This is a genomic window from Streptomyces sp. NPDC002784, assembly GCF_053592135.1.
This window is the reverse complement of the sequence record NZ_JBSFVD010000016.1, coordinates 1-57071: the sequence shown is the minus strand read 5'-3', so window position 1 is coordinate 57071 and position 57071 is coordinate 1. Positions and strand designations below refer to the sequence as shown.

Below are 57071 nucleotides of genomic sequence, written 5' to 3'. Positions count from 1 at the left end.
GGGCTGGGCTCCGGGCGGGCCGTCAGGGCTCCGGGTGGGCCGGGCGGGTTTCCGGGTGGGTCGGGTAGGGCTTTAGGTGGGTCGGGCGGGTTTCCGGGTGGGCCGGGCAGGGCTTCGGCCGGGCCGGCGTCCGGGTGCCGGGCCGGTGTCCGGGTGGCCCGGTCAGCCCGCCTCCGCCGCCGGCTCGCGCCACTCCCTCAGTACGGTCTCCACCGCCGCCGCGATCCGCCGCCGGGCCTCGCGCCGCGGCACCCCGCTCATCAGCAACTGGTCGTACGACGTGTCCGTGTGCCGCACGGACGCCACCACCGCCGAGATCACCGCCCCCTCGGACAGCGCCCGCCCCGCCGCGCTCCGGCCCACCCGCCCGCTGCCCCGCGCCGAGGCGTGCGCGGCGGTCGCGGCCGCCCGCTCCGGCGGGCACCCCGGGAACAGCCGCCGGATCTCCGCCGCGAACGCCTCCGCGAACCGCCCGTCCTCGGCCTCCCTCCGCCGCGCGTCCCGCTGCCGTCGGCGCCGCCTGGCCTCCGCGTCCGCGAGGCACCGCTCCTCGGCCCGGGCCAGCCCCGCCTCCTCGACGAGAACGCCCTGCCGCTCATAGCGGCCCTTGCGCCGGTTGAACCGCACCACCACCGCCGACAGGCCGCTCTCCTGCCGGGACCTGCGGGTCAGCGCGGTGTCGCCACGCGGCACGAAGACCAGATGCCCGAGGTCCGCGCAGCCGAGACACCGGGGCGTCCCGTCCTCCAGCACGAGCAGCGACAGCGGCCCGCCCCGGCACTCCGCGCAGTGCCGCCGCCGGAGCGGCTGGATCACGAGAAGTCCGCCGCGGTGCGGGGGAGTTGCCAGGTGCTCCATACGCGGTTCCTTCCCCCCGACGTGGACCGACACCACCCTCCTCCCGGCCCCTGACGCATCATGGGCCCTGTGCGACTCGAAGCGATCACCTGGGAACGGCTCGGCGACCTGCTCGCCGACCGGCTGCTCGACCTGAAGCCCGCCGACGGCGCCCCCTGGCCGCGCATCGCCCTCGACGGCGCCCCCGCGGCCCGCCCGGGGGACCTCGCGGAACGCGTCGCCGAAGCCCTGCGCACCCGCGGCCGTCCCTCGCTGGTCGTCGGCGCCGAGGGCTTTCTGCGCCCCGCCTCCCTCCGGCTGGAACACGGCCGCCGGGACGTGGAGGCCTACTACGACGGCTGGTTGGACACCGGCGCCCTGTGGCGCGAGGTCTTCGGCCCCCTCGAACCCGGTGGCGACGGCCGCGTCCTGCCCGACCTGTGGGACCCGGTCACCGACCGGGCCACCCGCAGCCCTTACGTCCGACTCCCGCCCGGCGGTGTGCTGTTGCTGCACGGCCCCCTGCTGCTGCGGCACTGGTTCCCCTTCGACCTCTCCGTCCACGTCCTCCTCTCCCCGGCCGCCCTGCGCCGCCATACCCCCGAACCCGACCACTGGACCCTCCCCGCCTTCGCGCGCTACGAGGACGAGACCGACCCGGCCGCCACCGCCGACGTCCTGGTCCGCGCCGACGACCCCCGCCACCCGGCCTGGAACGGCTGATCGGCGGGCCCGCCCCGGGCCGAGCGGCTGATCGCAGGGTGATCGGCGGACCCGGCACCCGGACCGAGCGGCTGATCGGCGGTCGACCGGTGGGCCCGGCACCCGGACCGAGCGGCTGATCGGCGGGCCCCGCCGGGGTTCCGGCGGTGAAGGTGCGGGCGCTGTCCGGGACGGCGAGAATGTAGGGCGCCGGGACTAGCGGTGCGCCCTGCGCCGCGCCGGCCGTCCGGCACAGGGAGGTACTCCATGACCACTGCCGGAGACATCATGCACCGCGGAGCCCAGTGGATCCCGGCGCACGAGACCCTGGACCACGCCGCCCAGCTGATGCGCGACCTCGGCGTCGGAGCGCTGCCCATCAGCGACGCGAACGAACGCCTCTGCGGCATCCTCACCGACCGCGACATCGTCGTCGGCTGCGTGGCCATGGGGCACGACCCGGCCAAGGTCACCGCCGGCGAGATGGCCCAGGGCACCCCGCGCTGGATCGAGGCGGACGCCGACGTCGGCGAGGTGCTCCGGGAGATGAAGGAGCACCAGATCCGCAGGCTCCCCGTCATCGAGAACAAGCGCCTGGTCGGCATGATCAGCGAGGCCGACCTGGCCCGGCATCTGTCGGACGACCAGATCGGCGCCTGGGCCGAGAGCGTCTACGCCCGGACCCCCGCGCACTGAGGACCGTCCCTCGCACCCCCGGCCGGGCAACCGCCGCCGGGGGTGTCGGCGCGCCCTACAGCCAGCCGTTGCGCCGGAACCCGCGGTACAGCGTCAGACACGCCACGGCTATCACCCCCATGACCAGCGGGTAGCCGAACTGCCAGTGCAGCTCCGGCATGTGCTCGAAGTTCATGCCGTAGACCCCGCAGACCATCGTCGGTACGGCGACCAGCGCGGCCCAGGCCGTGATCTTCCGCATGTCCTCGTTCTGCGCGACCGTGACCTGCGCGAGGTGCGCCTGGAGGATCGAGTTGAGCAGCTCGTCGAAGGAGGCGATCTGGTCCTTGACCCGCAGCAGATGATCGGTGACGTCCCGGAAGTACGCCTGTATCTCCGGATCCACCACCCGTATCGGCCGGGTGGCGAGCTCCTCCAGGGGTCGCGCCAGCGGTGCCACCGCCCGCTTCAGTTCCAGCAGTTCACGCTTGAGCTGGTAGATCCGGCCCGGGTCGACGCGGGCGCCGGCCTCCGCGAACACATCCGTCTCCACCTGGTCGAGGTCCCCCTGCACGGAGTCGGTGACGCTCAGATACTCGTCGACCACATGGTCCGCGATGGCGTGCAGCACCGCGGCCGGGCCCTTGGCGAGCTGCTCGGGCTCGGACTCCAGCCCCTCGCGCAGCGGACCCAGTGAGCCGTGCCGCCCGTGCCGCACGGTGATCACGAAGTCATGGCCGGTGAAGACCATGATCTCGCCGGTGTCCACCACCTCGCTGGTCGCCGTGAGCTCCTCGTGCTCGACGTAGCAGACCGTCTTGAACACCGCGAACAGCGTCTCGTCGTAGCGCTCCAGCTTCGGACGCTGATGGGCCTCGATCGCGTCCTCGACGGCCAGCGGATGCAGCTCGAAGAGCTCGGCGATGTCCGCGAACTCCAGGTCCGTCGGCTCGTGCAGACCCAGCCAGACGAAACCGTCGCCGTGCTTGCGCACCTGCTCCACGGTCTCGACCAGATCGCCGCCCCCCGGAACCCTCCGGCCCTCGCGATAGCTCACGCAGTTCACCACGGAGGAGCCCAGCGGGGAGCGAGCCGGGTGGCTCAGGTCGACGCGGCGCCGCCGCCGGGCCAGCCGCGCCACCTTGCGCAGGCCGCCGACCGTGCCGAGGCTCGTGACCTTCCGCAGATTTCCTGCCATGGACATCTGGATCTCCTTGCGTGCCGTGCGTGGATCTCCTCGCGCCGCTCTTCCCGCGCTGGTCGCGCCAGTCTGCCAGTTCGGCGTGAGAGCCGGGTGAGCCTGTGGGAGCATCGCATTCCGCTTGGTTCCCGGCTGTGGACAAACCCGGTTCGGCCGGGTCGCGAACCGGGTCCGGGTGCGCGTCGACCCCTTCGGACAAGAGGGATAACTGGGATGATCCCGGCATGACGCGATCCGACGGGTACCTCCTGGACAACCGGCAGCGTGAAGCGGGCGAGCGCTTCGACGCCTTCGCCGCACTCTTCGATCCCACCACCTTCCGGCACTTCGAGTCCTTCGGCATCGGGTCCGGCTGGCGCTGCTGGGAGGTCGGCGCGGGCGGCACCTCCGTGGTGTCGTGGCTGGCCAAGAAGGTCGGACCGACCGGACGGGTGGTGGCAACGGACATCGACACCTCGCGGGTCGCCGCGGCGGCCCGGCCGCCCGTGGAGGTGCGGGTCCACGACGTGGGAACCGAGCAGCCGCCCGGGGAGGGCTTCGATCTGGTGCATGCCCGGCTCGTCCTCGTCCATGTCCCCGACCGGGCAAGGGCGTTGCGGTTCATGGTCAGCGCCCTGCGGCCCGGCGGACGACTGCTGGTCGAGGACGCCGATCCCGCCCTGCAGCCCCTGGTCTGCCCCGACGAGTACGGCCCCGACCAGCAGCTGGCGAACCGTCTGCGGCAGGGCTTCCGCAAGCTCCTCGCCGACCGCGGCGCCGACCTCTCCTACGGGCGCGGACTCCCGCGGCTGCTGCGGGAGACGGGGCTTCAGCGGGTGCAGGCCGACGCCTACTTCCCGCTGAGCTCCCCGGCGTGCGCCGCGCTGGAGTCGGCGACGATCCGGCAGGTTCGCGAGCAGCTCGTCGCCGCGGGCTTCGCCACGGACGCGGAGATCGACCGCCATCTGAGCAATGTCGCCTCGGGAGGGATGGACCTGGCCACGGCGCCGATGATCTCGGCGTGGGGGCGCAAGGGGTAAGGGGGAGTGGGGGTCAGGGGTGTGGCCGGGGTGCCGGTGCGCGGTGCCCGGCGCTCGATCCGGGGCGCGCCCGGTCCGTGCCGTCAGTCCGTCCCCGGCGGTCTGCCGCCCACCCGCTCCACCGCCAGCGCCCCCGCCCTGCACCCCTCCCGCGCCGCCTCTACCGGCTCGGCGCCCCGGACCAGGGCCGCCAGGAACGCGCCGGTGAAGGCGTCACCCGCCCCCGTGGTGTCGGTCGGCGTCGCAGGCGCCGCCGGTATCCGGGCGGACACCGCGCCGGCCCGCGCCACCAGCGCACCGCCCGCGCCCCGCTTGACGACGAGCGGGACATGGCGGCTCAACTTGGCCGCCGCGTCGGCCGCGTCGGGCAGCCCCGTCAGCAGACACGCCTCGTCACGGCTGGGCAGCAGCACGTCGACGCCGTCGACGAGCGTCAGGAAGCGGTCCACACCCAGCTCCACCAGGAACCCGGCCGAGGCCGGGTCCAGACTCACCGGCACGCCCCGCGCGCGTGCCGACTCCAGGGCCACCGCCACCAGCGCGCGGCTCGGTGCGGAGAACAGCAGGTAGCCCGACAGGTGCAGCCGGGCGACCCCGTCGAGCAGCGCGTCCGACCAGTCGCCGGGCTCCAGCCGCAGCGAGGCGCCGCTGTCGGTCAGGAAGGTCCGCTCGGCCGCTGCACCGGTGTCCACCAGGCAGATCACCGTGCCGGTCGGCGCGTCCGGGTCGACGACCAGCCGGGGCCGCACACCGCCGGCGGCCAGCTCCCGCTCGTGCCAGGCCGCCGCGTCAGCGCCCACCCGCCCGAGCAGCCGTACCTCCACGCCCGAGCGGTACGCGGCCCAGCAGGCCACGTTGGCGCCCGCGCCGCCGGGCACCGTACGGATCACGGCGGCCGTGTCCGTGCCCGAGGCGAGCGGTCCCCGGTGCCGGGCGATCACGTCCGTGACGACATCGCCGACGACCAGCAGGGCACCGTCCGGCACGGTCGTCATGCCCGGGCCCGGGCCGCCGCGATCCGCGCCGCCAGCCGTACGTTGCCGCGCACCGCCGCCAGATTGGCACTGAGCGAGGCCCCGTCGGTGTGCCGCACCAGGTAGTCGAGCAGGAACGGGGTGACCGCCTGACCGGTGACCCCCTCCTCCTCGCACGCGTGCAGCGCCTCGGCGAGCACACGCGCGTGCAGCTCGGGGTCCAGTTGCTCGGCCTCCGGGACGGGATTGGCGACGATCAGCGCCGACTCCGGGCCGCCGAGGGCGTCCTGGGCGCGCATCACCTCCGCCGCCTCCTCCGGCGACCGCAGCGTCCAGTCCACGGGATGGCCCGAGTCCGACAGGTAGAAGCCGGGGAAGCGGTCCGTGCCGTACCCGGCCACCGCGACACCCAGCGTCTCCAGCCGCTGGAGCGTGGCCGGCACGTCCAGGATCGACTTCACGCCCGCGCAGACCACCGTGATGCGGGTGCGGGCCAGCAGGCCCAGGTCCGCCGACTCGTCCTGGGTCACCATCCACTCCCGGTGCACCCCGCCGAGCCCGCCCGTCGCGAACACCCGCACGCCCGCCAGGGCCGCCAGCAGGGCCGTCGCCGACACCGTGGTCGCCCCGCTCGCCCCGGCCGCCACCGCGAGCGGCAGATCACGGTGGCCCAGCTTGCGGATCCCGTCCTCGTTGGCGACCCGCTCCAACTGCTCCTTGTCGAGGCCGACATGGGGGCGCCCGTCGAGCACGGCGACGGTCGCGGGCACGGCGCCCTCGCGCCGTACGACGTCCTCCAGCTCCAGGGCCACCTGGAGATTGCGCGGGCGGGGCAGCCCGTGCGCGATGATCGTGGACTCCAAAGCCACCACGGGTCGCCGCGCGCCGATCGCGTCCCGCACCTCTTCCGACACCACCAGCACCACGCGCCCGCCTCCTGTCCGTCGCTTCTCCCTCATCCCTGGCGGGCCCGGCGCCCGGTCAAACCACTTGCGGCCGGTGAGGGACGACACCAGCCTGGGACGCATGACCGACCACACCGCACGACTCGACCATGTCGTCCTCTGGGTGAGCGACCCGATCGGCTCGGCCGAGTTCTACGAGAAGACGCTCGGCACGGAGCCCGTACGACTCGCGGAGTACGCCACCGGACAGGTGCCCTTCCCCTCGGTGCGGCTCAACGAGGAGACCATCATCGACCTCATGCCGCTGGCCATGGCCGAACGCATGAAGATGCTCGCGGGAGCCGCGCAGAGCGCGGGCCACCCGGTCAACCACATCTGCGTCGCCCTCCCGGCGGACGGCTTCGACGCGCTCCTCGGCCGCCTGGAGGAGTGCGCGGTACCGGTCTCCGACGTCACCTTCGACTCCTTCGGCGCCCGCGGCCTGGCCAAGCGCAGCTTCTACTTCCGCGACCCGGACGGGAACGTCTTCGAGGCCCGCCACTACGACTAGCGGCCGGACGCACCGCACGCGGCGCCGAGGCGCTCAGAACAGCGGCTCGGGCAGCACGCCTTCCAGGGCGAGCAGCTTCCGCTTGGTCTCCAGGCCGCCCCCGAAGCCGCCGATGCCGCCGTCGCTCTCCACCACCCGGTGGCAGGGCACGACCACCGGCAGCGGATTGGCGCCCATCGCCATGCCGACCGCCTGCGCGGCGCCCGGCTGCCCGACCCGCGCGGCCAGATCGCCGTAGCCGACGACCGAGCCGTACGGCACACCGGCGGCCAGTTCGCCCAGCACCTGCCGGTGGAAACCCGAGATCAGCGACCAGTTCAGCGGCAGCTCGAAGTCATGGCGCTCGCCCGCGAAGTAGGCCGTCAGCTGGCGTATCGCCTCGGCGAGCAGAGGGGAGCCGGGCGCCTGGACCGGCTCGGCGCCCAGCCGGGACGCGAGCCGGTCCAGGGCCCTCTCGCGCACCGCGTCGGTGGCGTGGAAGACGACACTGACCAGGCCCTCGCGGGTCGCGGCCAGCAGCAGCGGACCGATGTCGGTGCCGACGACCGCCCATACGACCTGCCGCTCGTACTGCCCATGGCTGTCCATGCCTCCCACCGTACGGTCCGGCACTGACAACGCCGGGCTCCCTTCAGCCCGTCACCTGCCGCGCACCGCGTCCCGCACCACGTCCGGCCTGTTGGTGATGATGCCGTCGACGCCGTACCCGGCCACCCGCCGGGCGTTCACCGCGTCGTCGACGGTCCAGGTGAAGACCTCCAGCGGCTTGCCGTGCGCTCCGGTGAAGGCGTGCACGGCGGCGACGTAGCCCGTGGAGAGCGAGGTGTGGGAGGGGTTGATCTGGTCGGTGAACTCGGCGTACCGGGGCAGGTCCGCCACGGCCGGTGTGCCGAGGAACCCGGTCTTCACCGCCGGCTTGAGGTCGTGGACGGTCCGCACGCTGTCCGCGCTGAAGCTCTGCACGATCAGCCGGCCCAGGTGACGCCGGTCGAGCCAGCCCTCGTTGCCGAGCACCTTCAGGGTCTGCCGTTCGATGCCCGGGTACAGGCCGGGGTTCTTGATCTCCAGGAGCAGCTTCTGGCGGTGCCGTTCGACGCGGTCCATGTACTGCTCCAGCGTCGGCACGCGCGCGCCCGCGTACGCGGGGCCGAACCAGCTCCCGGCGTCCAGGCGGGCGATCTCGTCGGCCGTGAAATCCTTCACCTTCCAGGGGGCCCGGCCGGGGAAGACCTTCTTCACGTCGGTCGTCCGCCGCAGGTTGTCGTCGTGGAGGACGACCAGCACGCCGTCCTTGGTGCGCTGGACGTCGTTCTCGACCCACCGGACGCCGAGCCGGGCCGCCGCGTCGACGGCGGCGAGGGTGTTCTCGGGCGCGTAGGCCGAGGCGCCCCGGTGGGCGAGGACGGTCGGCGGTGTGCCGGTGACGTCCGCGCGGGTGTCGGCGGGCGGCAGCAGGAAGGCGACGGTTCCCAGGAGCGCGGTGGTCGTGACGGCAACAACGCGCGCGGGCATGGGTACTCCTTTTGACGAGCGTCACGGACGGCTCCACTCTGGCAGCAGCGCGTCAACATCAGGGGGTTGCAGAATGGCCATGGACTGAAGGGTTGCCCAGGTCCGTTCACCACTGCCGCACAACTGGGGCAGGGCCGTGTTTCTTTGCCGGAAAGTCGTTCGACCATTCCGGTTGAGGTCATACTCTCTGCCTCGGCCCTGGCCGCTCGGGCGGTCCTGGGAGGGGGGCGGATATCAGCACATTCCGGGACGCAAGAGGGCGGAAGGACAGCCGCGCATGCAGGGCACGGTCGACGGATTCAGCTACGGCCTCGTCACACCGCTGGTGGCCTACCTCATGGCCTGCCTCGGCGGTGCCCTCGGCCTGCGCTGCACCACCAGAGCGATGCTCCTCACCCGCTCCTGGCGCCCCGGCTGGCTCGCCCTCGGCTCGGCGGCCATCGGTTCCGGCATCTGGACCATGCACTTCGTCGCGATGATGGGGTTCACGGTCCAGGAGACGCCGATCCACTACGACAGGCCGATGACGTTCGCGAGCCTCGCCGTCGCCGTCGTCATGGTCGGCATCGGGATCTTCATCGTCGGCTACCGGGGCGCGCGCGGCGCCGCCCTGTTCACCGGCGGCACCATCACCGGACTCGGCATCGCCTCCATGCACTACCTGGGCATGGCGGGCCTCCAGCTCAACGGCAAGCTGGAGTACAACACCCTCACCGTCGCCGCCTCCGTCGCCATAGCCATGGCCGCGGCCACCGCCGCCCTGTGGGCCGCCGGACAGGTCAGGGGCTTCCTGTGGAGCGTGGGCGCGAGCCTCGTCATGGGGCTCGCCGTGAGCGGCATGCACTACACCGGCATGGCCGCCCTCAGCGTCCATCTGCACACCACCCAGGACACCACCACGGGCGACTCGCCGGCGTCCCTGCTCGCGCCCATGATGATCGGCCCGCTCACCTTCCTGCTGCTGGCCGGAGTCGTCGTGATGGTCGACCCCCTGATGGTCATGGGCAAGCCCGGCCTGGCCCCCGTGGACGACAAGCCCGGCATCCCCGCCCACACCGCCGCCGCCCACACCGCCCGCCGGCCCCCGCTCCGCACGCGCCGCACCCTCGGCGACAACCGCCCCCGCACCCCGCAGAACCGCTGATCGGGACGCGTTGTCAGTGGGGGGCCGTACGGTGGATGCATGCGGCCCGTTTCCAGCATCGAACGCACGGTGGCGCCCTTCGAGGTCGTCAGCTCCTACCAGCCCAGCGGCGACCAGCCGCAGGCCATCGCCGACCTCGCCCGGCGCATCAAGGCAGGTGAGAAGGACGTCGTCCTGCTCGGCGCGACCGGCACCGGCAAGTCCGCCACCACCGCGTGGATGATCGAGCAGCTCCAGCGCCCCACCCTGGTCATGGCGCCGAACAAGACCCTGGCCGCCCAGCTGGCGAACGAGTTCCGCGAGCTGCTGCCGAACAACGCCGTCGAGTACTTCGTCTCGTACTACGACTACTACCAGCCCGAGGCGTACGTCCCGCAGTCGGACACCTACATCGAGAAGGACTCCTCGATCAACGAGGAGGTCGAGCGGCTGCGCCACTCCGCCACCAACTCGCTGCTCACCCGCCGCGATGTCGTCGTGGTCGCCTCGGTCTCCTGCATCTACGGCCTCGGCACCCCGCAGGAGTACGTGGACCGGATGGTCCCCCTCAAGGTCGGCGAGGAGATCGACCGCGACCAGCTGCTGCGCCGCTTCGTGGACATCCAGTACACCCGCAACGACCTGGCCTTCAGCCGCGGCACCTTCCGCGTGCGCGGCGACACCATCGAGATCTTCCCGGTCTACGAGGAGCTGGCCGTCCGCATCGAGATGTTCGGCGACGAGATCGAGGCGCTGTCCACCCTGCACCCGCTCACCGGCGAGATCATCAGCGACGACCAGCAGCTGTACGTCTTCCCGGCCTCGCACTACGTCGCCGGCCCCGAGCGCATGGAGCGGGCCGTCAACGACATCGAGAAGGAGCTGGCGGAGCGCCTCGCCGAGATGGAGAAGCAGGGCAAGCTGCTGGAGGCCCAGCGCCTGCGCATGCGCACCACCTACGACCTCGAGATGCTCCGCCAGATCGGCACCTGCTCCGGTGTCGAGAACTACTCGATGCACTTCGACGGCCGCCTGCCCGGCTCCCCGCCCAACACCCTGCTCGACTACTTCCCGGACGACTTCCTGCTCGTCATCGACGAGTCCCATGTGACCGTGCCGCAGATCGGCGCGATGTACGAGGGCGACGCCTCCCGCAAGCGCACCCTCGTGGACCACGGCTTCCGGCTGCCCTCCGCCCTGGACAACCGCCCGCTGAAGTGGGAGGAGTTCCAGGAGCGCATCGGGCAGACGGTCTATCTGTCGGCGACCCCGGGCCAGTACGAGCTCTCGCGCTCCGACGGCGCCGTGGAGCAGATCATCCGCCCCACCGGCCTGATCGACCCCGAGGTCGTGGTCAAGTCCACCGAGGGCCAGATCGACGACCTGGTGCACGAGATCCGCAAGCGCACCGAGAAGGACGAGCGGGTCCTGGTCACCACGCTCACCAAGAAGATGGCCGAGGACCTCACCGACTACTTCCTCGAACTCGGCATCCAGGTGCGCTATCTGCACAGCGACGTCGACACCCTGCGCCGCGTGGAACTGCTGCGCGAACTGCGCGCCGGTGAGTACGACGTGCTGGTCGGCATCAACCTCCTGCGCGAGGGCCTGGACCTGCCCGAGGTCTCCCTGGTGGCCATCCTCGACGCGGACAAGGAGGGCTTCCTGCGTTCGGGCACCTCCCTCATCCAGACCATCGGCCGCGCCGCGCGGAACGTCTCCGGCCAGGTCCACATGTATGCCGACAAGATCACCCCGGCGATGGAGAAGGCCATCGACGAGACCAACCGCCGCCGGGAGAAGCAGATCGCGTACAACAAGGCCCGGGGCATCGACCCGCAGCCGCTGCGCAAGAAGATCAACGACATCGTCGCGCAGATCGCCCGCGAGGACGTCGACACCGAGCAGCTGCTCGGTTCCGGCTACCGCAAGACCAAGGACGGCAAGGGCGCCAAGGCCCCGGTGCCCGCGCTCGGCGGCAAGGCCGCCAAGGGCGGCACCAAGGGCAAGGCCAAGCAGACCGTGCCCACCGACCGGCCCGCCGCCGAGCTCACCGAGCAGATCGAGGAGATGACCGCGCGGATGCGCGCCGCCGCGGCCGACCTCCAGTTCGAGATCGCGGCACGGCTGCGCGACGAGGTCTCCGAGATGAAGAAGGAACTGCGGCAGATGAAGGAGGCGGGCCTGGCCTGAGAGGACAGTGGGGACCGCGCGGGCGCGCGAGTGTTGCAAGACCGACACAAAGTGCGGCCCTGGGTACGGCACTGTCAGTGCCCCTGCGTAGGGTTCTCGTCATCCGCGGACTCCGCGGCAACAGGGGACAGTTCGAGAGGGGAATCAGCGCGTGACCGTCAACATGACCAAGGGTCAGGCCATCAGTCTGCAGAAGAACGACGGCGGCAGCCTGACCGCGGTGCGCATGGGTCTCGGCTGGCAGGCGGCCCCCCGGCGCGGCCTGTTCGGCTCGCGCACCCGGGAGGTCGACCTCGATGCCTCCGCCGTTCTGTTCGCCGACAAGCAGCCGGTCGACGTGGTCTTCTTCCGTCACCTGGTGAGCGACGACGGCTCGGTCCGGCACACCGGTGACAACCTGGTCGGCGGTGTCGGCCAGGGCGGCGACGACGAGGCGATCCTCGTCGACCTGCAGCGGATCCCGGTCCACATCGACCAGATCGTCTTCACCGTGAACTCCTTCACGGGCCAGACGTTCCAGGAAGTGCAGAACGCGTTCTGCCGCATCGTCGACGAGACCAACGGCCAGGAGCTGGCCCGCTACACCCTCGCCGGCGGTGGTGCCTACACCGCGCAGATCATGGCGAAGGTGCACCGCAACGGCCCGGGCTGGACGATGACCGCCATCGGTACGCCGGCCAACGGCCGCACCTTCCAGGACCTGATGCCGGCGATCCTGCCGCACCTGTAGGCCCACCGGGCGAGCAGCACACACCACCACGAGATCAGCGACACAGGGGGACGAAGGCGATGACGGCCGAGCTGGTGCGGGGGCAGAACCACCCGCTTCCCCAGTCCCGTCTCGAGATCCGGGTCTCGGCCGGCGCGCCGGTCGTGGCGGGCGCCACGCTCAGCGACGAGAACGGCAAGATCCAGGGCAGCGAGTGGGTGGCCCATCCGGGCGCGCCCACCCTGCCGGGCCTGGAGGTCTCCCGGCAGGCGGCCGCCGACCATCGCCTCGCGGTGGACCTGGACGCCGTGCCGGAGGCCGTGCACCGGGTCAGTGTGCTGCTCGCCCTGCCCACCGGCGTGGGGGGCCCGGTCCGCTTCGGCGCGGTCGCCGCCCCCTTCATCGCGGTCACCGGCCTCGACGGCTCCGAGGTGGCCAGCTACACCATCACCGGACTGGACGCCGAGTCGGCCGTCGTCGCCCTGGAGCTCTACCGCCGCCAGGGCGCCTGGAAGGTGCGCGCCATCGGCCAGGGCTACGCGGGCGGCCTCGCCGAACTCCTCGCCGACCAGAACCTGCCCGAGGCGGGTCTGCTGGCCGGGGGCATCAACGACGCGGTGGCCCAGGGCGTGGCCCGATCGGTCCAGGCCCCCCTCCAGGGCGACCGCTCCCGGCAGCCGGCGGCCCCGGCCGTCGGCCCCGACCAGGGCGGCACCGCGCCCACCTCGCCGTACGCCACCCAGGGCGGCCCCGCCGTACCGCCGACGCCGACGCCCGCCACATCGCCGTACGGCGGACAGCCGCCGCAGCACACCCCCGCGGCCGGCTACCCGTCCGGGCCCGCGGACCCGCCCACCACCGGCGGCATCGACTACAGCCACCCGGGCCGGCGGAGCACCGCCCCGCCGCCGCCCGCCCCGCCCGCGCCCCCGGCCCGGCCGGGTCAGCCCGGGCAGCCCGTCGCGGGCGACGCCACCGGCTGGTCCATGGAAGAGCGGCTCTACAACCAGGTCTGGGGCATGTTCGAGGACCTGGCCCGGTCGACGGCCGCCTACCGCAGCGCCGTCGACTTCGCCGACTCGCGCATGGAGAAGGAGCTCGACCAGGTCCTGTCCGACCCGCGCAGCCGGATCGGCGGCCAGGGCGACGCGGCGCGCGAGGCGGCCCAGGCCAAGCACGCCCAGCTCGTGGACCAGGCCAGGGCCACCCTCGACCGGGACCTCGCCCAGCTCACCGCCGAGTCCGACGTCGTCGAGCCCGCCCTGCCGGCATCGTACGCGCGCTGGGACAACCCCGTCTGGCACGCCTACCGCGTGCCGATGGAGACGCCCATGGCACTGCGCCTGGGCGATCTGCACCTGCCCGAGAGCGATCCGCTGCGCATACCGATGCTGGTCCGGCTGCCGCTGGAGCGCGGTCTGTGGATCGACAGCGGAGCGTCCGGGTCGCTCGACGACGCCTTCCACGACTCCCACGACCTGCGCCGGCTCGCGCTGGAGACGGCCGTGGCCCACGCGGCCCGGCTGCTCGCCGTCTACCCGGCGGGGGACTTCACGGTCCATGTGATCGACCCGGCCGGTTCCGGCGCCCAGGCGCTCGCCCCGCTGGTGCAGACCGGTGTGCTCGCGGCGCCGCCCGCCGTGGGGGCGGCGGGGGTGACGGAGGTCCTCGGCAAGCTCACCCAGCGCGTCGACCTGGTGCAGATGGCGGTGCGCGGCGGTGCGTCGGAGTCGCTGCCGCCCGGCTTCGACACCGCCGAGCAACTGCTGATCGTCCATGACTTCCCGCACGGCTTCGACGACCGCGCCGTGAACCAGCTGCGCTACCTCGCGGACGAGGGGCCGTCCGTCGGCGTCCACCTGATGATGGTCGCCGACCGCGAGGAGGCATCCGCCTACGGGCCGCTGCTGGACCCGCTGTGGCGTTCGCTGCTGCGACTGACCCCGGTGGCCGAGGACCATCTCGCCGACCCCTGGGTGGGCCACGCCTGGACCTACGAGCCCCCGCTCGTGCCGCCCGGCAGTCAGGTGCTCCAGCAGGTGCTCACCCAAGTGGCCGCAGCGCGCCGTTCTTTTGACCGATGAGCTGATCCAGGCTTTACAAAGCAACCGTAAAGCCTCATTGACCTGGTCTTTTGGGTCTTCCTTTACTTCCCTCTTTACCAATCCTTGGTGATTGGGTACTCTCGTTGGTGCGGAGGGGAGTACTCCCTGACTACTGCGGCGTCCCCGTCAATACGGATCAGGCCAGATCCCGGGGCGTCGGCCCGTGCGCGGGTGGAAGAGACCTCCGGCAGCGACGACGCTGACATTTGCCGTTACGTACTGCCGGAGGCGCAGTGGATGTTTCCCTGACCCTGTGGGTCCTGACGATCGTGGGCCTTGCCGCCCTCATCGCGGTCGACTTCTTCATCGGCCGCAAGCCGCACGACGTGTCCATCAAGGAAGCCGGGATCTGGACCGCCGTCTGGATCATCCTGGCCGGTCTCTTCGGCCTCGGCCTGCTGATCTTCGGCGGCGGCCAGCCCGCCGGTGAGTTCTTCGCCGGCTTCATCACCGAGAAGTCGCTGAGCGTCGACAACCTCTTCGTCTTCGTCCTGATCATGGCGAAGTTCGCCGTGCCCTCGCAGTACCAGCAGCGAGTGCTCCTCATCGGCGTGCTGATAGCGCTGGTACTGCGCGCGATCTTCATCGCCGCCGGTGCCGCGATCCTCGCCAGCTTCTCCTGGGTGTTCTACCTCTTCGGCGCCTTCCTGATCTGGACCGCCTGGAAGCTCATCCAGGAGGCCCGGGCCACCGCGGACGACGAGGAGTACGAGGAGAACAAGCTCCTCAAGGCCGCCGAGCGCCGCTTCGGAGTCGCCGACCGCTACCACGGCACCAAGCTGTGGATCCAGGAGAACGGCAAGCGGGTCATGACCCCGATGCTGGTCGTGATGCTCGCGATCGGTACGACGGACGTCCTGTTCGCCCTGGACTCCATCCCCGCGATCTTCGGCCTGACCCAGGACCCGTACATCGTCTTCACCGCCAACGCCTTCGCCCTGATGGGTCTGCGGCAGCTGTACTTCCTGATCGGCGGCCTGCTCAAGAAGCTGGTCCACCTCAGCTACGGCCTGTCGATCATCCTCGGCTTCATCGGCGTGAAGCTGGTGCTGCACGCGCTGCACGAGTCCGGGGTGCACGTCCCGGAGATCAGCATTCCGGTCTCGCTGGGCGTGATCTGCTCCGTCCTGATCGTCACCACGATCACCAGCCTCCGTGCTTCCAAGAAGCAGGCGGCGGCCGAGGCGGCGCAGAAGGGGAGCGAAGGCGCTCCGAAGGACAGCATCGAGGCCTGACGGCTTCGGGCGCAGAGACGACCACCACCGGGAGGGGTGCGCGGCGATTGCCGAGCATCCCTCCCGGTGCTTGCGTTGTTCGGATACGGCGACACCCAGCAACCCCCGCCAAGGCGCACGGGCCCCCGGCACGGCCGACATGCGGCGCCCGTCCGCCTTTGCGACGATCGCTCCATGATCGCTCGGCTCAGGTCGCTCACCACCCGGTGGACGGTCGTCGTGCCGGTGCTCGCGGTAATCCTGCTGGTCCTCACCTGGGGCCGGGACCTGCCGGGCGCGATCGTCGCGCTGGTGACCGTGGTGCTCGCCGGAGCCGTCCTCGCCGCCGTCCACCACGCCGAGGTCGTCGCCCACCGGGTGGGCGAACCCTTCGGCTCCCTGGTCCTCGCCGTCGCGGTGACGGTCATCGAGGTCGCCCTGATCGTCACCCTGATGGCGGACGGCGGCAGCAAGGGCGCGACGCTGGCCCGGGACACGGTGTTCGCCGCCGTGATGATCACCTGCAACGGCATCGTCGGCCTCTGCCTCCTGGTCGCCTCCCTGCGCCACGGCATCGCGGTCTTCAACCCCGAGGGCACCGGCGCGGCCCTGGCGACCGTCGCCACCCTGGCCACCCTCAGCCTGGTCCTGCCGACCTTCACCACCAGCCAGCCCGGCCCGGAGTTCTCCAGCCTCCAGCTGACCTTCGCCGCGCTCTCCTCGCTCGTCCTGTACGGCTTGTTCGTGGCGACCCAGACCGTGCGGCACCGCGACTACTTCCTGCCCATCACCCGGCACGGCGAAGTGATCACCGCGGACGACCACGCCGACGCGCCCTCCGCCCGCACCGCGCTGATCAGCCTGGGCCTGCTGGGTCTGGCCCTGATCGGCGTCGTCGGACTGGCCAAGGCGGTGTCGCCCACCATCGAGACCGGGGTGGAGTCGGCCGGCCTCGGGCACGCCGTCGTCGGTGTGATCATCGCCCTGCTGGTGCTGCTGCCCGAGACGATCGCCGCGCTGCGCTCCGCCCGCCGCGACCGGGTGCAGACCAGCCTGAACCTCGCGCTCGGCTCGGCGATGGCCAGCATCGGACTGACCATCCCCGCGGTCGCCCTGGCGACGATCTGGCTCTCCGGCCCGCTCGTCCTCGGCCTGGGCGCCACCCATATGGTGCTGCTCGCCCTGACGGTCGTGGTGAGCTCCCTGACCGTGGTGCCGGGGCGCGCCACGCCCCTCCAGGGCGGCGTGCACCTGGTGATCTTCGCCGCCTACCTGGAACTCGCGATCAATCCATGACCGGCGCCGGCGCCACCGCCCGCGCGGGGCGCGTCTCCGGCAGCAGCGCGAAGCAGCCCAGACTGACCAGCGCGATCCCGGTCAGATACGCCCCCACCCCCCACGGCACCCGCCCGCCCTGCTCGGCCAGCGCGGTCGCCGCGATCGGGGTGAGCGCGCCGCCCAGGACCCCGCCGAGGTTGTAGCCGACCGCGGCGCCCGTGCAGCGCACCCGCGGCTCGTACAGCTCCGGCAGATAGGCGGCGATGACGGCGAACATCGTGATGAACGCCAGCATCGCGCCGAGGAAGCCGAGGAACATCAGCAGGGGCGCGCCGGTGGCGAGCAGCGCGACCATGGGGAACATCCACACCGCGGCCGCCGCGCACCCGGCCAGGCACATCGGCCGTCGCCCGTACCGGTCCCCGAGCAGCGCCGCCACCGGGGTCAGCGACCCCTTCACCAGCACCGCGCCCATGATGCAGACCAGCATCACCGTACGGCTGACCCCGAGCCGTTCCGTCCCGTAGGCGAGGGACCAGGTCGTCACCGCGTAGAAGATCGCGTACCCGACCGCCAGGGCGCCGGCCGTCAGCAGGACGAGCCGCCAGTGGTCGCGCACCACCTCGGCGAGCGGCATGCGCGCGTGGTCGTCGATCTTCAGGAACTGCGGGCTCTCGGTGAGCGACGACCTGAGCCACAGCCCCGCCACGGCCAGCACCCCCGCCGCCCAGAACGGCACCCGCCAGCCCCAGGCGGCGAACTGCGCCTCGGACAGGGTCGCCGCCAGCGCCAGCGTCACCCCGTTCGCGAGCAGAAAGCCGACCGCCGGGCCCACCTGCGGAAAGCTCGACCACAGCCCGCGCCGCTCGGCCGGCGCGTGCTCCGCGGTCAGCAGGACGGCCCCGCCCCACTCCCCGCCGAGCCCGAGCCCCTGCAGGAAGCGCAGCACCAGCAGCAGTACGGGCGCGGCCACCCCGATCGTGTCGTACGTCGGCACACAGCCGACCGCGACCGTGGAGGCGCCGGTCAGCAGCAGGGAGGCGACGAGGACCGGCCGCCGTCCGTGCCGGTCCCCGATGTGCCCGAACAGCACCGAGCCCAGCGGCCGGGCGAAGAACCCCACCCCGAACGTCCCGAACGCGGCCAGGGTCCCCGCCACCGGCGAGAAGGTGGGGAAGAACAGCGGCCCCAGAACCAGCGCGGCGGCGGTCCCGTAGACGAAGAAGTCGTAGAACTCGATGGCGGTCCCGGCGAGCGAGGCTGCCGCGAGCCGGAGCATGGAGGGCGCTTTTACGGTGCGTGCATCGTGCATGCCGCGTCAACTACTCACGGTCACGGAGGGTTACGGGGGCGCGGGCGCCGGGCCTCAGTACGTGACGGTGATGCGCCGGGCCGGTCCGTCGACCCGGACCAGACCGCCGTAGGGGATCACGAGCTGCGGATCGGTGTGTCCGAGATCCACGTCGAAGACGATGGTCGTGGTGGGGGCATACACCTGCATGGCGCGCAGGACGGCGTCGCGCTGCTCCTGGGCGTAACGGGCCGCTTTCCGCGGACCGTTGGGGCGCTCGAAGGACCAGGTACGCGCGCGGCCCATCAGCAGCGCGGAGAAGCGCTGGAGAAGGCCGCGCTCGCCCATGCCGCGCAGGGTGCGGAAGACCTCGGTGCCGCTCGGCAGCTCCTCCGAGGTCTCCAGGAGCAGCACGCCGCCGTCGAACTCCGCGAGGTCGCGCGGGATCTCCCGGTCGGCCATCAGCATCCAGGCGAGGATCTCCAGACAGCCGCCCCAACTGCGGCCCTCCACCACACGGTCGGCGTTCACCCACGTCCAGTCGGCGGCGGGCCGCGTCTCCGGCTCGGCGTCGAAGGTGGCGGGGTCGGCCCAGTCGCCGTTGATGTCGTTCCAGCGCTCGGCGGGCCGCAGTTCATAGGCCCCGGAGGTGAACAGCGCCGCGCGCAGGGAGTCGGCGGTCTGCGGGTGCATGGCGCCGGGGCGGCCCAGCTCGCACATCACGGACCCGCCGTGATAGCTGACGATGCCGGTGGCGCGCAGGAAGGCGAGCAGGTTGGTGTTGTCGCTCATCCCGAAGAACGGCTTGGGGTTGGCGCGGATCAACTCCCGGTCCAGGAAGGGCAGCACGGTGATCTGATCGTCGCCGCCGATGGACGCGATGACCGCCTTGATGTCCGGGGCGGCGAAGGCGGCGTGGATGTCGGCGGCCCGCTCCTGGGGCGACGAGCCCATCCGGCGGGTCGCCGGGTACTCCACCGGTTCCAGGCCGTATTCCTTGCGCAGCCGCTCCAGGCCCAGTTCGAAGGGGAGCGGGAAGAGACCGGGCAGACCGCTGGAGGGGGAGATGACGGCGATGCGGTCGCCGGGGGAGGGCTTGGGGGATACGAGATCGTCGTCATGCCGGGCAGCGTAGGGGCCGTCGCCGCGCCCACGCACCGTGATAAACCGGGTCTGAGCAGCGGTCCCCCCGAGGCCGCTGGACCCCGAACGGACCGGAGGAACCGTGCCCCGCACCCTGGCCAACGCCCCGATCATGATCCTCAACGGCCCCAACCTGAACCTGCTCGGCCAGCGTCAGCCCGAGATCTACGGCTCCGACACCCTCGCCGACGTCGAGGCGATGTGCGCCAAGGCGGCGGCCGCGCACGGCGGAACGGTGGACTTCCGCCAGTCCAACCACGAGGGCGAGCTGGTCGACTGGATCCACGAGGCGCGGCTGGACCACTGCGGGATCGTCATCAACCCGGCCGCCTACTCGCATACCTCCGTCGCGATCCTGGACGCGCTCAACACCTGTGACGGGATGCCGGTGTTGGAGGTCCACATCTCCAACATCCACCAGCGCGAGTCCTTCCGCCACCACTCCTACGTCTCGGCGCGCGCCGACGGGGTGATCGCCGGATGCGGTGTGCAGGGCTATGTCTTCGCCGTCGAGCGCGTCGCGGCGCTCGTGGGGGCGGCGCAGGCCACCACGTAACCGGCCACGCTGTAACAGGCGCCGCCCATGGAGGCGCGCCCCTTACCGGCGCTCGGGCTGGGCGCCCGCCCGGGCCGCCGGCCGAGGGCGGGGAAAGAGACCGGCGGCCCGTGCCGCGCAGGAGCCGTCATCCTGAGCGGGCCGCTTCCAGTGGACCGCGCGACGGCATGCGCCGGGAGCGCGCGCAGGGCGCGGATGCGTGCGAAGGCTTCACACGGGGCGCGCGCAGGAGAGTCCGCGCCCCGCGCGTACCCCCGGTTCACCGCCTCCGTGCGTACCCGCGGTTCCCCACCCCCGCGCGGACCCGCGGTTCACCGCCCCCCCGCGCGGACCCGTCGTTCACCACCCCCGTGCGCGCCACTCCGGCAGGTGCGGTCGCTCCGCGCCCAGGGTCGTGTCGTTGCCGTGGCCCGGGTAGACCCAGGTCTCGTCCGGCAGTACGTCGAAGAGCTTGGTCTCGACGTCGTGGAGCAGGCTGGCGAACGCCTGCGGATCCTTGCGGGTGTTGCCCACGCCGCCCGGGAACAGGCAGTCCCCGGTGAAGACATGGGGGTGGCCGTGCGGGTCGTCGTAGACGAGGGCGATCGAACCCGGGGTGTGCCCGGCCAGGTGGCGTGCGGTGAGTTCCACGTGCCCCACCCGGATCACGTCCCCGTCGTCGACCAGGACGTCGGTCGGCACCGGAATGCCCTCGGCGTCCGCACGCCCCGCGTACGTGCGCGCGCCCGTGGCCGCGACGACCCGCGCGAGCGCCTGCCAGTGGTCGCCGTGCTGGTGGGTGGTGACGACGGCGGCGATGCCGTCGTCGCCGATCATGCCGATCAGCGTGTCCGCGTCGTTCGCCGCGTCGATCAGCACCTGCTCGTCCGTCGCCCGGCAGCGCAGCAGATAGCAGTTGTTGTCCATCGGGCCGACCGCGATCTTGGTGATCATCAGGTCCTTGAGCTCGTGCACGTCCGCCGGGCCCCCGACCGTCACCTCTCCGCTGTACGTCATGGCGGCAGCCTATAGCGGGGGAAGCGCGGGCAGGGGTCCGCCGGCCGCCGTGAGCGCCGAGCCGTCGCGGCGGCCGCAGAGCCAGCCGAGCACGTCCGCCGGACGCCCGCCGACCGTGATCGCCGCCCCCTCGGCGCGGCCGCTGCGCAGCACGGGACCGCCCTCCGCCTCGATGACCAGAGAGGGGACGTCCGGGTGGCCCAGGAACCGCTCGGCCAGGAAGTCGCTCTCGCGCCGGACGAACTCCTCGGGGAGATCCTCCAGCTCGTACCCGATCCCGAGGTCCACATGGTGCAGCTCCACCTCGACCCACCGCCGGAACGGCACCCGGGACGCGGAGTCGGTGACGCCGTTGCGCAGCTCCACGGTCCGGGACCAGTCCGCGGGGGCCTCCCCGGTCCGCGCGAACCGGGCCGCGCTCTCGCGGACGTCCGCGAGCTGGACGTCCAGGGCGCGCGGCGCGTCCCGCTCGATGTCGGCGTCCCGCGCGTCGGCGGAGGCGTACATGGGGCGCCCTTCGAGCACGTTCACCAGAGCGTCCGCGTTGCGGGCGAGGTGGGCGAGGACATGGCCGCGGGTCCAGCCGGGCAGCCGTGACGGCTGGGCGACCGCGGCGTTGTCCAGCTGGGCGGCAGCGGTGAGCAGTCGTTCGGTCGCGTCACGTACAGACGCCAGGTCATGAGCGTGATCAATCATGCCGCTGACCTTAGTCCTGCCACACCTTCGGGTGAAGGTGATGAAGCGGTGCCGAAATTCGAATGCGCGTGCTATATGGTCGGAAGCGGCGTCGGGCATGCTGGAGAGCCGGGGATTGTTAACGCATCCAGGAATCCGACCGGCGTTGTCAGTGGCTCCCCCTAGTCTGGGAAAGACGGGGGCCTCGCCCCTGTCACTTCCCTCAAGAAAGGTGCGGACCGGCGTGGCCGACCGTCTCATCGTCCGTGGCGCGCGCGAGCACAACCTCAAGAATGTCTCGCTCGACCTGCCGCGCGACTCGCTCATCGTCTTCACGGGCCTGTCGGGGTCGGGCAAGTCCTCGCTGGCTTTCGACACCATTTTCGCGGAGGGCCAGCGGCGCTATGTGGAGTCGCTCTCCTCGTACGCCCGCCAGTTCCTCGGCCAGATGGACAAGCCCGACGTCGACTTCATCGAGGGCCTGTCGCCCGCGGTCTCCATCGACCAGAAGTCGACCTCGCGCAACCCGCGCTCCACGGTCGGCACCATCACCGAGGTCTACGACTATCTGCGCCTGCTCTTCGCGCGCATCGGCAAGCCGCACTGTCCCGAGTGCGGCCGCCCCATCGCCCGCCAGTCGCCGCAGGCCATCGTCGACAGGGTCCTGGAGCTGCCCGAGGGCAGCCGCTTCCAGGTGCTGTCCCCGCTGGTGCGCGAGCGCAAGGGCGAGTTCGTCGACCTCTTCGCCGACCTCCAGACCAAGGGCTACTCCCGCGCGCGGGTGGACGGCGAGACGATCCAGCTCTCCAGCCCGCCCACGCTGAAGAAGCAGGAGAAGCACACCATCGAGGTGGTCGTCGACCGCCTCACGGTGAAGGACTCCGCCAAGCGCCGGCTCACCGACTCCGTGGAGACCGCCCTCGGCCTGTCCGGCGGCATGGTCGTGCTCGACTTCGTCGACCTCCCCGAGGACGACCCCGACCGCGAGCGCATGTTCTCGGAGCACCTGTACTGCACGTACGACGACCTCTCCTTCGAGGAGCTGGAGCCGCGCTCCTTCTCCTTCAACTCGCCCTTCGGCGCCTGCCCCGAGTGCACCGGTATCGGCACGCGCATGGAGGTCGACCCCGAGCTGATCGTCCCGGACGAGGACAAGAGCCTCGACGAGGGCGCCATCCACCCCTGGTCCCACGGGCACACCAAGGACTACTTCGGCCGGCTGATCGGCGCCCTCGCGGACGCGCTGGGATTCCGGACCGACATCCCCTTCGCGGGGCTCCCGCAGCGCGCGAAGAAGGCGCTGCTGTACGGGCACAAGACGCAGATCGAGGTCCGGTACCGCAACCGGTACGGCCGGGAGCGCGTGTACACCACGCCCTTCGAGGGTGCCGTCCCGTTCGTCAAGCGCCGGCACGGCGAATCCGAGTCCGACGCCAGCCGGGAGCGCTTCGAGGGCTATATGCGCGAGGTGCCCTGCCCCACCTGTGCGGGCACGCGCCTGAAGCCGATCGTCCTCGCGGTCACCGTGATGGAGAAGTCGATCGCCGAGGTCGCGGCGATGTCCATCAGCGACTGCGCGGACTTCCTGGGCAAGCTGAAGCTCAACGCCCGCGACAAGAAGATCGCCGAGCGTGTGCTGAAGGAGGTCAACGAACGGCTCAGGTTCCTGGTCGACGTCGGCCTGGACTACCTCTCGCTGAACCGCGCGGCCGGCACCCTCTCCGGCGGCGAGGCCCAGCGCATCCGCCTGGCCACCCAGATCGGCTCCGGCCTCGTCGGCGTCCTGTACGTCCTCGACGAGCCGTCCATCGGTCTGCACCAGCGCGACAACCACCGGCTGATCGAGACCCTGGTCCGGCTGCGCGACATGGGCAACACGCTCATCGTCGTGGAGCACGACGAGGACACCATCAAGGTCGCCGACTGGATCGTCGACATCGGCCCCGGCGCGGGCGAGCACGGCGGCAAGGTCGTGCACAGCGGCTCGCTGAAGGAACTGCTCGCCAACACCGAGTCGCAGACCGGCCAGTACCTCGCGGGCAAGAAGGCCATCCCGCTGCCCGACATCCGGCGCCCGCAGGACCCCTCCCGTCGGCTCACGGTGCACGGCGCCCGGGAGAACAACCTCCAGGACATCGACGTCTCCTTCCCGCTGGGCCTGTTCACCGCCGTCACCGGCGTGTCCGGCTCCGGCAAGTCGACGCTGGTCAACGACATCCTGTACACGCACCTGGCGCGCGAGCTCAACGGCGCCCGCAGCGTTCCGGGGCGGCACACGCGCGTGGACGGCGACGACCTCGTCGACAAGGTCGTACACGTCGACCAGTCGCCCATCGGCCGCACCCCGCGGTCCAACCCGGCGACGTACACCGGCGTCTTCGACCACGTCCGCAAGCTGTTCGCCGAGACCACCGAGGCGAAGGTCCGCGGTTACATGCCGGGCCGGTTCTCCTTCAACGTCAAGGGCGGCCGCTGCGAGAACTGCGCGGGTGACGGCACCATCAAGATCGAGATGAACTTCCTCCCGGACGTCTACGTCCCGTGCGAGGTCTGCCACGGCGCCCGGTACAACCGGGAGACCCTGGAGGTCCACTACAAGGGCAAGAACATCGCCGAGATCCTGAACATGCCGATCGAGGAGGCCATGGACTTCTTCGAGGCCGTCCCGGCGATCAACCGCCACCTCAGGACGCTCAACGACGTCGGTCTCGGCTACGTCCGCCTCGGCCAGTCCGCGACCACCCTGTCCGGCGGTGAGGCCCAGCGCGTGAAGCTCGCCAGCGAGCTCCAGAAGCGTTCCACCGGCCGCACGGTCTACGTTCTCGACGAGCCGACCACCGGTCTGCACTTCGAGGACATCAGCAAGCTGCTGAAGGTCCTGTCCGGCCTGGTCGAGAAGGGCAACACGGTCATCGTCATCGAGCACAACCTCGATGTGATCAAGACCGCCGACTGGGTCGTCGACATGGGCCCCGAGGGCGGCGCCGGCGGTGGCCTGGTCGTCGCCGAGGGCACGCCCGAGGAGGTCGCCGCGGTCCCGGCCAGCCACACCGGCAAGTTCCTGCGGGAGATCCTCGGCGCCGACCGGATCAGCGACGCGTCCTCCGTGCGGGCCCCGCGCAGGGCGGCGGCGAAGAAGACGGTCGCGGCCAAGTCGGCGGCGAAGAAGACGGCCACCGCCCGGACCACCAAGTCCAAGGCCGCCGACGGCACGACCGCCAAGAAGGCCGCCGGAGCCACCAAGAAGGCGGCACCGGCGAAGAAGACGACCCGGGCCCGCAAGGCCTGAGCCCGTCCGGCCCCACCCGGCCACGCGCCCCCGCGGAATCCTCCCGCGGGGGCGCGCCGCGTCTCGGCTTGCGCCGACTGGGGGCATGCCGTGTCAGTCGGTGGCGACCGGGGCGGGCGTGCCGTCTCGGCCGGTGTCGGCCGCGGGGCGTGCCGTGTCTCGACTGACGTCGACTGCGAGGCGTGCCGTGTCTCGGCCGGTGTCGACTGCGGGGCGCGCCGAGCCTCTTCAGGCGTCGGCCGGAAGTGCGCCGAGCCTCTTCCCGCGTCGACCGCGGAAGCGCGCCGCGGCTCAGCCGGCGTCCGGCGCCCCGGCCAGTTCGGCGGCGTACGGCGGTTCCGCGCCCGCGCGCGAGCAGGTGACCGCCGCCGCGCGGGCCGCGAACCGCAGCAGGTCCGTCCAGTCGTCCGCGCCGAGCCCCGTCACCGCCCGGGGGGACAGCGCGCCCCGGACGGCCAGCCCGTGCAGCAGCGCCGCGTTGACGGTGTCCCCGGCCCCGATCGTGTCCACGACGTCGACCTTCTCGCCCGGTACCGAGTGCTCCCCGCCGTCCCGGGTGAAGACGGTGAGCCCGTCGCCGCCACGGGTGACCACCACGGCCGCGGGGCCCTCGGCCAGCCACTCGCGCGGGGTGCCGCCGAGCCACTCGGCGTCCTCCGCGGACAGCTTGAGCAGCGACACCGAGGGCAGCCAGCCGCGGAACCGGGCCCGGTAGACGTCCGGGTCGGGGATCAGTCCCGGGCGGATGTTCGGGTCGAGGGCGGTGAACACACCCTGCGCGGCGGCCGCCCGCATCAGCTCCTCGTAGGCGGTGGCGCCCGGCTCCAGGACGAGTGAGCAGGTCCCGAAGGACACCGCGCGCGTGCCTGGCGGCAGCGCGGCGGGCGCGGTGAACAGCCGGTCGGCGGTGCCGTCGACGTAGAAGGAGTAGGCGGCCGAACCGCCCTCGTCGACGGTGGCGACCGCGAGCGTCGTCGGCTCGGGTCCGCGCTGGACGGCCGACACATCGACCCCGTCCCGGCGCAGCCCGTCCAGCAGGGCCTCGCCGAAGGCGTCGAAGGACGTGCGGGAGCAGAAGGCGGTGGGGGAGCCGAGGCGGCCGAGGGCGACGGCCGTGTTGAAGGGGCCGCCGCCGAGCGCCGGCCGCAGGCTCGCCAGGGCGCCCGTGCCCTGCGGCACGAGGTCGATCAGTGCCTCACCGGCGACGACGATCACGAGGCGGTTCCTTTCGGAAGGTGCGGGAGGTCCGGCGGCTGCCCGGGGCAGCCGCACGAGGTGCGGTGGACGAAGGCGCAGTCGAGCCGCACGGTCCGGGCGGGCCGGTCCGGCTCGGCGAGCCGGTCCAGCAGGACCCGTACGGCCTGTGCGCCCAGCTCCTTGCTGGGCTGGGCGATCGCGGTGAGCCGGGGGGTGAACAGGTCGGCCCAGGCGAAGTCGTCGAAGCAGCACAGGGCGATGTCGTCGGGCACGGACAGGCCGCGCTCGCGCAGGGCGCGCAGGGCACCGATGGTCATCGCGTTGTTGGCGGTCACCAGGGCCGTGGGCGGCGCGGCGAGGTCCAGCAGGGCGGCGGTCGCGCGTTCGGCGCCGGGGGACTCGGAGTCGCCGTGCGCGATCAGGCGCTCGTCGTGGGCGAGACCGGCGTACGCCAGACCGTGCCGGTAGCCGGTGATCCGCTCGCTGGTGGTGCTGAGCCCGGGGCGCCCCGCGACCAGGCCGATCCGCCGGTGGCCCAGCTCCGCGAGATGGGTGACGAGCCGGGTCGTGGGTTCGGCGCCGGCCGCGCACACCTGGTCGAAGTGCGGCGCGGCCCCGTCGTCGACCAGCCGGTCGAGGAACACCGTCGGGACGTCGTGCCGCCGCAGGTAGGCCAGCAGCTCGCGCGGATCGGCGGAGGGCGCGACGATCATGCCGTCCACCCGCCGCTCGTGCAGCAGCTGCACGACCTTGCGCTCGTGCCCGGGGTCGTCGTGCGGGTCGGCGATGAGCAGGCTGTAGCCGTGCTCCAGGGCGCCCGCCTCGACGCCCTGGAGGATCTCCGTGAAGAAGGGGTTGCTGATCGCCGACACCGCGAGGCCGATGGACCGGGTGCGCGCGGTCACCAGGGAGCGGGCCAGGGAGTTCGGGGTGTAGCCGAGCCGGTCGATGGCGTCCAGGACGGCCTGCCGGGTGTGGGGGAGCACCGGGCGGGTGTCGTTGAGCACATGCGAGACGGTCGCCACGGAGACCCCCGCGTCACGGGCCACGTCGGCCATGGTCGGCATCGGGGTCTCTCCCTCCGGGCGCTGCTCTCGCTGCTCCTGGCCGGGAAGGTATCCCATTCGGCGGCACACGTAAACGCTTGCGCAAGCGTTTACGTCCCGGCCTCGCCGTCCCCCGTCTCCGCTCGCCCCGGCGCCGGTCCCGCCCTCCCCGGCCGGTATCGTCGCCCTGCCCGCCCCCTGACCAGTGGAGCCCCCTATGCCCGGCCGCCCGACCCCGACCCGTCGTACCGTCCTGCGCGGAGCGGCCCTCACCCCTGTCGCCGGGCTCGGCCTGGCCGCCTGCTCACCGGGCGGCGGGACGACGGACGCCGAACCGAGCGCGCCCGTCGACCTCGGCGCGGAGAGCGAGGTCCCCAAGGGCGGCGCGAAGCTGTACCGCGAGCACAAGGTGGTCGTCAGCCGGGACGCGAACGGCGCCCTGAAGGCGTACAGCACGATCTGCACGCACGCTCTGTGCCCCATCAACAAGCTGGACGGGACGAAGCTCGTCTGCCCCTGCCACGGCAGCGAGTTCGACGCCACGAGCGGCGAGGTGCTGCACGAGCCGGCGAGCGCGCCGCTGAAGGAGCTGCCGGTACGGGCCGAGGGCGGCCGGATCGTGGCGGGCCCGGCCCCCACCGCCTGAACGGAGGCGGGCGAGGGGCGAGCGGCCCACGCTCACTCCTCCCAGTCCCAGCCGATCCCCACGATGCCCGTCCGCAGCCGGGGCTCGACGAGGTGGACCGAGTGGTGCCGCGGGCTGAGCGGAAGCTCCTGACGGCCGCTGCGCGGGGCCGCGGCCGAGTGCTGGGCGAACCGGTGGCAGCGCACCGGCGGACAGTGCTCGTCGAAGCGGACCTGAAGGGCGTACTGGCCGCCCGGGACGCCGAACCCGCGCGCGTACTCGTGGGACACCCCGGCGGTGCCGTCCTCGACGCCGTACCGGAACAGGAAGGTGTCGCCGGAGCGCAGGCGGGTGTCGAAGAGCAGCTCGGCGACGAGGACGCCGGTGTCGTGGTGGTACCGGACGCGGCCCGTGCGGCAGTTCTCCAGGGCCTGCACGCGCATGAGGTCCGGCGTGCAGCCGGGGTCGCCGTGGTACACGGCCGTGCAGCGGTCGACGCCGTCCCGGTGGGCGCGCACGATGTGGTGTGCCTCGCGGCCCGCCAGTTCCCGCCGCGCGCCGATCCGCACCCGCTCGTGCAGCCCCAGGGTGTGCAGCCCGCCGTCGGCCGGGGCGTCCAGCTCGGCCAGCAGCCCCGCCAGGACGCCGTCGGCCTCGACCAGGGAGCGGTAGGAGCGGACCGCGGGCCGCCCGGCGGCCGGCTCGTCGCCCTCCGCCAGCAGCCGGATCAGCGACTCCTCCGGCAGCTGGAGGATCTCCTCCAGCGCCCGCACCGCGCGCAGCGACTCGGGGCGCTGCGGCCGGCGGGCGCCCTGCTGCCAGTAACTGAGGCTGGTGACGCCGACCTTGACCCCGTAGCGCGACAGATGGTGCTGCACGCGCTGGAGCGGCAGCCCGCGCGCGGCGATGGCGGCGCGCAGGGCGACGTGGAAGGGGCCGCCGCTGAGCACCGCGTCCAGGGCCGGGTCCGCGTGCGTGACCCCGGCCACGTCCGGCACCGCGGGGACGGCGGTGACGTCCGCCTGCTGAGTGGCGTGCGGCATGCGGGGGCCTTTCTGGGCAGCGTTCACGACGGCTGGTCGGACCGTTCGCGCGGGCGGCAGAGGCCGGGCCCGAGTTCCCCCGCATTGAAGCGTGTTGACCAAGCCCCGACAACACCTGATGCCCAACCGTGCCCATGGCGGTCCGCCGGCGTTGTCCACAGCCTCGTCGCGCTGTCACCCCTCGCCAGTAGGGTGTGAAACATGGCCGACCCCTCCAGCTACCGCCCCAGGCCGGGACAGATCCCGGACTCCCCCGGGGTCTACAGGTTCCGTGACGAGCACCGCAGGGTGATCTACGTCGGAAAGGCGAAGAGCCTGCGCCAGCGCCTGGCGAACTACTTCCAGGACCTGGCGGGCCTGCACCCCCGCACCCGCACCATGGTCACCACGGCGGCGTCCGTGGAGTGGACGGTGGTGTCCACGGAGGTGGAGGCGCTCCAGCTGGAGTACTCCTGGATCAAGGAGTACGACCCCCGGTTCAACGTCAAGTACCGCGACGACAAGAGCTACCCCTACCTCGCGGTGACGATGAGCGAACAGTTCCCGCGGGTGCAGGTGATGCGCGGTCACAAGAAGAAGGGCGTGCGCTATTTCGGGCCGTACGCCCACGCGTGGGCGATCCGCGACACCGTGGACCTGCTGCTGCGCGTCTTCCCGGTGCGCACCTGCTCGGCCGGGGTCTTCAAGAACGCAGCCCGCACCGACCGCCCCTGTCTGCTCGGCTACATCGGCAAGTGCTCCGCGCCCTGCGTCGGCCGGGTCTCGCCCGAGGAGCACCGCGAACTGGCCGACGAGTTCTGCGACTTCATGGCCGGCCGCACGGGCACGTATCTGCGCCGGCTGGAGAAGCAGATGGTCCAGGCGGCCGACGAGATGGAGTACGAGCGGGCCGCGCGCCTGCGCGACGACATCGGGGCCCTGAAGAAGGCCATGGAGAAGAACGCGGTCGTGCTGGCCGACGCGACCGACGCCGACCTGATCGCCGTCGCCGAGGACGAGCTGGAAGCCGCCGTGCAGATCTTCCACGTCCGCGGCGGACGCGTGCGCGGCCAGCGCGGCTGGGTCACCGACAAGGTCGAGGAGATCACCACCGGTGCCCTCGTCGAGCACGCCCTCCAGCAGCTCTACGGCGAGGAGAGCGGGGACTCCGTGCCCAAGGAGGTCCTCGTCCCGGCCCTGCCCGACCCGGTGGAGCCGGTCCAGCAGTGGCTCACCGAGCGCCGCGGATCGGCCGTCTCGCTGCGCATCCCGCAGCGCGGCGACAAGAAGGCGCTGATGGAGACCGTCGCGCGCAACGCCCTGCAGGCCCTCGGACTGCACAAGACCAAGCGCGCCTCCGACCTGACCACGCGCTCGCGCGCGCTGGAGGAGATCGCCGACGCCCTCGGCCTGGACAGCGCCCCGCTGCGGATCGAGTGCTACGACATCTCCCACCTCCAAGGCGAGGACGTCGTGGCCTCCATGGTCGTCTTCGAGGACGGCCTCCAGCGCAAGGGCGAGTACCGCCGCTTCCAGATCAGGGGCTTCGCGGGACAGGACGACGTCCGGTCCATGCACGAGGTGATCTCCCGCCGCTTCAAGCGGTACCTCGCCGAGAAGGAGCGGACGGGGGAGTGGGCCGAGGGGGAGGACGCCCTCACCGAGGACGACGGCCGCCCCAGGAAGTTCGCCTACCCGCCCCAGCTCGTCGTCGTCGACGGCGGGCAGCCCCAGGTCGCCGCAGCCAAGCGGGCCCTGGACGAGCTCGGCATCGACGACATCGCCGTGTGCGGCCTGGCCAAGCGCCTGGAGGAGGTCTGGGTGCCCGGGGAGGACGACCCGGTGGTGCTGCCGCGCACCAGCGAGGGCCTGTATCTGCTCCAGCGCATCCGTGACGAGGCCCACCGCTTCGCCATTACCTACCAGCGCACCAAGCGCGCCCAGCGCTTCCGGTCCAGCCCCCTGGACGACGTACCGGGCCTCGGCGAGACCCGCAAGCAGGCGCTGATCAAGCACTTCGGTTCGGTGAAACGGCTGCGATCGGCGACAATCGACCAGATCTGCGAAGTTCCGGGCATAGGTCGTAAAACGGCCGAGACCATCGCCGCGGCCTTCGCCCAGGCGGCCCCGGCCGCGCCCGCCGTGAACACGGCGACTGGAGAGATCATGGAAGACACGGAGGACGGGGCGCCCGAGACGACCGCGGGCACCCCGGGGGAGCCCGTGACCGCGGGCACCCCGGACGAACGACGGGGGCAGGAGACATGACCGAGCAGGAGAAGCCCACAGCGGAGCGAGATCAGGCCCACATGGACCCGGGCGATGATCGGACCCGACAGCAGCCACCCAAGGAGAACGGAGCACAGGTGAGTACGGCCGGCGACACCGCCGCGGTCCCCGAGGCCACCATCCCCGAGCTGGTGATCATCTCCGGCATGTCCGGAGCCGGCCGCTCGACCGCCGCGAAGTGTCTGGAGGACCTCGGCTGGTTCGTCGTCGACAACCTGCCGCCGGCGCTGATCCCCACCATGGTGGAGCTCGGCGCCCGCTCCCAGGGCAACGTCGCCCGGATCGCGGTCGTCGTCGACGTCCGCGGGCGCCGCTTCTTCGACAACCTCCGCGAGTCGCTCGCCGACCTCGACACCCGGGGCGTCACCCGGCGGATCGTCTTCCTGGAGTCCTCCGACGAGGCCCTGGTGCGCCGCTTCGAGTCGGTGCGCCGCCCGCACCCGCTCCAGGGCGACGGCCGGATCGTCGACGGCATCGCCGCCGAGCGCGAGCTGCTGCGCGAGCTGCGCGGCGACGCCGACCTGGTGATCGACACCTCCAGCCTGAACGTGCACGAGCTGCGCGCCAAGATGGACGCCCAGTTCGCGGGCGAGGAGGAGCCCGAGCTGCGGGCCACCGTGATGTCCTTCGGCTTCAAGTACGGCCTGCCCGTCGACGCCGACCTGGTCGTCGACATGCGGTTCCTGCCGAACCCGCACTGGGTCCCGGAACTGCGGCCGTACACCGGTCTGAACGAGGAGGTGTCGGCGTACGTCTTCAACCAGCCCGGCGCCAAGGAGTTCCTCGACCGGTACACCGAGCTGCTGCAGCTGATTGCCGCAGGCTACCGTCGTGAGGGCAAACGCTATGTGACCATCGCGGTCGGCTGCACCGGAGGCAAGCACCGTTCGGTGGCCACCTCGGAGAAGCTCGCCGCACGGCTCGCCGCGCAGGGTGTGGAGACAGTGGTCGTCCACCGGGACATGGGACGCGAATGACAGGACGTACTCCGCGGCTGATCAGGGTCGGCCGGGTGGTGCCGGAAGGACGGATCGGCCGGCCCGTCGAGGCTCGTGGCGGCCGGCCGCGCCGCCGGGGCACCCAGCCCAAGGTCGTCGCCCTCGGCGGCGGCATGGGGCTGTCCGCCTCGCTCGCCGCGCTGCGCCGGATCACCGGTGACCTGACCGCCGTCGTCACCGTCGCCGACGACGGCGGCTCCAGCGGGCGGCTGCGCGACGAGCTGGGCGTGCTGCCACCCGGCGACCTGCGCAAGGCGCTGGCCGCGCTGTGCGGCGACGACGACTGGGGACAGACCTGGTCGCGGGTGATCCAGCACCGCTTCGCCTCCCAGGGCGACCTGCACGACCACGCGGTCGGCAATCTGCTGATCGTCGCCCTGTGGGAACAGCTCGGCGACCATGTCCAGGCCCTGGACCTGGTCGGCAAGCTGCTCGGCGCGCACGGGCGCGTGCTGCCCATGTCCGCCGTACCCCTGGAGCTGCAGGCCCTGGTCAAGGGGCACGACCCGGAGCGGCCCGAGGACGTGGACACCGTGCTGGGCCAGGCCACCGTCGCCCTCACCCCCGGTGAGGTGCAGTCCGTGCACCTGGTGCCGCACGACCCGCCCGCCGTCCCCGAGGCCGTCGAGGCCGTGCGGGACGCGGACTGGGTGGTGCTGGGCCCGGGGTCCTGGTTCTCCTCGGTCATCCCGCATCTGCTGGTGCCCCAGCTGCTGGACGCGCTGACGGAGACGAAGGCCCGCCGGGTGCTCTCGCTGAACCTCGCCCCCCAGCCCGGAGAAACCGAAGGCTTCTCCCCGCAGCGTCATTTGGAGGTTTTGGGACGACACGCCCCTAAACTCGCCCTGGACGTGGTGCTGGCCGACGAGGCAGCCGTGCCCGACCGCGAGGTGCTGACCGAGGCCGCCAAGCGGCTCGGGGCCGCGGTCGAGCTGGCTCCGGTCGCACGGGGGGACGGATCTCCACGGCACGACCCGGAGCTGCTGGCCGCCGCGTACGACCGTATTTTTCGGATGCATGGAAGGATCGGCCCATGGCGATGACGGCAGCGGTGAAGGACGAGATCTCCCGGCTCCCCGTCACCCGGACCTGCTGCAGGAAGGCGGAGGTCTCCGCCATTCTGCGGTTCGCCGGCGGCCTTCACCTGGTCAGCGGGCGCATCGTGATCGAGGCGGAGCTGGACACCGCGATGGCGGCCCGCCGGCTCAAGCGGGACATCCTGGAGATCTTCGGCCACAGCTCCGAACTGATCGTGATGGCACCGGGCGGACTGCGCCGCGGCTCGCGCTACGTGGTGCGCGTGGTCGCCGGCGGGGACCAGCTGGCCCGGCAGACCGGCCTGGTCGACGGCCGGGGCCGCCCGATCAGAGGGCTGCCCCCGCAGGTCGTCTCCGGCGCCACCTGTGACGCGGAGGCCGCCTGGCGCGGCGCCTTCCTGGCGCACGGCTCGCTCACCGAGCCCGGCCGCTCCTCCTCCCTGGAGGTGACCTGCCCGGGCCCCGAGGCCGCGCTCGCGCTCGTCGGCGCCGCCCGCCGGCTGTCCATCGCCGCCAAGGCCCGTGAGGTGCGCGGCGTGGACCGGGTCGTCGTCCGCGACGGCGACGCGATCGGCGCCCTGCTCACCCGGCTCGGCGCCCATGAGTCGGTGCTGGCCTGGGAGGAGCGCCGGATGCGCCGCGAGGTCCGCGCCACGGCGAACCGCCTCGCCAACTTCGACGACGCCAACCTGCGCCGCTCCGCGCGCGCGGCCGTCGCCGCCGGTGCCCGCGTCCAGCGCGCCCTGGAGATCCTCGGCGAGGAGGTCCCCGAGCACCTCGCCGCCGCCGGCCGGCTGCGCATGGAGCACAAGCAGGCCTCCCTGGAAGAGCTGGGCGCGCTCGCCGACCCGCCGCTGACCAAGGACGCCGTCGCCGGCCGCATCCGCCGGCTGCTGGCGATGGCCGACAAGCGCGCCCAGGACCTCGGCATCCCCGGCACCGAGTCCAGCATCACCGAGGAGATGGCCGACAACCTCGTGGGCTGACACCCGCTCGACACGCCGGTGACCGCGCCCCCTCGGGTGACGGTCACCGGCGTTTCCGGGTTCTTGAGGCACCCTTGACTCGATCATGAAGTGTCATGAGCCTGGCATCTGTTCGCTGACGTGGCGAACCCACGCAAGGGGGGTTCATGAGACACAGAGCGAGATCGATCCTCGCTGTCGGCGCGCTCCTGATCGGCGGAGCGAGCATCGCACCCATCGCCCAGGCACAGAACGGCAGTTCGGACGCACCGGACGCCGACGAGGTCAAGGTCTTCCGCGCCGAGGTCACCAAGAAGCAGATCCCGCTGCTGCTGGCCGCCGGACAGGACGGCCATGAACTCAGTGAGCAGGCGCCCGAGAAGGGCACCGCCACCATCGAGGTCTACCTCACCGACCAGCAGGCCGAGAAGCTGGAGAAGCAGGGCGTCGAACTCACCGAGCACACCCTGTCCGCCAGGGCCGAGCGGCGCGTCGAAGCGGCCGCGGACGGCGTCTACCGGCCCTACAGCGGCAGCGGCGGCCTGAAGGAGGAGATCCTCCGCGCCGGCCAGGACAACCCCGGCCTCACCAAGGTCGTCTCCCTCGGCAAGACCGTCCGGGGCCAGGACATCCTGGCGCTGAAGCTCACCAAGAACGCCAAGAAGTCCAAGGACGGCGCCAAGCCCTCCGTGCTCTACATGTCCAACCAGCACGCCCGGGAGTGGATCACCCCGGAGATGACCCGGCGGCTGATGCACCACTACCTGGACAACTACCGGACCGACAAGCGGATCAAGAAGATCGTCGACACCACCGAGCTGTGGTTCGTGATCTCGGCCAACCCCGACGGCTACGACTACACCTTCGAGGAGGCGGGCGACCGCCTGTGGCGCAAGAACATGCGGGACGTCAACGGCGACGGCACCATCAGCACCGGCGACGGCGTCGACCTCAACCGCAACTTCGCCTACAAGTGGGGCTACGACAACGAGGGTTCGTCCCCGAACCCCACCAGCCAGACCTACCGCGGTGACGCCCCCGGCTCGGAACCCGAGACCAAGGCGATCGACGCCTTCCAGAAGCGCATCGGCTTCGAACTCGGCATCAACTACCACTCGGCCGCCGAGCTCATCCTCTACGGCGTCGGCTGGCAGGTGGCCACGCACACCCCCGACGACGTGATGTACAAGGCGCTCGCGGGTACCCCCGAGAACCCCGCCGTCCCGGGCTACCACCCGCAGGTCTCCTCCGAGCTGTACACCACCAACGGCGAGGCGGACGGACACGCCGCCAACGTCAACGGCCTGGCGATGTTCACGCCCGAGATGTCGACCTGCCAGACCGCCTCGAACGTCGACCCGAACGACGCCTGGCTGCCCGGCGACTGCCAGTCCATCTTCAACTTCCCGGACGACGAGAGGCTGATCCAGCAGGAGTTCGCCAAGAACGTCCCGTTCGCGCTCTCCGTCGCCGAGTCCGCCGCCCACCCGGACCGGCCGTCCTCCCCGGTCGGTCTGAAGGCCGCCGACTTCACCCCGGCGCCGTTCACCACGTCCTACTCCCGCGGCGCCGACCAGGAGGTCTCCGTCGTCGCCCGCAAGTCCGTGCGCGACAAGGAGCTCAAGTACCGCGTCAACGGCGGCCGTACGCACGACATGGCGCTGCGGCCGTGGAAGGGCGGCGAGACCTACGGCGGTGAGGACAACCTCTACTTCGACGAGTACCGCGCCAAGGTCGCCGACGGCGACGCCGGGGACAAGGTCGAGGTGTGGTTCACCGGCGAGACCAGGAGCGGGAAGCCGGTCTCCAGCGAGCGCTTCACCTACACCGTGGCCGAACGCCCGCGCGCGGACACCCTGGTCGTAGCCGAGGAGGGCGCGGCCGCCACCCAGGCGCAGCTCTACGTCGACGCGCTCAAGGCCAACGGCCGCAAGGCCGCCGTCTGGGACGTGGCCACCCAGGGCGCGCCCGACGCGCTCGGCGTGCTCGGCCACTTCGACACCGTCGTCCACTACACGGGCGCCGGCGTCCCGGGCAACGCCACCCAGCTCCAGCTGCGCGCCTTCCTCAACGAGGGCGGCAGGCTGATCGAGGCCGGCGAACAGGCCGGCGGCAGCGTCGACCTCGGCGGCGGCAACCTGTCCAACGACTTCAGCCAGTACTACCTGGGCGCCTACAGCCGTACGTCCCTTCCCGACGCCACCGCCTTCGAGGGCGCCGGTGAACTCGCGGGCAGCAAGGGCACGCTGGCCGGGGCGCCGGGCAACCCGCTGAACGCGGCCGGTTCCTACAGCGTGACCTCCGAGACCCTGCCCGTGGACCGGTTCCCGCAGTTCGCGAGCGCCGGAGCGGGCCATTACCCGGGCACCGTCAACCCCTACGGCCCCTTCGAGGGCAGCTCCATGGCGGCCGTCACGCACAGCGACTACGCCTGGAACCGCCTCACCCGCACCATCGACCTGACCTCGGTGACCGCCGCGCAGGCACCCACCCTGCGCACCCGCATGCTGTGGAGCACCGAGCCGGGCTACGACCACGCGGTCCTGGAGGCCCGTACGGCGGGCGGCGACGACTGGACGACGCTGCCGGAGCAGGGCGGCGCGACCGGCACCGCGGTGCCCGAGGAGTGCTCGGCCGGGTACTTCATCCAGGCCCACCCCGCGCTCAAGCGGTATCTGACCCTCGCCGACGGCGCCTGCACCCCGTCCGGCACCAGCGGCTCCTGGAACAGCTTCACCGGGGCGTCGGCCGGCTGGCAGGAGGTCTCCTTCGATCTGTCCGCCTACGCGGGCCGGACCGTCGAGGTCTCGCTCGGCTACATCAGTGACCCCGGCTCCGGTGGCCGTGGCGTCCTCGTCGACAACGCCTCGGTCGTGATCGGCGGCACCGCCGTCGAGACCGAGGGCTTCGAGACGTCGCTGGGCGCCTGGCGCGTCCCGGGTCCGCCCGCGGGCAGCCCCGCCGTCGTCAAGGACTGGGCGCGGGTCGGCCGGCTCTTCCAGACGTACGGCGCGGTCACCACGGACGACACCGTGCTGCTGGGCTTCGGCCTGGAGCACGTCGTCGCCCCGGCCGACCGTGCGGCCCTGATCCGCAAGGCCCTCACCTCTCTCGACACTCCGTGACCGCACGATGACGGGGCGATAGCGCGAAGGGGCGGTCCGTACCCCTACTGGCGGGTACGGACCGCCTGCCCGTGTATGGGGCATCTCGATGTCACCTCGGGGGCCGCAGAGAGGTAGGGTCGTAGGCGGTCGGGGACATCCCAAATACAGCTCGCCGGCACCGCATGGCCGGCGTACCAACGAGGAGATCGGTTCGTGACGATCCGCGTAGGCATCAACGGCTTCGGTCGTATCGGTCGCAACTACTTCCGCGCACTGCTGGAGCAGGGTGCTGACATCGAGATCGTGGCTGTCAACGACCTGGGTGACACCGCTACCACCGCGCATCTGCTGAAGTACGACACGATTCTGGGCCGCCTCAAGCAGGAGGTCACCCACACCGCCGACACGATCACGGTCGACGGTCACACCATCAAGGTCCTGTCCGAGCGCAACCCCGCCGACATCCCGTGGGGCGACCTCGGCGTCGACATCGTCATCGAGTCGACGGGCATCTTCACGAAGAAGGCCGACGCCGAGAAGCACATCGTCGGCGGCGCCAAGAAGGTCCTCATCTCGGCTCCGGCCTCGGGCGAGGACATCACCATCGTGATGGGTGTCAACCAGGACAAGTACGACGCGGCGAACCACCACGTCATCTCCAACGCCTCCTGCACCACCAACTGTGTGGCGCCGATGGCGAAGGTCCTCGACGAGAACTTCGGCATCGTCAAGGGTCTGATGACCACGGTGCACGCGTACACCAACGACCAGCGCATCCTGGACTTCCCGCACAAGGACCTGCGCCGCGCCCGCGCCGCCGCCGAGAACATCATCCCGACCACGACGGGTGCCGCCAAGGCCACTGCCCTGGTCCTGCCGCAGCTCAAGGGCAAGCTCGACGGCATCGCGATGCGCGTCCCGGTTCCCACCGGTTCCGCCACCGACCTGGTGGTCGAGCTCCAGCGCGAGGTCACCAAGGACGAGGTCAACGCCGCGTTCAAGAAGGCCGCCGACGACGGCGACCTGAAGGGCTACCTGTTCTACACCGAGGACGAGATCGTCTCCTCGGACATCGTCAGTGACCCGGCCTCCTGCACCTTCGACTCCTCCATGACCATGGTCCAGGAGGGCAAGACGGTGAAGATCCTCGGCTGGTACGACAACGAGTGGGGCTACTCCAACCGCCTCGTCGACCTCACGGTCTTCGTCGGCAACCAGCTCTGATCCCCGGAGCAGGCACTTCGATGTGACAGCAGGGCTCGGGCGGCGCAGGGACGCGCCGCCCGGGCCCTGTGTCACGTACCGACCGGCCCTCTTAGGATCACGAGCATCACGAACACTTCTCGGGAGCCCTCTCAATGAAGACGATCGACGAACTCCTCGCCGAAGGCGTCACCGGCAAGCGGGTCTTCGTCCGCGCCGACCTCAACGTGCCGCTGGACGGCGCCACGATCACCGACGACGGCCGCATCCGCGCCGTCCTGCCCACCGTCAAGGCCCTCGCCGAGGCGGGCGCCCGCGTGGTCGTGGCCTCCCACCTGGGCCGCCCCAAGGGCGCCCCGGACCCGGCCTTCTCGCTCGCCCCGGCCGCCGCCCGGCTCGGTGAACTCCTCGGTGCCGAGGTGGCGTTCGCGACCGACACCGTCGGCGAGTCCGCCCAGGCCGTCGTCGCGGGCCTCGCCGACGGCCGGGTCGCCGTCATCGAGAACCTGCGCTTCAACGCCGGCGAGACCGCCAAGGACGACGCCGAGCGCGCCGCCTTCGCCGACCGGCTGGCCGCCCTCGCGGACGTCTACGTCGGCGACGGCTTCGGCGCCGTGCACCGCAAGCACGCCTCCGTGTTCGACCTCCCGGGCAAGCTGCCGCACTACGCCGGCCACCTCATCGCCACCGAGGTCGGCGTCCTGAAGAAGCTCACCGACGACCTCCAGCGCCCGTACGTGGTCGCGCTCGGCGGCGCCAAGGTCTCCGACAAGCTCGCCGTCATCGACCAGCTGCTCGGCAAGGCCGACCGCATCCTCATCGGCGGCGGCATGGCGTACACCTTCCTCAAGGCCAAGGGGTACGAGGTCGGCGGCTCCCTCCTCCAGGAGGACCAGGTCCCGGCCGTGCGGGAGTACATCGAGCGCGCGGAGGGGAACGGCGTCGAGCTGGTCCTCCCCGTCGACGTCCTCGTCGCCGGCGAGTTCCCGGACCTGAAGACCAAGGCCCCGGCCCACCCCACGACCGTCGCCGCGGACGCCGTCCCCGCCGACCAGCAGGGCCTGGACATCGGTCCGGAGACCCGCAAGCTGTACGCCTCGAAGCTCGCCGACGCGGCCACCGTCTTCTGGAACGGCCCCATGGGCGTCTTCGAGCACCCCGACTACGCCGAGGGCACCAAGTCGGTCGCCCAGGCGCTCATCGACTCCCCGGGCTTCACCGTGGTCGGCGGCGGCGACTCCGCCGCGGCCGTCCGCACCCTGGGCTTCGACGAGAACGCATTCGGCCACATCTCGACCGGTGGCGGCGCCTCCCTCGAATACCTCGAGGGCAAGACGCTCCCCGGCCTCGCCGCACTGGAGGACTGACCTAGATGAGCACGCGCACGCCGCTGATGGCGGGCAACTGGAAGATGAACCTCAACCACCTCGAGGCCATCGCCCACGTCCAGAAGCTCGCTTTCGCCCTGGCCGACAAGGACTACGAGGCCGTAGAGGTCGCCGTCCTGCCGCCCTTCACCGACCTGCGCTCCGTGCAGACCTTGGTCGACGGCGACAAGCTGAAGATCAAGTACGGCGCCCAGGACCTGTCCGCGCAGGACTCCGGCGCCTACACCGGCGAGATCTCCGGTGCGATGCTGGCCAAGCTGAAGTGCACGTACGTGGCCGTCGGCCACTCCGAGCGCCGCCAGTACCACAACGAGACCGACGAGATCGTCAACGCCAAGGTCAAGGCCGCCTACAAGCACGGCCTGACCCCGATCCTGTGCGTCGGCGAGGAGCTGGACGTCCGCGAGGCGGGCAACCACGTCAGCCACACCCTCGCCCAGGTCGAGGGCGGTCTGAAGGACCTCCCGGCCGAGCAGGCCGAGACCGTCGTGATCGCCTACGAGCCCGTGTGGGCCATCGGCACCGGCAAGGTCTGCGGCGCCGAGGACGCCCAGGAGGTCTGCGCCGCCATCCGCGCCAAGCTCGCCGAGCTGTACACCCAGGAGCTGGCCGACAAGGTCCGCATCCAGTACGGCGGCTCGGTCAAGTCCGGCAACGTCGCCGAGATCATGGCGCAGGCCGACATCGACGGCGCGCTGGTCGGCGGCGCCTCGCTCGACGCCGACGAGTTCGTCAAGATCGTGCGCTTCCGCGACCAGTAAGTATGCGGTAGCGGCGATCCGTCGTACCCTTGCGGGGGCACAGCCCGGTGGCTGTGCCCCTGTCGTCCATCCAGATCCGAGGAAGTTGGTCCAGCCGTGGTTATGGGGTTCTCGATCGCCCTGATCGTGTTCAGCGGTCTGCTGATGCTGCTGGTGCTGATGCACAAGGGCAAGGGCGGCGGCCTCTCCGACATGTTCGGTGGCGGCATGCAGTCGTCCGTCGGCGGCTCCTCGGTCGCCGAGCGCAACCTCGACCGGATCACCGTCGTGGTCGGTCTGCTCTGGTTCGCGTGCATTGTCGTGCTCGCCCTTCTGATGAAGGTGAACAACTGACCGGCACGCACAATCCGTACGTAAGGCCCCATGTTCGGTACGCGCAGCTGAGCGCCGCCTATCATGGGCCTTGCGTCTAGATGTGGGAGCTGTAACTCCAACCACTGGACGCGCGTTGGGCCTTACGTAGACTGAGGCGCTCGCAACGAAGCGAAACGCCGACTCGCTTCGCGGCACCATCACGCAGGGAGTTACGACCGTGGCAAGTGGCAACGCGATCCGAGGAAGCCGGGTCGGGGCGGGGCCGATGGGCGAGGCCGAGCGTGGCGAGTCCGCGCCCCGGCTGCGCATCTCCTTCTGGTGCTCCAACGGGCACGAGACCCAGCCCAGCTTCGCCAGCGACGCGCAGGTTCCCGACACCTGGGACTGCCCGCGCTGCGGCTTCCCCGCAGGGCAGGACCGGGACAACCCGCCGGACCCGCCGCGCACCGAGCCGTACAAGACGCACCTGGCGTATGTACGGGAGCGGCGCAGCGACGCGGACGGCGAGGCGATTCTCGCCGAGGCGCTCGCCAAACTGCGCGGCGAGATCTAGGAGTCGATGAACGGCCAGGCACCGGACGGTGCCTGGCCGAAGCGGTTTCACGGCCGCCTTCTTCGTGCTGTCGGTCATCGCGCTGATACCCGTGCTGATCAATTAGGTTGGGAACAGCGGGGACAGGGACGAAAGAAGGCTGAAGTCCGAGATGAACCAAGACGGCCGTACCAGGCTCAACCAGACGCCCGAGTGGACCGCTCTGGCCAAGCATCGCGAGGAACTCGGCGAGGTCGCCCTGCGCGACATCTTCGCCGCCGACCCCGGCCGCGGCACCGGCTACACGCTCCAGGTCGGCGATCTGTACATCGACTACTCCAAGCACCTCGTCACCGACGAGACGCTGCGCCTGCTGCGTGAGCTGGCCGCCGCCACCGATGTGTTCGGGCTGCGCGACGCGATGTTCCGCGGCGAGAAGATCAACGTCACCGAGGACCGGGCGGTGCTGCACACCGCGCTGCGCGCCCCGCGGGACGCGGTCATCGAGGTCGACGGCGAGAACGTCGTGCCGGGTGTGCACGCCGTCCTGGACCGGATGAGCGACTTCGCCGACCGGGTCCGCTCCGGCGCCTGGACCGGACACACCGGCAAGCGGATCAGGAACGTCGTCAACATCGGCATCGGCGGCTCCGACCTCGGCCCGGCGATGGCGTACGAGGTGCTGCGCGCGTTCACCGACCGCGAGCTGACGGTCCGGTTCGTGTCCAATGTCGACGGCGCCGACCTGCACGAGGCCACCCGCGACCTGGACCCGGCGGAGACGCTGTTCGTCATCGCCTCCAAGACCTTCACCACCATCGAGACGATCACCAACGCCACCTCGGCGCGCAACTGGCTGCTGGGCGAACTGAACGCCGGGCAGGAAGCGGTCGCCCAGCACTTCGTGGCGCTGTCGACGAACACCGAGAAGGTGGCGGAGTTCGGCATCGACACCGCGAACATGTTCGAGTTCTGGGACTGGGTCGGCGGACGCTACTCCTACGACTCGGCGATCGGCCTCTCCCTGATGATCGCCATCGGCCCGGACCGCTTCCGGGAGATGCTCGACGGCTTCCGGCTGGTCGACGAGCACTTCAGGACCGCCCCCGCCGAGTCCAATGTGCCGCTGCTGCTGGGCCTGCTGGGCATCTGGTACGGCAACTTCCATGACGCCCAATCGCATGCCGTGCTGCCCTACAGCCACTACCTGTCCAAGTTCACCGCCTACCTCCAGCAGCTCGACATGGAGTCCAACGGCAAGTACGTCGGCCGGGACGGGCGGCCCGTGGACTGGCAGACCGGGCCGGTGGTGTGGGGCACGCCCGGCACCAACGGGCAGCACGCCTACTACCAGCTGATCCACCAGGGCACCAAGCTGATCCCGGCGGACTTCATCGGCTTCGCCGAGCCGGTCGCCGAACTGAGCGAGGAACTGAAGGCGCAGCACGACCTGTTGATGGCGAACTTCTTCGCCCAGACCCAGGCGCTGGCCTTCGGCAAGACTCCCGAGGAGGTGCGTGCGGAGGGGGTGCCGGAGGAACTGGTCAGCCACAAGACCTTCCAGGGCAACCACCCGACCACCACGATCCTCGCCCGGCAACTGACCCCGTCGGTGCTCGGCCAGCTGATCGCCCTCTACGAGCACAAGGTGTTCGTGCAGGGCGCGGTGTGGAACATCGACTCCTTCGACCAGTGGGGCGTCGAACTCGGCAAGGTCCTCGCCAAGCGCGTCGAGCCCGCCCTCACCGAGGGCGCCGACGTCCCCGGTCTGGACGCCTCCTCCCAGGCACTGGTCGCCAAGTACCGGGAACTGCGCGGACGCTGAGCCGGAAAGCGGGCGGCGGAGCGTCGCCCGCTTCGACTAGACTCCCCCGACGATCAAGGAGACGATCACTCGGGGGAGTGCAAGTTGACCAGTCCTCAAGGGAGTTGGACCGGCGGCACGCTGACCGCGCGGGACTTTCTGAAGCCGCAGCGGGTGGCGCGGGCGATGTTCCACCCGCGATGGATACCGGCCTCGCTCGATGCGTCCGTCGAGACCCTCAAGCGGATCAGGATCATCGCCGGGGCGGTCGCGGCGGTGGGCGTCTACACCTTCGTCGAGGGCGGGTTCGCCTTCGACGAGATCCTGGAGAACGCGCTGACCGCGTCCGCGGTGCTGCTGCTGATCACGCCGCTCACGGTAGGCGTGATGCTCTACCGCTGGCGGCGCGCGGGCAACTGGCGGCTGGTGCGGCAGCCGTTGATGAACTCGCTGAAACTGCTGTTGCTGTTCATCGGCTCGGTCGTCACGACGGTGCTGCTGTTCCAGCTGTCCACGGCGATCGGGGGCCTCGCGATGCTGCCGTTCGGCCTCGCGGCGCTGTGGATGACCGGCTTCGTCGCCGCGGGCGCCTTCCGGGTCTCCGGCAACTTCTTCGGCACGGCCGCGGTACACCGGTGTCTGCCGCCGCTGCTCGCCACGGTGACGACCTGGCTGATGGCCCTTCCCGATCTCCTCACGGGTGATCTGCACGGCCTCGGCCTGGCGATGGGCATCCTGTTCATCCTGGGGGCGCCGGTGACCGTCACGAGCATCGCGCTGCTGGAGCTGGGGCGGCTGAAGCGGTACTACGGCATACGGCTGGACGCGCATCCGGCGACCCTGCCCACGGTGCTTCCGCCGATGCCGTCGGCTCCGCCGCCGTACGTTCCTCCGCAGGGCCATCCGTACCGGCCCTACGGGGTGTGACGGCCCTCGGGGTGCGTCAGGCCACGGCGCTCAAGGTGTCCGTCAGCCGGCGCCGGGCGCCGAACTCTTCGGCCGGCTGGGGCTGTTCGGCACGATTCCCGGCGTGGTGCTCTTCCACGTCGCCTACGGGCTGCCGTTCGCGGTGTTCCTGCTGCGGAACTACTTCGCGGAGATGCCCAAGGAGATGCTGGAGGCCGCGCGGATGGACGGCGGCGGGGAGTGGCGGATCTTCACCCGGCTCGTCCTGCCGGTCGGCCGGCCCGCGATCGCCAGCCTCGCCATCTTCCAGTTCCTGTGGGTGTGGAACGACATGCTGGTCGCCCTGCTCTTCGCGGACAGCTCGTCCCAGCCGCTGACCGTGGCACTGCAGTCCCAGATCCGGCAGTTCGGCACCTTCCAGCGGCACTTCGTGCAGGGAGTCATGGCCGGGTCGGTGAAGTAGGAGGAGCGGTGGGGGAGTTGCCTCCCCCACCGCTCTTCGTCCTTCCCCCGCCGCTCTTCGGCCTACGCGGAGGCCGGCGGGTACAGCGACCGCGGGAGCCGGCCGGCCGCCGCCGTGTCCAGCAGCCACAGGGTGCGCTGCCTGCCGTGCGCGCCCGCCGCCGGGGCCTGGACCTCGCCCGCGCCCGACAGGGCGATGGCCGCGGCCTGGGCCTTGTCCTCGCCGGCCGCCAGCAGCCACACCTCACGGGCCGCCCGGATCGCCGGGAGGGTGAGGGTGATCCGGGTCGGCGGGGGCTTGGGCGCGCCGTGCACGCCGACCACCGTCCGCTCGGTCTCGCGGACCGCTGGCAGCTCCGGGAACAGCGACGCCACATGCGTGTCCGGCCCGACGCCCAGCATCAGGACGTCGAACGTCGGAACCGCGCCGTGGTTCTCGGGGCCTGCCGCGCGGGCCAGTTCGGCGGCGTAGGCGGCCGCCGCCGCGTCCGCGTCGGCGCCGTACGGGCCGTCCGAGGCGGGCATCGCGTGCACCCGCTCGGGGGCCAGGGGCACCGAGTCCAGCAGGGCCTCGCGGGCCTGCGTGACATTGCGCTCCGGATCCCCCTCGGGCAGGAACCGCTCGTCACCCCACCACAGGTCCAGGCGCCCCCAGTCGATGGCGTCCCGGGCCGGGGCCGCCGCCAGCGCGGCCAGCACGCCGTTGCCGTTGCGGCCCCCGGTGAGGACCACCGACGCGGAGCCCCGGGAGGTCTGGGCGTCCACGATCTTCGTGATCAGCCGGGCCGCCGCGGCCTGCGCCATCAGCTCCTTGTCGTGGTGCACGACCAGCTGCGGAGTGCTCACTTCGCCGTCGCCTTCTTCGCGGGGGCCTTCTTCGCCGGAGCCTTCTTCGCGGCCTTCTTGGCGGGGGCCTTCGCGGCCTCCTCCACGGGCGTCTCCACCGCGACGGGCCCCTCTTCGGCCACCGCCTTCTCGGCCTCCGCGTTCAGCCGCTCCACCCCGAACTTCAGCGCCGAGGCGTAGGTGTCGTCCGGGTCGAGCCGCCGCAGCTCCTCCGCGATCAGCTCGGCCGTGTCCCGCCGCTTCAGCGCCACCGCACGGTCGGGCTGGCCCTCGATGGACAGCGTCGCCAGCGAGCCGTCCGCCCGGTCCAGCACGATCGGACCGCAGTCGGTGGCCATCCGCACCGCCGTCAGACCGGGACCCGCCGACAGCGACCGCTTCACGGGGACGTCGAGCCGGTCCGCGAGCCACATCGCCAGCAGCTCACAGCTCGGGTTGAACTCCTCGCCCTCCACCTCGACGCCCTTGACCTCGCACGCGACCTGGTCCAGCGCCGCGGCCAGCATCGAGCGCCAGGGCGTGATGCGGGTCCACGACAGGTCCGTGTCACCGGGGGTGTACGCGCCGGCCCGGGCCTCAAGGTCCCGCACCGGCTGCTCGGAGGCGTAGGTGTCGGTCACCCGGCGCTGGGCCAGGGCGCCCAGCGGGTCGCTGGCCGGGTCCAGCGGCGCGTTCACCGGCCACCAGACCACGACCGGCGCGTCCGGCAGCAGCAGCGGCAGGACCACCGACTGGGCGTGGCCGACGACATCGCCGTACAGCCGCAGCACGATCGTCTCGCCGGTGCCCGCGTCCGCGCCCACCCGCACCTCGGCGTCCAGCCGGGACTTCGTGCGGTCCCGGGGGGAACGCGAGACGCGCTTGATGACCACGAGCGTGCGCGAGGGATGCTCGCGCGAGGCGTCGTTGGCGGCCTTGAGCGCGTCGTACGCGTTCTCCTCGTCCGTCACGATGACCAGCGTCAGCACCATGCCCACGGCAGGCGTGCCGATGGCCCGGCGGCTCTGGACGAGGGCCTTGTTTATCTTGCTGGCCGTGGTGTCCGTCAGGTCTGTCTTCATGGCCGGCGCCAGCTCCGTCCGTCTCGCTCGAGCATCTCGTCCGCCTCGACGGGCCCCCAGGTACCGGCCGGGTACTGGGCCGGAGTGCCGTTCTTGTCCCAGTACTCCTCGATCGGGTCGAGGATCTTCCAGGACAGCTCGACCTCCTCCGTGCGCGGGAAGAGGTTCGAGTCGCCGAGCAGGACGTCCAGGATGAGGCGCTCGTACGCCTCCGGGCTGGACTCCGTGAACGACTCGCCGTAGGCGAAGTCCATGGACACGTCCCGGATCTCCATGGAGGTGCCGGGCACCTTGGAGCCGAAGCGGACCGTGACGCCCTCGTCCGGCTGGACGCGGATCACGATCGCGTTCTTGCCGAGTTCCTCCGTCGCCGTGTGGTCGAAGGGGGAGTGCGGCGCCCGCTGGAAGACCACCGCGATCTCGGTGACCCGGCGGCCGAGGCGCTTGCCGGTGCGCAGGTAGAAGGGGACGCCCGCCCAGCGGCGGTTGTCGACCTCCAGCTTGACCGCGGCGTAGGTGTCGGTCTTCGACTTGGCGTCGATGCCCTCCTCCTGGAGGTAGCCGACCGCCTTGGCGCCGCCCTGCCAGCCGGCCGCGTACTGCGCGAACACGGTGTCCCGGCCCAGGTCCTTCGGCAGCCGTACGGCACCGAGCACCTTGGTCTTCTCGGCGGCCAGCGCGTCCGCGTCGAAGGAGGCGGGCTCCTCCATGGCCGTCAGGGCCATCAGCTGGAGCAGGTGGTTCTGGATGACGTCACGGGCGGCGCCGATGCCGTCGTAGTAGCCCGCCCGGCCGCCGATGCCGATGTCCTCGGCCATCGTGATCTGCACATGGTCCACGAAGGACCGGTTCCAGATCGGCTCGAACATCGTGTTGGCGAAGCGCAGCGCCAGGATGTTCTGGACGGTCTCCTTGCCCAGGTAGTGGTCGATGCGGAAGACCTGGTCCGGGGCGAAGACCTCGTGCACGACCTTGTTGAGCTCCTCGGCCGACTTCAGGTCGTGGCCGAAGGGCTTCTCGATGACCGCGCGGCGCCAGGAGCCGCCGGTCTGGTCGGCGAGGCCGTGCTTCTTCAGCTGCTGGATGACCACCGGGAAGGAGCGCGGCGGCACCGACAGGTAGAAGGCGAAGTTGCCGCCCGTGCCCTGCTGCTTGTCCAGCTCCTGGATGGTGTCGCGCAGCCGCTCGAAGGCGTCGTCGTCGTCGAAGGTGCCCTGGACGAACCGCATGCCCTGGATGAGCTGGTGCCAGACCTCCTCGCGGAAGGGGGTCCGGGCATGCTCCTTGACCGCGTCGTGGACCTCCTGGGCGAAGTCCTCGTGCTGCCACTCGCGCCGGGCGAAACCGACCAGCGAGAAGCCCGGCGGCAGCAGACCCCGGTTCGCGAGGTCGTACACGGCGGGCATGAGCTTCTTTCGTGACAAATCGCCCGTGACGCCGAAGATGACCAGGCCCGACGGCCCCGCGATACGCGGGAGCCGTCGGTCTGCGGGGTCACGCAGCGGGTTGCTGCTCGACAAGATGTCAGCCCTCCGAGGGGGCGAGGCGCTGAAGCTCCGCCTCGGTCGACTTCAGCAGGTCGTTCCAGGACGCCTCGAACTTCTCGACGCCCTCTTCCTCCAGCAGCTGCACCACCTCGTCGTACGAGATCCCGAGCTTCTCGACGGCGTCGAGTTCGGCGCGGGCCTGCTCGTAGGTGCCGGCGACGGCGTTGCCGCGGATCTGGCCACCCTCCTCGGTGGCCTGGAGCGTGGCCTCCGGCATGGTGTTCACCGTGTTCGGCGCGACCAGCTCGTCGACGTACAGGGTCGGCTTGTAGGCCGGGTCCTTCACGCCGGTGGAGGCCCACAGCGGACGCTGCTTGTTGGCGCCCGCCTTCTCCAGCGCCAGCCAGCGGTCCGAGGAGAAGACCTCCTCGTACGCCTGGTAGGCGAGCCGGGCGTTGGCGACGCCGGCCTTGCCGCGGGCGGCCTTGGCCTCGTCGGTGCCGAGCGCGTCCAGCCGCTTGTCGATCTCGGTGTCCACGCGGGACACGAAGAAGGAGGCCACCGAGTGGATCAGGGAGAGGTCCAGACCCCTCTCCTTGGCCTTCTCCAGGCCCGACAGGTAGGCGTCCATGACCTGGCGGTAGCGCTCCAGCGAGAAGATCAGCGTGACGTTGACGCTGATGCCCAGGCCGATCACCTCGGTGATGGCCGGCAGCCCGCCCATCGTGGCCGGGATCTTGATCAGCGTGTTGGGCCGGTCCACCAGCCAGGCCAGCTGCTTGGCCTCGGCGACCGTCGGCTTCGTGTGGTGGGCCAGACGCGGGTCGACCTCGATCGACACGCGGCCGTCCTGGCCGTTCGTGGCGTCGAAGACCGGGCGCAGGATGTCGGCGGCGTCGCGGACGTCCGCCGTGGTGATCATGCGGACGGCCTCTTCGACGGTCACCTTGCGGGCGGCGAGGTCCGACAGCTGCTGGTCGTAGCCGTCGCCCTGCGAGATGGCCTTCTGGAAGATGGACGGGTTGGTGGTGACGCCCACGACGTGCTGCTGGTCGATCAGCTCGGCGAGGTTGCCGGACGTGATCCGCTTGCGCGACAGGTCGTCCAGCCAGATCGCGACGCCCTCCTCGGAGAGGCGCTTGAGTGCGTCTGTCATGGAATTACATCTCCTACGTGTCGTATGTGAGCGTCAGCGCTGGGCGGAAGCGAGGGATTCCCGCGCCTTCGCGGCCACGTTCTCCGCAGTGAAGCCGTACTCCTCGAAAAGGACCTTGCCGTCGGCCGAAGCACCGAAGTGCTCCAGGGAAACGATCCGACCGGCGTCCCCGACGTACTGGTGCCAGGTGAGCCCGATGCCGGCCTCGACCGCGACACGCGCCCTGACCGCGGGGGGCAGAACGCTGTCCCGGTACCCCTGGTCCTGCTCCTCGAACCACTCCACGCACGGCATCGACACGACCCGCGTCGGCACCCCGTCGGCCTCGAGCCGCTCGCGCGCCCCGACAGCCACGTGCACCTCGGAACCGGTCGCGATCAGGATCACCTCGGGCGTCCCGGTCGAGGCCTCGAACAGGACGTAACCGCCCTTGGCGGCGTCCTCGTCGGGCTCGTACGTCGGCACGCCCTGGCGGGTCAGCGCCAGCCCGTGCGGGGCACCCTTGCCGAAGACCTTCGTGTACCGCTTGAGGATCTCTCGCCAGGCGATGGCGGTCTCGTTGGCGTCGGCCGGGCGGACCACGTTCAGACCCGGGATGGCGCGCAGCGAGGCCAGGTGCTCGACCGGCTGGTGGGTGGGGCCGTCCTCGCCGAGACCGATGGAGTCGTGCGTCCACACGTACGTCACCGGCAGGTGCATCAGGGCCGACAGACGTACGGCGTTGCGCATGTAGTCGGAGAACACCAGGAAGGTGCCGCCGTAGACGCGGGTGTTGCCGTGCAGCGTGATGCCGTTCATCTCCGCGGCCATGGAGTGCTCGCGGATACCGAAGTGGATCGTGCGGCCGTACGGGTTCGCCTCCGGCAGCGGGTTGCCCGCCGGGAGGAACGACGACGTCTTGTCGATCGTCGTGTTGTTGGAGCCCGCCAGGTCGGCCGAGCCGCCCCACAGCTCCGGGAGCACCGGGCCGAGCGCCTGGAGCACCTTGCCGGACGCGGCACGGGTGGCGACACCCTTGCCGGGCTCGAACACCGGGATCGCCGACTCCCAGCCCGCGGGCAGCTCGCCCTTGCTGATGCGGTCGAACTCGGCGGCGCGCTCGGGGTTGCTGTTGCGCCACTCCTGGAAGGACTTCTCCCACTCCGCCTTGGCCTGACGGCCGCGCTCCAGCGCCTGGCGGGTGTGGTCGATCACCTCGTCGGTGACCTCGAAGCTCTGCTCCGGGTCGAAGCCGAGGACGCGCTTGGTGGCCGCGACCTCGTCGTCGCCGAGCGCCGAGCCGTGCGCGGCCTCGGTGTTCTGGGCGTTCGGGGCCGGCCAGGCGATGATCGAGCGCATCGCGATGAACGACGGCCGGTCCGTGACGGCCTTGGCCTGCTGGATCGCGGCGTAGAGGGCGGCCGGGTCGAGGTCGCCGTTGGCCTGCGGCTCGACGCGCTGCACATGCCAGCCGTAGGCCTCGTAGCGCTTGACGGTGTCCTCGGAGACGGCCGTCTCGGTGTCGCCCTCGATCGAGATGTGGTTGTCGTCCCACAGCAGGATCAGGTTGCCCAGCTGCTGGTGGCCGGCGAGCGAGGACGCCTCGGCGGAGATGCCCTCCTGGAGGCAGCCGTCACCGGCGATGCAGTAGATGTAGTGGTCGAACGGCGACTCACCGGCGGGAGCCTCCGGGTCGAACAGACCGCGCTCGTAACGGGCGGCCATCGCCATGCCCACCGCGTTGGCGACACCCTGGCCGAGCGGGCCGGTGGTGGTCTCCACGCCCGTGGTGTGGCCGTACTCCGGGTGACCGGGGGTCTTCGAGCCCCACGTCCTGAAGGACTTCAGGTCGTCCAGCTCCAGGCCGAAGCCGGCCAGGTACAGCTGGGTGTAGAGGGTCAGGGACGAGTGGCCCGCGGACAGCACGAAGCGGTCCCGGGCGACCCAGTCGGCGTCCGCCGGGTCATGCCGCATCACCTTCTGGAAGAGGGTGTACGCGGCGGGCGCAAGGCTCATCGCCGTACCGGGATGGCCGTTGCCGACCTTCTGTACGGCGTCGGCGGCCAGGACGCGGGCGGTGTCCACGGCCCGCTGGTCCAGCTCGGTCCACTCGAGGTCTGTGGTGGTCGGCTTGGTGCTCACCCTGGGTCAGGGCTCCTCTCCACATGTCACGCATGTCGAATTGCCGGTGCACGGGGCGCCCCGGCCGTTGTCGAGCCTACCCCCGTATGTACGTGCGTTTTTTCGAGTCATTCCAGACTGCCGGGACTCGTCGGCATCCGCCTCCCGACTGGTCCGTACCGCGTTCGGCAAGTGAATACGAAGCCGCTCGAACGAGTGCTCAATCGAGTGCCGGCCGGCTCTTCCAGCGGGGCGTGCCAACACGAGGCCACCCCCGCGAATGCCGGGGTCTGGGCAACGTCTACAGTGGCGTGGTACGCGCGAGCCTTTACCGGGACTTCACACCGCGAGGCTTGCTGGGATGTCTCTGTCAGGGGTGTGCGTGACGGCCGTTGAATCCCGTCCAGCGGGGATTATCGGGGCGAGCCAGAGCCCGAGCCGGCGGCCGATCGGGGCCCGGGTCAAGGCGTTCGTGGCGCTGACCAAGCCGCGGATCATCGAACTGCTGCTGATCACCACCGTGCCGGTGATGTTCCTGGCGCAGCAGGGCGTGCCCGATCTCGGCCTCGTCCTCCTGACCTGCCTCGGCGGCTATCTCTCCGCGGGCGGCGCCAACGCGCTCAACATGTACATCGACCGCGACATCGACGCCCTCATGGACCGCACCTCGCAGCGCCCCCTGGTCACCGGCATGGTCAGCCCGCGCGAGTGCCTGGCCTTCGGCATCACCCTGGCGGTCGTCTCCACGCTGCTGTTCGGCCTGACCGTCAACTGGCTGAGCGCCTGGCTCGCCCTCGGCGCGCTCCTCTTCTACGTCGTCGTCTACACGATGATCCTCAAGCGCCGCACCTCGCAGAACATCGTGTGGGGCGGCATCGCGGGCTGCATGCCGGTGCTGATCGGCTGGTCCGCCGTCACGAACTCGCTGTCGTGGGCGCCGGTCGTGCTGTTCCTCGTCATGTTCTTCTGGACGCCCCCGCACTACTGGCCGCTGTCGATGAAGGTGCGCGAGGACTACGCGCGCGTGGGCGTGCCGATGCTCCCCGTCGTCGCCTCCAACAAGACCGTCGCCAAGCAGATCGTGCTCTACAGCTGGGTCATGGTCGCGGTCTCGCTGCTGCTGACCCCGCTCGGCTACACGGGCTGGTTCTACACGCTGGTCGCCCTGGTGGCGGGCGGCTGGTGGCTGTGGGAGGCACACGCCCTGCAGAACCGGGCGAAGGCCGAGGTGACGGGCGCGAAGCTGAAGGAGATGCGGCTGTTCCACTGGTCCATCACCTATGTCTCGCTGCTGTTCGTGGCCGTCGCGGTGGACCCCTTCCTGAGGTAAGGGTCACTCCGCCCCGGGATCGCCCTTTGATCTACTCGTCGGTAGCATCCTGGCCATGGCAGACACGCAAGCGGTTGACGCGAAGGCCGAGCGCCGGGCGGCCAAGCTGGCCAAGCAGATCGGCGCCTTCTCCAAGGCACACGGCGGCGCCGAGGGCCAGGTGGCCTATCTCGGTGAGCGCGGCGCCCGGATCGTCCTCGTCGGCGAGGACGGCACCTGGGGCGACCTGGTGGCCCCGACGTACGCGATCGCCGAACAGGCGGTGAAGCAGGCCGGCATCACTGTTCACGAACAGTTCGACGGCGAGTTCGCGGCGAAGGTCAGGACGGGGCCGTACGAGTGGTCCCGGATGGCCGGAATCCAGGTCGGCGGACCGAAGAACGGCTGAGTAACTCCCTCAGGGGCGCGGGGAACTGCGCGACCAGCCACCGGTCGGCCCGCAGCCGACGAACAACGCGCACACCCCAAACCCTGACCCCGGTTCACCCGTTAAGCCCTGTAAAGGGTCCACACACGGGAGTCCGGATGATCGAAACGCCGTCCCTAGTGGACCAGTACTGCCACGGAGTGCTCCGCACCGAGCTGGGCCTCGGCACCTTCGAGGCCCGACTCGCCCGCACCGAGGGCCCGCCGGCCCCCGGCACGACCCTCTTCGACACGCAGACCGGTTTCGCCGTACGGCGCTGGTGCCCCCCGCTGCTCGGCCTGGAACCGCACTGCCCGCCCGCCCGCTATCTCGCCCGGCGCCGTGAACTGGGCGTCCTGGAGGCGGGCCGGCGACTGCTGCGCGGCAGCGGCATCACCACGTACCTGGTCGACACCGGCGTCCCCGGCGACCTCACCGGACCCGACGAACTGGCCAGCACCGGGGCCGCGCGGGCACACGAGATCGTCCGCCTGGAACTCCTCGCGGAACAGGTCGCCGACACCTCGGGAACCGTCGAGTCCTTCCTGGCCAACCTCGCCGAATCGGTGCACGGCGCCGCCGCGCACGCGGTCGCCTTCACGTCGGTCGCGGGCGTACGGCACGGCCTCGCGCTGGCGCCGGAGCCGCCGGGGCCCGGCGAGGTGCGCGGCGCGGCGGGGCGCTGGCTGGCCGCCCGCCGGGTGGGCGGCGAGGTGACCGACCCGGTGCTGCTGCGGCACCTGCTGTGGAGCGCGGTGGCCTCGGGGCTGCCGCTCCAGCTGCACGCGGGCCTGGGCGAGCCGGGCCTGCGCATCGACCGTACGGATCCGGTGCTGCTCACGGGCTTCGTGCGCGCCACGGCGGGCCTCGGCACGGACCTGGTCCTGCTGCACAGCTACCCGTACCACCGGCACGCCGCCCACCTGGCCGGCGTCTTCCCCCATGTCTACGCCGACTCGGGCGCCGCCCTGGTCCGCACCGGCGCCCGCACGGCGACCGTCCTCGCGGAGATCCTGGAACTCGCCCCCTTCGGCAAGATCCTCTTCTCCAGCGGCGGCCAGGAACTCCCGGAACTCCACGTCGTGGGCGCCCGCCTCTTCCGCGAGGCCCTCGCCCGGGTCCTCGGCACCTGGGTCGCGGACGACGCCTGGTCCCTGGCGGACGCCCAGCGCGTGGCGGGCCTGATCGCGGCGGGGAACGCCCGGCGGGTGTACGGGCTGGACTGATCGCGCCGCGGTCAGCCGGAGGCGGGTTCGAGCCGGTCGGCGAGGGCCGGGGCCGGGACGGCCGGGTCGGTGACCGGACGCTCGCGCAGCGCCAGCAGCACCCGCAGGACAGCGATCCACACCAGGCAGGAGCCGAACATGTGGAGGCCGACCAGGACCTCGGGCAGGTCCGTGAAGTACTGGACGTAGCCGACGGCACCCTGGGCCAGCAGGATCAGGAACAGGTCCCGGGTGCGGGCGGGCGGGCCCTTCGGCGCGTCGACCGCCTTGAGGACGAACCACAGGGCGAAGGTCAGGGTCACCACGATCCAGGCCAGGACCGCGTGCAGCTTGCTCACGCTCTCCCAGTCCAGCGGCATGCGCTCGACCTCGCTGGAGTCGCCCGCGTGCGGTCCCGCCCCGGTGACGACCGTGCCGACCGCGATCAGCAGCACGCTCGCCGCGACCAGGACCCAGACCAGCTGCTGCACCGCCTTGCCCACCAGCGGGCGGGGCTCGGTGTCGCCCTCCCGGGTGCGCTGCCACATCACCGTGGCGACCGCGATCAGCGCCGAGGAGAGCAGGAAGTGCGCGGCGACCGTGTACGGGTTCAGGCCGACGAGCACGACGATCCCGCCGAGAACGGCGTTGCCCATCACCACCCAGAACTGCGTCCAGCCCAGCCGGGTCAGGCTGCGCCGGTACGGCTTCTGCGCGCGGGCGGCGATGATCGCCCAGCCGACGGCCGCGCACAGCACGTACGTCAGCAGGCGGTTGCCGAACTCGATGTAGCCGTGGATGCCCATCTCGGCGGTGTTGTTGATCGAGTCCTCGGTGCACTTCGGCCAGGTGGGGCAGCCGAGCCCGGAGCCGGTCAGCCGCACCGCTCCGCCGGTGACCACGATGACCACCGACATGACGAGCGCGGCGAGCGCCGCCCGCCGGACCGTCCTGGGATCCGGGGTCCAGCGTGCGGCGATGAAGGCGAGCGGGTTGCGCACGGCCGCTACGGCGTCGGCGCGGGTCAGATTCGGCACGCGACCTATCGTAGGCCCGGGCTTGTGCACGCATTCACGAGGGGTTACTCCCAGCGGAAGAACTTCCCGGCCGCGGCCAGCCCGGCCACCGCCCACACCGCGAGGATCCCCAGGTCGGCCCAGGGCATCCCGGTGCCGTGCCGCAGCACGTCCCGCAGCCCGTCCGACAGTGCCGAGATGGGCAGCAGCGCGAGCACGTCCTGCGCCGCGTCCGGGAACCTGTCCAGCGGCACGATGACCCCGCCGCCCATGAGCAGCAGCAGGAAGACCAGGTTGGCGGCGGCGAGCGTGGCCTCCGCCGGGAGCGTGCCCGCCATCAGCAGGCCCAGGCCGGAGAAGGCGGCCGTGCCCAGGATGAGCAGGAGCACCACGGCCGCCGGATTGCCCCGCGGGTCCCAGCCGAGCGCGAAGGCGATCACCGTCACCAGGAGCACCTGGAGGACCTCGGTGACCAGGACCGACAGCGTCTTCGCCGTCATCAGGCCCCAGCGCGGCAGCGGGGAGGCGGCGAGCCGCTTCAGCACGCCGTAGCGCCGCTCGAAGCCGGTGGCGATGGCCTGGCCGGTGAACGCGGTCGACATCACCGCGAGCGCGATGATGCCGGGGGCGAGGAAGTCCACGGCCTCGCCCTCGCCGGTGTCGACGATGTCCACCGTTGAGAACAGGACCAGCAGCAGGGTCGGGATGATCACGGTGAGCAGCAGCTGCTCGCCGTTGCGCAGGAGCATCCGCGTCTCCAGCGCCGCCTGGGCCATGATCATGCGGGGGAGCGGGGCGGCCCCGGGCCTCGGTGTGTGGGTACCGGCGGTCATGAGCGCAGTTCCTTGCCTGTGAGCTCCAGGAAGACGTCTTCCAGGGTGTGCCGTTCCACCGAGATCCGGTCCGGCATCACCCCGTGCTGGGCGCACCAGGAGGTGACCGTCGCGAGCAGTTGCGGGTCGACCTTCCCGGCCACCCGGTACGAGCCCGGGGTCAGCTCGGCGGCCGTGCAGTCGGCGGGGAGCGCCTTGAGCAGGGAGCCGACGTCCAGGCCGGGGCGGCCGGAGAAGCGCAGGGTGTTCTCGGCGCCGCCGCGGCACAGCTCCTCGGGGGAGCCCTGGGCGATGACCCGGCCGGCGTCGATGATCGCCACGTCGTCGGCGAGCTGCTCGGCCTCGTCCATGTAGTGGGTGGTGAGGATGACGGAGACCCCGTCGGCGCGCAGATCGCGGACCAGGTCCCAGGTCGAGCGGCGGGCCTGCGGGTCGAGCCCCGCGGTCGGCTCGTCCAGGAACACCAGCTCGGGGCGGCCCACGACGGCCATGGCGAGCGCGAGCCGCTGCTGCTGGCCGCCGGAGAGCCGCCGGTAGGTGGTCCGGCCGCAGCCGCCCAGGCCCAGCCGCTCGATGAGGGCGTCCACGTCCAGGGGGTGGGCGTGCAGCTTCGCCACGTGGCGGAGCATCTCGTCGGCGCGGGCGCCGGAGTACACGCCGCCGGACTGGAGCATGACGCCGATCCGCGGGCGGAGTTCGGCGGACTGCCGCACCGGGTCCAGGCCCAGCACCCGTACCGTCCCGGAGTCCGGCCTGCGGTATCCCTCGCAGGTCTCGACCGTGGTCGTCTTGCCCGCGCCGTTGGGCCCCAGTACGGCGGTCACGCCCGCCCGGGCCACCAGGTCGAGGCCGTCCACCGCGGTCTTCGTGCCGTACCGCTTCACCAGGGCCCGGACCTGGACCACGGGGTCAGTTCGCATGGCTCAAGAGTCTAGTAGGGCTTGGTCAGGTCGGCTGGGGTGGTGCGTGTCCTTGGGGCCCGGTGTGGCGTTGAGAGTGTGTGACTCCGGACGAGATTGCTGCGGTG

48 protein-coding genes and 2 pseudogenes are annotated in these 57071 nt (G+C 71.2%); 29 read left to right on the top strand and 21 right to left on the bottom strand.

The features are described from left to right. Nucleotides 1-162: 162 nt before the first annotated feature. Nucleotides 163-858, bottom strand: a complete 696-nt coding sequence (locus ACWD1Z_RS25105; RefSeq protein ID WP_451121832.1) for a DUF2293 domain-containing protein — start codon at nt 856-858, stop codon at nt 163-165. Nucleotides 859-918: 60 nt separating this feature from the next. Between ACWD1Z_RS25105 and ACWD1Z_RS25100 the strand changes: the two genes are divergently transcribed. Together ACWD1Z_RS25100 and ACWD1Z_RS25095 are read left to right on the top strand one after the other, a co-directional pair. Further along, nucleotides 919-1560: a uridine kinase gene (locus ACWD1Z_RS25100; RefSeq protein WP_451121831.1), complete on the top strand. Its 642-nt coding sequence runs from the start codon at nt 919-921 to the stop codon at nt 1558-1560. Between the two features lie 246 nt (nt 1561-1806). Beyond that, complete coding sequence (locus tag ACWD1Z_RS25095) at nt 1807-2235, top strand: CBS domain-containing protein (protein WP_451121830.1); 429 nt, start codon at nt 1807-1809, stop codon at nt 2233-2235. 55 nt (nt 2236-2290) lie between these two features. Here ACWD1Z_RS25095 and ACWD1Z_RS25090 read toward each other — a convergent pair whose 3' ends face one another. After that, nucleotides 2291-3418 carry a magnesium and cobalt transport protein CorA gene (locus ACWD1Z_RS25090; protein ID WP_451121829.1) on the bottom strand — a complete coding sequence of 376 codons (1128 nt, stop codon included), beginning with the start codon at nt 3416-3418 and terminating at the stop codon, nt 2291-2293. A gap of 221 nt (nt 3419-3639) precedes the next feature. Here ACWD1Z_RS25090 and ACWD1Z_RS25085 point away from each other — a divergent pair, with 221 nt between their 5' ends. Next, complete coding sequence (locus tag ACWD1Z_RS25085; RefSeq protein ID WP_451121828.1) at nt 3640-4434, top strand: methyltransferase; 795 nt, start codon at nt 3640-3642, stop codon at nt 4432-4434. Between the two features lie 83 nt (nt 4435-4517). Here the strand turns inward: ACWD1Z_RS25085 and ACWD1Z_RS25080 are convergent, their stop codons facing one another. Continuing rightward, entirely contained in the window at nt 4518-5429 is a 912-nt protein-coding gene (locus ACWD1Z_RS25080) for a carbohydrate kinase family protein (protein WP_451121827.1), read from the bottom strand. Continuing rightward, nucleotides 5426-6334 (bottom strand): pseudouridine-5'-phosphate glycosidase, encoded by a 909-nt coding sequence (locus tag ACWD1Z_RS25075; protein WP_451121826.1) that lies wholly within the window; start codon nt 6332-6334, stop codon nt 5426-5428. The genes ACWD1Z_RS25080 and ACWD1Z_RS25075 overlap by 4 nt, the downstream gene beginning before the upstream one ends. Nucleotides 6335-6434: 100 nt before the next feature. Here ACWD1Z_RS25075 and ACWD1Z_RS25070 point away from each other — a divergent pair, with 100 nt between their 5' ends. Next, nucleotides 6435-6863, top strand: coding sequence for a VOC family protein (locus tag ACWD1Z_RS25070; protein WP_451121825.1), 429 nt, complete (start codon nt 6435-6437; stop codon nt 6861-6863). 33 nt (nt 6864-6896) lie between these two features. Here ACWD1Z_RS25070 and ACWD1Z_RS25065 read toward each other — a convergent pair whose 3' ends face one another. Next, complete coding sequence (locus ACWD1Z_RS25065) at nt 6897-7451, bottom strand: methylated-DNA--[protein]-cysteine S-methyltransferase (RefSeq protein WP_451121824.1); 555 nt, start codon at nt 7449-7451, stop codon at nt 6897-6899. 51 nt (nt 7452-7502) lie between these two features. Next, nucleotides 7503-8375, bottom strand: coding sequence for a glycerophosphodiester phosphodiesterase (locus ACWD1Z_RS25060; RefSeq protein WP_451121823.1), 873 nt, complete (start codon nt 8373-8375; stop codon nt 7503-7505). A gap of 277 nt (nt 8376-8652) precedes the next feature. On the opposite strand from ACWD1Z_RS25060, the gene ACWD1Z_RS25055 reads away from it, so the two are divergent. From ACWD1Z_RS25055 to ACWD1Z_RS25030, 6 genes are all read left to right on the top strand, one after another. After that, nucleotides 8653-9519, top strand: coding sequence for an MHYT domain-containing protein (locus tag ACWD1Z_RS25055; RefSeq protein ID WP_451121822.1), 867 nt, complete (start codon nt 8653-8655; stop codon nt 9517-9519). Between the two features lie 39 nt (nt 9520-9558). After that, nucleotides 9559-11691 (top strand): excinuclease ABC subunit UvrB, encoded by a 2133-nt coding sequence (gene uvrB, locus ACWD1Z_RS25050; RefSeq protein ID WP_451121821.1) that lies wholly within the window; start codon nt 9559-9561, stop codon nt 11689-11691. Between the two features lie 151 nt (nt 11692-11842). Continuing rightward, complete coding sequence (locus ACWD1Z_RS25045; RefSeq protein WP_250070511.1) at nt 11843-12421, top strand: TerD family protein; 579 nt, start codon at nt 11843-11845, stop codon at nt 12419-12421. 59 nt (nt 12422-12480) lie between these two features. Beyond that, the gene (locus ACWD1Z_RS25040; protein WP_451121820.1) at nt 12481-14484 is read left to right on the top strand and encodes a TerD family protein; all 2004 of its coding nucleotides are present in this window, start codon (nt 12481-12483) and stop codon (nt 14482-14484) included. A gap of 254 nt (nt 14485-14738) precedes the next feature. After that, nucleotides 14739-15740 (top strand): TerC family protein, encoded by a 1002-nt coding sequence (locus ACWD1Z_RS25035; protein ID WP_451121819.1) that lies wholly within the window; start codon nt 14739-14741, stop codon nt 15738-15740. A 174-nt stretch (nt 15741-15914) separates the two neighbouring features. Then, nucleotides 15915-17015 (top strand): calcium:proton antiporter, encoded by a 1101-nt coding sequence (locus ACWD1Z_RS25030; protein ID WP_451121818.1) that lies wholly within the window; start codon nt 15915-15917, stop codon nt 17013-17015. Here the strand turns inward: ACWD1Z_RS25030 and ACWD1Z_RS25025 are convergent. Both ACWD1Z_RS25025 and ACWD1Z_RS25020 read right to left on the bottom strand, forming a co-directional pair. Continuing rightward, nucleotides 17005-18276 carry an MFS transporter gene (locus ACWD1Z_RS25025; protein ID WP_451121937.1) on the bottom strand — a complete coding sequence of 424 codons (1272 nt, stop codon included), beginning with the start codon at nt 18274-18276 and terminating at the stop codon, nt 17005-17007. The genes ACWD1Z_RS25030 and ACWD1Z_RS25025 overlap by 11 nt on opposite strands. 87 nt (nt 18277-18363) lie before the next feature. After that, nucleotides 18364-19409 (bottom strand): annotated as a pseudogene (locus ACWD1Z_RS25020) (S66 family peptidase). A gap of 104 nt (nt 19410-19513) precedes the next feature. Between ACWD1Z_RS25020 and aroQ the strand changes: the two are divergent. Next, nucleotides 19514-19987, top strand: coding sequence for a type II 3-dehydroquinate dehydratase (gene aroQ / locus ACWD1Z_RS25015; protein WP_451121817.1), 474 nt, complete (start codon nt 19514-19516; stop codon nt 19985-19987). 339 nt (nt 19988-20326) lie between these two features. Here the strand turns inward: aroQ and ACWD1Z_RS25010 are convergent, their stop codons facing one another. Both ACWD1Z_RS25010 and ACWD1Z_RS25005 read right to left on the bottom strand, forming a co-directional pair. Further along, a complete protein-coding gene (locus tag ACWD1Z_RS25010) occupies nt 20327-20983 on the bottom strand; it encodes an MBL fold metallo-hydrolase (RefSeq protein WP_451121816.1) in 657 nt (218 codons plus the stop codon). Nucleotides 20984-20992: 9 nt separating this feature from the next. After that, on the bottom strand, nt 20993-21679 hold the full coding sequence (locus ACWD1Z_RS25005; protein WP_451121815.1) for a maleylpyruvate isomerase family mycothiol-dependent enzyme: 687 nt from the start codon (nt 21677-21679) through the stop codon (nt 20993-20995). Between the two features lie 223 nt (nt 21680-21902). On the opposite strand from ACWD1Z_RS25005, the gene uvrA reads away from it, so the two are divergent. Beyond that, nucleotides 21903-24947 carry an excinuclease ABC subunit UvrA gene (uvrA, locus tag ACWD1Z_RS25000; protein WP_451121814.1) on the top strand — a complete coding sequence of 1015 codons (3045 nt, stop codon included), beginning with the start codon at nt 21903-21905 and terminating at the stop codon, nt 24945-24947. A gap of 291 nt (nt 24948-25238) precedes the next feature. Here the strand turns inward: uvrA and ACWD1Z_RS24995 are convergent, their stop codons facing one another. Then, nucleotides 25239-26162 carry a carbohydrate kinase family protein gene (locus tag ACWD1Z_RS24995; protein WP_451121813.1) on the bottom strand — a complete coding sequence of 308 codons (924 nt, stop codon included), beginning with the start codon at nt 26160-26162 and terminating at the stop codon, nt 25239-25241. Continuing rightward, nucleotides 26159-27211, bottom strand: a complete 1053-nt coding sequence (locus tag ACWD1Z_RS24990) for a LacI family DNA-binding transcriptional regulator (protein WP_451121812.1) — start codon at nt 27209-27211, stop codon at nt 26159-26161. The genes ACWD1Z_RS24995 and ACWD1Z_RS24990 overlap by 4 nt, the downstream gene beginning before the upstream one ends. Before the next feature lie 196 nt (nt 27212-27407). Between ACWD1Z_RS24990 and ACWD1Z_RS24985 the strand changes: the two genes are divergently transcribed. Beyond that, nucleotides 27408-27836 (top strand): Rieske (2Fe-2S) protein, encoded by a 429-nt coding sequence (locus ACWD1Z_RS24985; protein WP_389418699.1) that lies wholly within the window; start codon nt 27408-27410, stop codon nt 27834-27836. Nucleotides 27837-27868: 32 nt separating this feature from the next. Here ACWD1Z_RS24985 and ACWD1Z_RS24980 read toward each other — a convergent pair whose 3' ends face one another. Next, nucleotides 27869-28858 (bottom strand): hypothetical protein, encoded by a 990-nt coding sequence (locus ACWD1Z_RS24980; RefSeq protein ID WP_451121811.1) that lies wholly within the window; start codon nt 28856-28858, stop codon nt 27869-27871. 201 nt (nt 28859-29059) lie between these two features. On the opposite strand from ACWD1Z_RS24980, the gene uvrC reads away from it, so the two are divergent. From uvrC to ACWD1Z_RS24915, 13 genes and pseudogenes are all read left to right on the top strand, one after another. Further along, nucleotides 29060-31105: an excinuclease ABC subunit UvrC gene (uvrC, locus tag ACWD1Z_RS24975; RefSeq protein ID WP_451121810.1), complete on the top strand. Its 2046-nt coding sequence runs from the start codon at nt 29060-29062 to the stop codon at nt 31103-31105. Next, nucleotides 31102-32103: an RNase adapter RapZ gene (gene rapZ, locus ACWD1Z_RS24970; protein ID WP_451121809.1), complete on the top strand. Its 1002-nt coding sequence runs from the start codon at nt 31102-31104 to the stop codon at nt 32101-32103. Before uvrC ends, rapZ begins: the two co-directional genes overlap by 4 nt. Further along, nucleotides 32100-33167: a gluconeogenesis factor YvcK family protein gene (locus ACWD1Z_RS24965; RefSeq protein ID WP_451121808.1), complete on the top strand. Its 1068-nt coding sequence runs from the start codon at nt 32100-32102 to the stop codon at nt 33165-33167. Before rapZ ends, ACWD1Z_RS24965 begins: the two co-directional genes overlap by 4 nt. After that, nucleotides 33158-34147, top strand: coding sequence for a DNA-binding protein WhiA (gene whiA / locus ACWD1Z_RS24960; RefSeq protein WP_250070529.1), 990 nt, complete (start codon nt 33158-33160; stop codon nt 34145-34147). Before ACWD1Z_RS24965 ends, whiA begins: the two co-directional genes overlap by 10 nt. A gap of 146 nt (nt 34148-34293) precedes the next feature. Continuing rightward, the gene (locus ACWD1Z_RS24955) at nt 34294-37251 is read left to right on the top strand and encodes a M14 family zinc carboxypeptidase (protein WP_451121807.1); all 2958 of its coding nucleotides are present in this window, start codon (nt 34294-34296) and stop codon (nt 37249-37251) included. A 195-nt stretch (nt 37252-37446) separates the two neighbouring features. Next, a complete protein-coding gene (gene gap / locus ACWD1Z_RS24950) occupies nt 37447-38457 on the top strand; it encodes a type I glyceraldehyde-3-phosphate dehydrogenase (RefSeq protein WP_451121806.1) in 1011 nt (336 codons plus the stop codon). Nucleotides 38458-38591: 134 nt separating this feature from the next. After that, nucleotides 38592-39803, top strand: coding sequence for a phosphoglycerate kinase (locus ACWD1Z_RS24945; RefSeq protein ID WP_451121805.1), 1212 nt, complete (start codon nt 38592-38594; stop codon nt 39801-39803). 5 nt (nt 39804-39808) lie between these two features. After that, nucleotides 39809-40585 carry a triose-phosphate isomerase gene (gene tpiA / locus ACWD1Z_RS24940; protein WP_451121804.1) on the top strand — a complete coding sequence of 259 codons (777 nt, stop codon included), beginning with the start codon at nt 39809-39811 and terminating at the stop codon, nt 40583-40585. Between the two features lie 102 nt (nt 40586-40687). After that, on the top strand, nt 40688-40918 hold the full coding sequence (gene secG, locus ACWD1Z_RS24935; protein ID WP_105869397.1) for a preprotein translocase subunit SecG: 231 nt from the start codon (nt 40688-40690) through the stop codon (nt 40916-40918). A gap of 199 nt (nt 40919-41117) precedes the next feature. After that, nucleotides 41118-41453, top strand: a complete 336-nt coding sequence (locus ACWD1Z_RS24930) for an RNA polymerase-binding protein RbpA (RefSeq protein WP_003957010.1) — start codon at nt 41118-41120, stop codon at nt 41451-41453. A 151-nt stretch (nt 41454-41604) separates the two neighbouring features. Next, nucleotides 41605-43257 carry a glucose-6-phosphate isomerase gene (pgi, locus tag ACWD1Z_RS24925; RefSeq protein ID WP_451121803.1) on the top strand — a complete coding sequence of 551 codons (1653 nt, stop codon included), beginning with the start codon at nt 41605-41607 and terminating at the stop codon, nt 43255-43257. Nucleotides 43258-43341: 84 nt separating this feature from the next. Then, nucleotides 43342-44163 carry a hypothetical protein gene (locus ACWD1Z_RS24920; protein WP_451121802.1) on the top strand — a complete coding sequence of 274 codons (822 nt, stop codon included), beginning with the start codon at nt 43342-43344 and terminating at the stop codon, nt 44161-44163. A gap of 52 nt (nt 44164-44215) precedes the next feature. Then, nucleotides 44216-44605, top strand: a pseudogene (locus ACWD1Z_RS24915) (carbohydrate ABC transporter permease); the annotation flags it as partial. A gap of 62 nt (nt 44606-44667) precedes the next feature. Here ACWD1Z_RS24915 and pgl read toward each other — a convergent pair. Genes pgl through tkt form a run of 5 tightly spaced genes read right to left on the bottom strand, consistent with a single transcriptional unit; the run spans nt 44668 to nt 51275 of the window. Next, entirely contained in the window at nt 44668-45450 is a 783-nt protein-coding gene (pgl, locus tag ACWD1Z_RS24910; protein ID WP_389418712.1) for a 6-phosphogluconolactonase, read from the bottom strand. Continuing rightward, nucleotides 45447-46511: a glucose-6-phosphate dehydrogenase assembly protein OpcA gene (opcA, locus tag ACWD1Z_RS24905; protein WP_451121801.1), complete on the bottom strand. Its 1065-nt coding sequence runs from the start codon at nt 46509-46511 to the stop codon at nt 45447-45449. Before opcA ends, pgl begins: the two co-directional genes overlap by 4 nt. Then, nucleotides 46508-48031 (bottom strand): glucose-6-phosphate dehydrogenase, encoded by a 1524-nt coding sequence (gene zwf, locus ACWD1Z_RS24900; protein ID WP_389418714.1) that lies wholly within the window; start codon nt 48029-48031, stop codon nt 46508-46510. The genes opcA and zwf overlap by 4 nt, the downstream gene beginning before the upstream one ends. Before the next feature lie 4 nt (nt 48032-48035). Then, on the bottom strand, nt 48036-49154 hold the full coding sequence (gene tal, locus ACWD1Z_RS24895) for a transaldolase (RefSeq protein ID WP_451121800.1): 1119 nt from the start codon (nt 49152-49154) through the stop codon (nt 48036-48038). 33 nt (nt 49155-49187) lie between these two features. Continuing rightward, nucleotides 49188-51275, bottom strand: coding sequence for a transketolase (gene tkt, locus ACWD1Z_RS24890; protein WP_451121799.1), 2088 nt, complete (start codon nt 51273-51275; stop codon nt 49188-49190). 355 nt (nt 51276-51630) lie between these two features. Between tkt and ACWD1Z_RS24885 the strand changes: the two genes are divergently transcribed. The 3 genes from ACWD1Z_RS24885 (at nt 51631) to ACWD1Z_RS24875 (ending at nt 54216) form a co-directional block, all read left to right on the top strand. After that, entirely contained in the window at nt 51631-52584 is a 954-nt protein-coding gene (locus ACWD1Z_RS24885) for a heme o synthase (protein WP_389418717.1), read from the top strand. 55 nt (nt 52585-52639) lie between these two features. Then, entirely contained in the window at nt 52640-52972 is a 333-nt protein-coding gene (locus ACWD1Z_RS24880; protein WP_451121798.1) for a hypothetical protein, read from the top strand. A 137-nt stretch (nt 52973-53109) separates the two neighbouring features. Continuing rightward, entirely contained in the window at nt 53110-54216 is a 1107-nt protein-coding gene (locus tag ACWD1Z_RS24875) for an amidohydrolase family protein (RefSeq protein WP_451121797.1), read from the top strand. Between the two features lie 11 nt (nt 54217-54227). Here the strand turns inward: ACWD1Z_RS24875 and ACWD1Z_RS24870 are convergent, their stop codons facing one another. From ACWD1Z_RS24870 to ACWD1Z_RS24860, 3 genes are read right to left on the bottom strand one after another with little or no spacing between them, the layout of a single operon-like run. Further along, complete coding sequence (locus ACWD1Z_RS24870; protein WP_451121936.1) at nt 54228-55223, bottom strand: COX15/CtaA family protein; 996 nt, start codon at nt 55221-55223, stop codon at nt 54228-54230. A 53-nt stretch (nt 55224-55276) separates the two neighbouring features. After that, entirely contained in the window at nt 55277-56044 is a 768-nt protein-coding gene (locus ACWD1Z_RS24865) for an ABC transporter permease (protein WP_451121796.1), read from the bottom strand. Continuing rightward, nucleotides 56041-56964: an ABC transporter ATP-binding protein gene (locus ACWD1Z_RS24860; protein WP_451121795.1), complete on the bottom strand. Its 924-nt coding sequence runs from the start codon at nt 56962-56964 to the stop codon at nt 56041-56043. The genes ACWD1Z_RS24865 and ACWD1Z_RS24860 overlap by 4 nt, the downstream gene beginning before the upstream one ends. Nucleotides 56965-57071 lie beyond the last annotated feature (107 nt).

Coding starts and splice junctions, on each gene's coding strand:
- ACWD1Z_RS25105 (WP_451121832.1), bottom strand. CDS start 858: ATGGAGCACCTGGCAACTCCCCCGCACCGCGGCGGACTTCTCGTGATC.
- ACWD1Z_RS25100 (WP_451121831.1), top strand. CDS start 919: ATGGGCCCTGTGCGACTCGAAGCGATCACCTGGGAACGGCTCGGCGAC.
- ACWD1Z_RS25095 (WP_451121830.1), top strand. CDS start 1,807: ATGACCACTGCCGGAGACATCATGCACCGCGGAGCCCAGTGGATCCCG.
- ACWD1Z_RS25090 (WP_451121829.1), bottom strand. CDS start 3,418: ATGTCCATGGCAGGAAATCTGCGGAAGGTCACGAGCCTCGGCACGGTC.
- ACWD1Z_RS25085 (WP_451121828.1), top strand. CDS start 3,640: ATGACGCGATCCGACGGGTACCTCCTGGACAACCGGCAGCGTGAAGCG.
- ACWD1Z_RS25080 (WP_451121827.1), bottom strand. CDS start 5,429: ATGACGACCGTGCCGGACGGTGCCCTGCTGGTCGTCGGCGATGTCGTC.
- ACWD1Z_RS25070 (WP_451121825.1), top strand. CDS start 6,435: ATGACCGACCACACCGCACGACTCGACCATGTCGTCCTCTGGGTGAGC.
- ACWD1Z_RS25065 (WP_451121824.1), bottom strand. CDS start 7,451: ATGGACAGCCATGGGCAGTACGAGCGGCAGGTCGTATGGGCGGTCGTC.
- ACWD1Z_RS25060 (WP_451121823.1), bottom strand. CDS start 8,375: ATGCCCGCGCGCGTTGTTGCCGTCACGACCACCGCGCTCCTGGGAACC.
- ACWD1Z_RS25055 (WP_451121822.1), top strand. CDS start 8,653: ATGCAGGGCACGGTCGACGGATTCAGCTACGGCCTCGTCACACCGCTG.
- uvrB (WP_451121821.1), top strand. CDS start 9,559: ATGCGGCCCGTTTCCAGCATCGAACGCACGGTGGCGCCCTTCGAGGTC.
- ACWD1Z_RS25040 (WP_451121820.1), top strand. CDS start 12,481: ATGACGGCCGAGCTGGTGCGGGGGCAGAACCACCCGCTTCCCCAGTCC.
- ACWD1Z_RS25030 (WP_451121818.1), top strand. CDS start 15,915: ATGATCGCTCGGCTCAGGTCGCTCACCACCCGGTGGACGGTCGTCGTG.
- ACWD1Z_RS25025 (WP_451121937.1), bottom strand. CDS start 18,276: ATGCTCCGGCTCGCGGCAGCCTCGCTCGCCGGGACCGCCATCGAGTTC.
- ACWD1Z_RS25010 (WP_451121816.1), bottom strand. CDS start 20,983: ATGACGTACAGCGGAGAGGTGACGGTCGGGGGCCCGGCGGACGTGCAC.
- ACWD1Z_RS25005 (WP_451121815.1), bottom strand. CDS start 21,679: ATGATTGATCACGCTCATGACCTGGCGTCTGTACGTGACGCGACCGAA.
- ACWD1Z_RS24990 (WP_451121812.1), bottom strand. CDS start 27,211: ATGCCGACCATGGCCGACGTGGCCCGTGACGCGGGGGTCTCCGTGGCG.
- ACWD1Z_RS24985 (WP_389418699.1), top strand. CDS start 27,408: ATGCCCGGCCGCCCGACCCCGACCCGTCGTACCGTCCTGCGCGGAGCG.
- ACWD1Z_RS24980 (WP_451121811.1), bottom strand. CDS start 28,858: ATGCCGCACGCCACTCAGCAGGCGGACGTCACCGCCGTCCCCGCGGTG.
- uvrC (WP_451121810.1), top strand. CDS start 29,060: ATGGCCGACCCCTCCAGCTACCGCCCCAGGCCGGGACAGATCCCGGAC.
- rapZ (WP_451121809.1), top strand. CDS start 31,102: ATGACCGAGCAGGAGAAGCCCACAGCGGAGCGAGATCAGGCCCACATG.
- ACWD1Z_RS24965 (WP_451121808.1), top strand. CDS start 32,100: ATGACAGGACGTACTCCGCGGCTGATCAGGGTCGGCCGGGTGGTGCCG.
- whiA (WP_250070529.1), top strand. CDS start 33,158: ATGGCGATGACGGCAGCGGTGAAGGACGAGATCTCCCGGCTCCCCGTC.
- ACWD1Z_RS24955 (WP_451121807.1), top strand. CDS start 34,294: ATGAGACACAGAGCGAGATCGATCCTCGCTGTCGGCGCGCTCCTGATC.
- ACWD1Z_RS24945 (WP_451121805.1), top strand. CDS start 38,592: ATGAAGACGATCGACGAACTCCTCGCCGAAGGCGTCACCGGCAAGCGG.
- tpiA (WP_451121804.1), top strand. CDS start 39,809: ATGAGCACGCGCACGCCGCTGATGGCGGGCAACTGGAAGATGAACCTC.
- secG (WP_105869397.1), top strand. CDS start 40,688: ATGGGGTTCTCGATCGCCCTGATCGTGTTCAGCGGTCTGCTGATGCTG.
- pgi (WP_451121803.1), top strand. CDS start 41,605: ATGAACCAAGACGGCCGTACCAGGCTCAACCAGACGCCCGAGTGGACC.
- opcA (WP_451121801.1), bottom strand. CDS start 46,511: ATGAAGACAGACCTGACGGACACCACGGCCAGCAAGATAAACAAGGCC.
- tal (WP_451121800.1), bottom strand. CDS start 49,154: ATGACAGACGCACTCAAGCGCCTCTCCGAGGAGGGCGTCGCGATCTGG.
- ACWD1Z_RS24880 (WP_451121798.1), top strand. CDS start 52,640: ATGGCAGACACGCAAGCGGTTGACGCGAAGGCCGAGCGCCGGGCGGCC.
- ACWD1Z_RS24875 (WP_451121797.1), top strand. CDS start 53,110: ATGATCGAAACGCCGTCCCTAGTGGACCAGTACTGCCACGGAGTGCTC.
- ACWD1Z_RS24865 (WP_451121796.1), bottom strand. CDS start 56,044: ATGACCGCCGGTACCCACACACCGAGGCCCGGGGCCGCCCCGCTCCCC.
- ACWD1Z_RS24860 (WP_451121795.1), bottom strand. CDS start 56,964: ATGCGAACTGACCCCGTGGTCCAGGTCCGGGCCCTGGTGAAGCGGTAC.